We start from the raw sequence: 54,699 nt of genomic DNA, 5'->3' as shown, positions 1-54,699 counted from the left end.
CGCGACGGTGTGCGACAGCTCGCCCTTGGGGCCCTTGACGCGAACGTCCTGGCCCTCGATCGTGACCTCGACCCCGGACGGGATCGTGACGGGAATCTTGCCAATGCGTGACATGTGTTCAGACCCCTCTCACCAGACGTAGGCGAGGACTTCTCCGCCTACGCCCTTCTGGTTGGCCTGGCGGTCCGTGAGGAGACCCTGGCTCGTCGAGATGATCGCCACGCCGAGTCCACCGAGCACCTTGGGCAGGCCGGTCGACTTCGCGTAGACGCGAAGACCCGGCTTGCTGATGCGGCGGATGCCGGCGATGGAACGCTCGCGGTGCGGCCCGTACTTGAGGGTGATCGTGAGCGTCTTGCTCACCTCGCCCTCCTTGGGCTCGGCGACCTCGATCGCGGTGATGTAGCCCTCCTGCTTCAGGATCTCGGCTACGCCGGCCTTGAGCTTGGAGTACGGCATCGACACGCTGTCGTGGTACGCCTGATTGCCGTTGCGGACACGCGTCAGCATGTCGGCGATCGGATCGGTCATTGTCATAGTTCGTGTGTTCCATTCCTGCCGTGGTTTCCTTGCCCCTCGATGTGAGGAGCCGACGGACCTGCGGCTTTCAGAGGTAGGTGATTACCAGGAGCTCTTCGTGATGCCCGGCAGCTCGCCGCGGTGTGCCATCTCGCGAAGGCAGATGCGGCAGAGGCCGAACTTCTTGTAGACCGAGCGGGGTCGGCCACAGCGCTGGCAACGGGTGTAGCCGCGTACCGCGAACTTGGGCTTGCGGGCGGCCTTGACCTTGAGTCCAGTCTTCGCCATGTCAGTTCTCCTTGTACGGGAAGCCGAGCAGCTTGAGCAGCGCGCGACCCTCGTCGTCGTTGGTGGCCGTGGTGACGATCGTGATGTCCATTCCGCGCGACCGGTCGATCTTGTCCTGGTCGATCTCGTGGAACATGACCTGCTCGGTCAGACCGAACGTGTAGTTGCCGCGGCCGTCGAACTGCTTGGGCGAGAGCCCACGGAAGTCGCGGATGCGGGGCAGCGCGAGCGTCAGCAGACGGTCGAGGAACTCCCACATGCGGTCGCCGCGCAGCGTGACGTGCGCGCCGATCGGCATGCCCTCACGCAGCTTGAACTGCGCGATGGACTTGCGGGCCTTGGTGACCTGCGGCTTCTGTCCCGTGATGGCCGTGAGGTCGCGGAGTGCGCCCTCGATCAGCTTGCCGTCGCGGGCGGCTTCGCCGACGCCCATGTTGACGACGATCTTGGTGAGGCCGGGAACCTGCATGACGTTGGCGTACTCGAACTGCTCACGGAGCGCCGGGAGGATCTCCTCGCGGTACCGCGTCTTGAGGCGGGGGGCCGCCGTGGTGGTGTCACTCATGCTCAGATCTCCTTTCCGGTCTTCTTCGCGATGCGCACGCTGCGCTGAGCGCTGTAGGTGGAACCGTCGGGACGGTTCTTGGTGACGTCGTCGCGGCGGTAGCCGACGCGAGTCGGGGTCTTGTCGGCGAGCAGCATCACGTTGGAGATGTGGATCGGCGCCTCGCTGGTGATGATGCCGCCCGAGCCTGCGCCACCGGCCTGTGAAGGCTTGGTGTGGCGCTTGACGCGGTTGACGCCCTCGACGATGACGCGGTTCTGGTCAGCGATCACTTCGATCACCGATCCGGTCACGCCCTTGTCCTTGCCAGCGATGACCTTGACCTGGTCACCCTTGCGAATGCTGATGGTGCCTTTGCGGGCCATCTCAGAGCACCTCCGGTGCGAGCGAAATGATTCGCATGAACTTCTTGTCGCGAAGCTCACGCCCGACGGGACCGAAGATGCGCGTACCGCGCGGGTCGCCGTCGGCCTTGAGGATCACGGCTGCGTTCTCGTCGAACTTGATGTACGAGCCATCCGGACGACGGCGCTCCTTGACGGTGCGCACGACGACAGCCTTGACGACATCACCCTTCTTGACGTTTCCGCCGGGGATGGCGTCCTTGACAGTGGCGACAATCGTGTCGCCGATGCCCGCGTAGCGCCGACCTGAGCCACCGAGGACACGGATGCAAAGGATCTCCTTGGCACCGGTGTTGTCGGCGACCTTGAGTCGCGACTCCTGCTGAATCATCTGTCGTCTCCTACTTGGCCTTCTCGAGGATCTCGACGATGCGCCAACGCTTGGTGGCGGACAGTGGACGTGTCTCCATGATCAGGACACGGTCACCGATGCCGGCAGCGTTCGCCTCGTCGTGAGCCTTGAGCTTGATGTTGCGACGCAGGACCTTGCCGTAGAGCGCGTGCTTGACGCGATCCTCGACGTTGACCACGACGGTCTTGTCCATCTTGTCGCTGACGACAAGACCCTCACGGGTCTTGCGCGTGGTGCGTTCGGTCACTGCCTCGTCCTTCTGGTTCTTGTCGGTCATGCCTCGACCTCCTCGACGATGCCGAGCTCGCGCTCACGCATGATCGTGTAGATCCGGGCGATGTCCTTGCGCACTGCCCGAAGCCGGGCGGTGTTGTCGAGCTGACCGGTGGCGTTCTGGAAGCGCAGGTTGAACAGCTCTTCCTTGGCCTCTGACAGCTTGGCTGCCAGGTCGTCAGAAGCGACGCTGCGCAGCTCTGCTGCGGTTGTGTGCTGCGCCATCACAGCTCACCTGTCTCTCGGGTGATGAATCGGGCCTTCATGGGGAGCTTGTGGATCGCGCGGCGCATGGCCTCGCGAGCAACCTCCTCGGAGACACCCGACAGCTCGAACATGACGCGTCCGGGCTTGACGTTGGCGACCCACCACTCCGGCGAACCCTTACCGGAACCCATGCGGGTCTCGGCAGGCTTCTTCGTGAGCGGGCGGTCCGGGTAGATGTTGATCCAGACCTTGCCGCCACGCTTGATGTGACGCGTCATGGCGATACGAGCGGACTCGATCTGACGGTTCGTCACGTAGGCGGCGGTCACGCACTGGATGCCGTAGTCACCGAACGCGAGCTCGGTGCCACCCTTGGCCGCGCCGCGGCGCGTGGGGTGGTGCTGCTTGCGGTACTTGACCCTGCGGGGCATCAACATCAGCTCTCCCCTCCTTCAGGCCCTGAATTGGTGTTGGCAGCGGCGGGCGCGGCAACGGTTTCGGCGGTGGCCGGAGCCGCAGCAGCGGCGTCGGCCGCCGGAGCGGCGTCCTCACGGGCGGGACGCTCGGGGCGACGTGCGCCACCGGCGGCGCCACCACGGGCGGGACGACGGTTGCTGCCGGGAGCGGCCGCACGCTTGGCCGCCTCGGCCTCGCGCTCGGCGCGGGTGCCCGCAACCTCGCCCTTGTAGATCCAGACCTTCACGCCGATGCGGCCGAAGGTGGTCTTGGCCTCGTAGAAGCCGTAGTCGACGTCGGCACGGAGCGTGTGCAGGGGCACGCGGCCCTCGCGGTAGAACTCCGAGCGGGACATCTCGGCGCCGCCGAGACGACCCGAGCACTGGATACGGATGCCCTTGGCACCGCTGCGCATCGTCGTCTGCATGGCCTTGCGCATCGCGCGACGGAACTGCACGCGACCCGACAGCTGCTCGGCAACGCCCTGAGCGACGAGCTGCGCATCCATCTCGGGGTTCTTGACCTCGAGGATGTTCAGCTGCACCTGCTTGCCCGTGAGCTTCTCGAGGTCGCCGCGGATGCGGTCGGCCTCGGCGCCACGGCGGCCGATGACGATGCCGGGGCGAGCAGTGTGGATGTCGACGCGTACGCGGTCACGCGTGCGCTCGATCTCGACACGGCTGATGCCGGCGCGGTCCATGCCCTTGGTGAGCATCTTGCGGATCTTGACGTCCTCACCGACGTAGCTCTTGTAGAGCTTGTCGGCGTACCAACGGCTCTTGTGATCCGTCGAGATGCCCAGTCGGAACCCGTGCGGGTTGATTTTCTGTCCCACTATCGGGCCCCGCCCTTCTTCTTGGAGTTCTTGATGTTGGCCGCGTCCAGCTTGGCCTGAACGACCGAGCGGGGCTGCACGACCACGGTCAGGTGGCTGCTGCGCTTGAGGATGCGGTTGGCCGCACCCTTGGCGCGGGGACGCCAACGCTTCATCGTCGGGCCCTCGTCGACCTGGACCACGGTGATGACCAGGTCGGAACGGTCGAGGCCTTCAGTCGTCTCGGCGTTGGCCGCGGCGCTGTCGACGAGCTTGTAGAAGTTCTCGGCGACGGCCTGCGGCGCGAACTGCAGGGTGTTCAGGGCGTTCTCGACCGAGTCGCCGCGGATCAGGTCCGCGATGCGGCGCGACTTCTGCGCGGTGACGCGCACGAAGCGAGCGACGGCGAACGCACCGGGCTCGTCGCCCAGCAGACGCTCACGTCGAGCACTGATGTTCTCACGGGTAGCTGCACTCATCGCCTCTTCGCCTTCCGGTCGTCCTTCTCGTGACCGCGGAACGTGCGGGTCGGGGCGAACTCGCCCAGCTTGTGACCCACCATCGAGTCCGTGATGAACACGGGCACGTGCTTGCGGCCGTCGTGCACGGCGATCGTGTGTCCGATGAAGGACGGCAGGATCATCGAGCGACGCGACCAGGTCTTGATCACGGTGTGAGTGTCGGCCGCGTTCTGCGCGTCGACCTTCTTCTCGAGGTGCCCGTCAACGAACGGGCCCTTCTTCAAACTGCGTGGCATCTGTTAACCAATCCTTCTCAGCGGCCGGACTTGCGGCGGCGGACGATCTGGGAGTCGCTGGCCTTGCGCTTGCGCGTACGGCCTTCCGGCTTGCCCCACGGGGAGACGGGGTGACGTCCACCGGACGTCTTGCCCTCACCACCACCGTGCGGGTGGTCGACCGGGTTCATGGCGACACCGCGGACGGTCGGGCGCTTGCCCTTCCAGCGGTTGCGTCCGGCCTTGCCCCAGTTGATGTTGGACTGCTCGGCGTTGCCGACCTCGCCGATCGTGGCGCGGCAGCGGACGTCGACGTAGCGCATCTCGCCGGAGGGCAGACGCAGCTGCGCCTTGTTGCCTTCCTTGGCGACGAGCTGCACCTTGGTGCCGGCGGAGCGGCCCATCTTGGCGCCACCGCCCGGACGCAGCTCGATGCCGTTGATCAGCGTGCCCACGGGGATGTTGCGCAGGGGCAGGTTGTTGCCGACCTTGATGTCGGAACCGACACCGGACTCGACCGTCATGCCCTGCTTGAGGCCCTCGGGCGCGATGATGTAGCGCTTCTCGCCGTCGGCGTAGTGCAGGAGCGCGATGCGCGCGGTGCGGTTGGGGTCGTACTCGATGTGAGCGACCTTGGCCGGCACGCCGTCCTTGTCGTAGCGACGGAAGTCGATGATGCGGTAGGCGCGCTTGTGACCGCCACCCTGGTGACGCGTCGTGATGCGTCCCTGGTTGTTGCGGCCGCCCTTCTTGGGCAGCGGCTCCGTCAGCGACTTCTCAGACGTCGTGCGGGTGATCTCGGCGAAGTCGGCAACGCTCGAGCCACGACGGCCCGGGGTTGTCGGCTTGTATTTGCGAATTGCCATATGTCTTCAGTCCTCGTCTCAGGCGCTCGGGCCTGCGAAGATGTCGATGCTCTGGCCTGCGGCGACACTCACGATGGCTCGCTTGGTGTCCTTGCGCTTGCCGAGACCCGAACGCGTGCGGCGGGTCTTGCCCTTGCGGTTGAGCGTGTTGACCGCGGTGACCTTGACGCCGAAGATCTTCTCGACGGCGATCTTGATCTCCGTCTTGTTGGCGTCCGGGTGCACCACGAAGGTGTACTTGTTGTCATCGAGCAGGCCGTAGCTCTTCTCGCTGACGACCGGCGCGATCAAGATGTCGCGGTGGTCCTTGTGGATCGTGCTCACTTGTCTCCTCCAACAGGCTTGAACCCGGCGGCCTCAGCGGACTCGGCCGAGTCGAACCAGACCTCGGCGACCGTCTGCTCGTACCACTGGCTGTCCTCGGTGTGGTAGAGGCCGGAGTCGGCGTTGCCCTTGATCGTGAAGCCCTTGGGAGCGTTGCCGCTCTTGAGGGGGGCCTTGGAACCGGGGCCGTACGGCTGGGTGGCCGTCGCGTTGTCCGGGACCGTCGGGCCGTCGGCCTTGGGGGCGTCAGCCGTCTTGGCGGCCGCCTTCTTGGCCGGGGCCTTCTTGGCGGGCTTGTCCTCGACCGGGGCGTCGACGAGCGTCGCTGCCTCAGTCGCCTTGGCCGGGGCCTTCTTGGCGGGCGCCTTCTTGGCTGCCTTCTTGGCGGCCGGCTTGGCGTCGCGCGCGTCGACCTCGGTCGCGTGCGCACTCAGGGCGACGGTCTTGGCACCCTCGGCCGAGCGCGCCGCCACGAAGGCGTCGAACGCGGGCTGGGTGAAGATGATGTCGTCACTGAGCAGGACGTCGTAGGTGTTGACCTGGTCGAACGTCAGGATGACGACCTCGCCGAGGTTGCGCAGGCTGAGCGACGTGATCGTGTCGTCACGATCGACGATGATCAGCACGCGGGGGCGCGGCGTGAGCTCGCGCAGCGTGGCCAGGGCCAGCTTGGTCGACGGCTTGTCGCCGGCGACGATGCTGTCGACCACGTGCAGGCGACCCGAACGAGCCCGGTCCGAGAGGGCACCGCGCAGGGCGGCGGCCTTCATCTTCTTGGGCGTGCGCTGGTCGTACGAGCGCGGCGTCGGGCCGTGCACGATGCCACCACCGTTGTACTGGGGTGCGCGGATCGAGCCCTGGCGAGCGCGACCGGTGCCCTTCTGGCGGTACGGCTTCTTGCCACCACCGGACACCTCGCCACGCGACTTGGTGCTGTGCGTGCCCTGGCGAGCCGCGGCGAGCTGCGCCACGACGACCTGGTGGATCAGCGGGATGTTGACCTGTACGTCGAAGATGTCGACAGGCAGCTGAGCGTCAATGGTCTTGGACATGAGGTCAGGCTCCCTTCACTGCGGAACGGATGACGACGAGTGCGCCCTTGGGGCCGGGTACGGCGCCCTTGATGAGGATGACGCCCTTGTCGGTGTCGACGGCGTGAACCTTGAGGTTCTGCGTCGTCACCTGCTCGGCGCCCATGTGGCCCGCCATGCGCAGACCCTTGAAGACACGACCCGGGGTGGCGCAGCCACCGATCGAGCCGGGCTTGCGGTGGTTGCGGTGCGCACCGTGGGAAGCGCCGACGCCGTGGAAGCCGTGACGCTTCATGACTCCGGCGAAGCCCTTGCCCTTGCTGGTCGCGGTGACGTCGACGACGTCGCCGGCGGCGAAGATCTCCGGGGAGACCTCCTGGCCCAGCGTGTAGTCGGAGATGGCCTCGGTGCGGATCTCGACGATGTGGCGGCGAGGAGTCACGCCGGCCTTCGCGAGGTGACCGGAGACCGGCTTGTTGACCTTGCGGCCGTCGATCTCGCCGAAGCCGAGCTGGACGGCGGAGTAGCCGTCGGTCTCACGCGTACGGATCTGCGTGACGACGTTGGTGTCGGCAGCGATCACGGTGACGGGAACGATCTTGTTGTCGGCGTCCCATACCTGGGTCATGCCGAGCTTGCGGCCGAGGAGGCCGCGCGTGGTGGCAGTGCTGCTGGTGCTCATGGTCGCTGTCCCCCTCAGAGCTTGATCTCGATGTCGACGCCGGCCGGCAGGTCGAGGCGCATGAGCGAGTCGACTGTCTTGGGCGTCGGGTCAATGATGTCGATGAGGCGCTTGTGCGTGCGCATCTCGAAGTGCTCGCGGCTGTCCTTGTACTTGTGCGGCGAACGGATCACGCAGAACACGTTCTTCTCGGTGGGCAACGGCACCGGTCCTGCGACCTTGGCGCCCGTGCGCGTCACCGTGTCGACGATCTTGCGCGCCGACGAGTCAATGACCTCGTGGTCGTAGGCCTTGAGCCGGATACGGATTTTTTGTCCCGCCATGCTCTCGCTTGTCCTTTACGTTCGTTCGCTTCGCAGTCTCGCCCCGGATCGAGGGAGAAAGGCTCCTCCCTCCCACCGACCCCCGAGGTCGGGCGTGTCGCGGCCACTTGGGCGCATACGTCACACACTTGTCGAGTTAGGTGGTTGGACCCGCTTCCAGCGGGACAAGCTCGATCTCAGGTTCGGCACCGGCGTCGTGATCGGCGTGAGAGGCCGGACGTTCGGCGCCCCAGCGATCGAGCCGGAGCAACCGAACTATTCTGACAGAGACTCCGGGGGTAATACAAATCGAGGCAGTCGCTCGTCAGCCCCGTACCCGCTCGTCTGCGAGCGTGGCCCCATCATGCCGAGGACACCGGCCGGTGCGAGGGCGAGCTGAACACGCTCACGGGCCGCTCCTGCGGGACGCCGTCGATCGCGATGTCGACCAACTCGTTGTAGAACGCCACGCGGCCGGCGATCTTGCCGACTGCGGCGTACGGATCGGCGTACGACCACGCCACGTGTTGCGCGTCGGCATGGTCGCGCACACTCCAGTACTCCACCGCGGCGCCCTTGTACGGGCACCGGCTGCGGTTGCCGCTCGGCTCGAGGGCGTCGAGCCGTACGTCGGACCGTGGCAGGTAGTAGCGGGTCGGCAGGTCGGTCTCGTAGAGCATGACCGACGAACGGCTGTCGGCGAGCTCGACGCCGTCCAGGCTGACCACCACGTGGCGGGAGCTGGCGATGGCCTCCACGCGCTTGTGGGGGTCACGGGGGTGCTCGATGACCTCCTCTTCCTCCTCCATCCACCTGTCGAGGACTCCGGGCTGCCAGCTGAGGACCAGCCAGTCGACGATCGCCGGGTCATCCCGTCGCCAGGCGGCATGCCGCACGACCCGACCATCGACGTGCAGGTCGTACCACTGGGTGACCGGGCCCTTGGGCCGGTAGAAGAACGATCCCTCCGGCGGCGGGTCGGCCGCGGGCCGCAACACGTCGAGACGGACATCCTCATCGGCGAAGGCGTAGCCCGGCACCGGGAAGGAGTCCTCGAAGAACAGCATCGGTGCGCGGCTGTCGACCACGGCCGTCTCCCCGACAAAGCCGCGGACCCACTTGCTTGACAGCTCGGTTCTCATCGTAACTCCTGTACTGTAAGGATGCCTGTCGACTATAGGAAGGACTCCTTACGAATGTCAAGCCCCGGTCCGTTCGCTTCGCGTCCGCCGCTGATCGCGCTGGTCGACCGCGCGAACCGCGTCATGCAGGCGGACATGGTGCGCGAGGCGCACCGGCACGGCTTCACCCAGGTCAAGCAGGCGCACAACGCCGTGTTCAGCACCTTGGGTGGAGGTGGGGCCCGCGCCTCCGACATGGCTGCGCGAGCGGGCATCACCCGCCAGTCGATGGGAGAAATCGTCCGCGAGCTGACGTCGCTGGGCATACTCACCACCGCGCCCGACCCGGAGGATCGACGAGCGAAGCTGATCACGTACACGCCGGCCGGTCTCGAGCTCACCACCGCCGGCTACCAGCACATCCTCGACCTCGAGGCGGAGTTCACCGGAAAGTTCGGCGCGGATCAGTACGAGCTCGTGCGGGATGCCCTGGAGTGGGTCGTGCAGCTGCTGGAGACCAACCCGGCTCAGTGATGCACGTGGCTCTCGGAGTCGATGTGGCCGGCCGGCTCGATCTGGAACGTGGAGTGCTCGACGTCGAAGTGGTCCGCCAGGCAACCGCGCAGCCGGTCGAGCACGCCATGCGCGTCATCCATGGCCGTGACCGACTCCTCGACCACGACGTGGGCGCTCATGACCGGCATGCCCGACGTGATGGTCCACACGTGCAGGTCGTGCACGTCCTTGACACCGTCCATCGCCAGGATGTGCTCGCGCAGCTCGCCCAGGTCGACGTCGCGAGGCGTCGACTCCAGCAGCACCTCGGCCACCTCCCTCAGCAGCGAGATCGCGCGCGGCAGGATCATCGCGGCGATCACGAGTGACGCGATGGCGTCGGCGGGATACCAGTCGGTCAGCAGGATGACCGTGGCCGAGACCAGGACGGCGACCGATCCGAGGGCATCACCCAGCACCTCGAGGTAGGCACCGCGGACGTTGATGCTCTCCTGCGCCCCGTGCCTGAGCAGCAGCAGGCCGATGAGGTTGACCACCAGGCCCACGCCGCCGGCGAGCAGGATCAACCCGCCCTCCAGCTCCGGGGAGTCGCCGAAGCGGCGGATCGCGCTGACGGCGACCCAGCCTGACAGGCCCAGCAGGATCAGGCCGTTGGCACCGGCAGCCAACACCCCGGTGCGGGAGTAGCCGAAGGTCCGCCTCGAGCCGGGGCCGCCACCATGTTGCGCGACCGTGATCGCCGCGAGCGCCATGACGATGCCGAACGAGTCGCCCAGCATGTGCCCGGCGTCGGCCAGCAGCGCGAGACTGCCGGTGATCCACGCGACCACGGCCTCGACGACCAGGACGCCGACGGACAGGGACAGCACGAGCGCGAGGCGGCCGCGATGTGCGACACCCGTGCCGTGTCCGTGGTCGTGTCCCATGCCATTAAGGATACGGCGACGTTGCGAAATCAACGAGCCGTTGTCCGCCAAAAGGACGCCACCGGGAACCACTCCCATCTGGGCGTACGAAGGGCGAGCAGGTCGCCGCTCCGGGAACGACAAGAGCCCCGCCCTGCCGAAGCAGGACGGGGCTCTCGCTGAGCTGGTGTGGCTAGCTCACTTGTTGATCTTCGTGACGCGTCCGGCGCCCACCGTGCGACCACCCTCGCGGATGGCGAAGCGGAGGCCTTCCTCCATGGCGATCGGCTGGATCAGCTGAACGCTCATCTCGGTGTTGTCGCCGGGCATGACCATCTCGGTGCCCTCGGGCAGCGTGACGACGCCGGTGACGTCCGTGGTGCGGAAGTAGAACTGCGGACGGTAGTTGTTGAAGAACGGCGTGTGACGGCCACCCTCCTCCTTCGACAGGATGTAGACCTGACCCTCGAACTCCGTGTGGGGAGTCGTGGAACCGGGCGCGATGATGACCATGCCGCGCTCGACGTCTTCGCGCTTGGTGCCGCGAAGCAGCAGTCCGACGTTCTCGCCGGCCTGGCCCTCGTCGAGCAGCTTGCGGAACATCTCGATGCCGGTGACCGTCGTGGTCTGCTTGGCCTCACGGATGCCGACGATGTCGACCGTCTCGTTGACCTTGATGATGCCGCGCTCGATACGACCGGTGATGACGGTTCCACGACCGGTGATCGTGAAGACGTCCTCGACGGGCATGAGGAACGGCTTGTCGGTCTCACGCGGGGGCATCGGGATGTAGTCGTCGACAGCCTGCATGAGCTCGAGGATCGACTCGCCCCACTTGGCGTCGCCCTGGAGCGCCGGGTGAGCGGCGACCTTGACGACGGGGACGTTGTCGCCGTCGAACTCCTGATCACTCAGGAGCTCACGGACCTCGAGCTCGACGAGCTCGAGGATCTCTTCGTCATCGACCATGTCGCACTTGTTGAGCGCGACGACCATCGCGGGCACGCCGACCTGGCGAGCGAGCAGCACGTGCTCACGCGTCTGGGGCATGGGACCGTCGGTGGCGGCGACCACGAGGATCGCGCCATCCATCTGAGCCGCACCGGTGATCATGTTCTTGACGTAGTCAGCGTGACCCGGGCAGTCGACGTGCGCGTAGTGGCGGTTCTCGGTCTGGTACTCAACGTGCGAGATCGAGATCGTGATGCCGCGCTGCTTCTCTTCGGGCGCCTTGTCGATCTGATCGAAGGCCGAGGCCTCGTTCAGGTCGGGGTACTTGTCGTGCAGCACCTTGGTGATCGCCGCGGTAAGAGTCGTCTTACCGTGGTCGATGTGACCGATGGTGCCGATGTTCATGTGCGGCTTGGTCCGCTCGAACTTCGCCTTAGCCACTTGGGGCTCCTTCTTCGAATTGGTTGCTGTTGAACGCCGTTGGGTCCCGCCGTACGGAAGCCTCAGGCCATCTTATGAGATGGACCGCTGCTACTCGCCGCGGGCCTTCTTGATGATCTCTTCCGCGACGTTCTTGGGAACCTCCGCGTAGGAGTCGAACTGCATCGAGTATGACGCACGACCCGAGGTCTTGGACCTCAGGTCGCCGACGTACCCGAACATCTCGGACAGGGGGACGATCGCCTTGACGATCTTGACGCCTCCCATGCCCTCTTCCATGGCGTTTACCTGGCCACGGCGAGAGTTGAGGTCGCCGATCACGTCGCCCATGTAGTCCTCGGGCGTGGTGACCTCGACCGCGAACGTGGGTTCGAGGATCACCGGATCGGCCTTGCGCGCGGCTTCCTTGAAAGCCATCGAGCCAGCCAGCTTGAACGCGAGCTCCGAGGAGTCGACGTCGTGGTACGCGCCGTCCTCGAGCGTCACCTTGACGTCGACCATCTGGTAGCCGGCGAGGACACCGAACTGCATGGCGTCCTCGGCTCCGGCGCCGACCGACGGGATGTACTCGCGCGGAACGCGACCACCCGTGACGTTGTTGACGAACTCGTAGCCACCCTCGCCACCGACGGAGACGCCGGTCGGCTCGATGCTGATGATGACCTTGGCGAACTGGCCAGAGCCACCCGTCTGCTTCTTGTGGGTGTAGCTGACGTTCTCGACCTTGCGCTTGATGGTCTCGCGGTAGGCGACCTGCGGCTTGCCGACGTTGGCCTCGACGTTGAACTCGCGCTTCATGCGGTCCACCAGGATGTCCAGGTGGAGCTCGCCCATGCCGGCGATGATCGTCTGACCGGTCTCTTCGTCGGTGTGGACCTGGAACGTCGGGTCCTCCTCGGCGAGCCGCTGGATCGCGGTGCCGAGCTTCTCCTGGTCGCTCTTGGTCTTGGGCTCGATCGCGACCTGGATCACGGGAGCCGGGAACGTCATCGACTCGAGGACGATCTGCTTGTTCGGATCGGCCAGCGTCTCACCGGTCGTGGTGTCCTTGAGACCCATGACGGCAACGATCTGGCCGGCGCCGACGGACGCGATCTCCGCACGCTTGTTGGCGTGCATCTGGTAGATCTTGCCGATGCGCTCCTTGCGGCCCTTGGTCACGTTGATGACCGTGCTGCCGGCCTCGAGGCGACCGGAGTAGACGCGCAGGTAGGTCAGCTTGCCGAGGTGCGGGTCGGACGCGATCTTGAACGCCAGTGCCGCGAACGGCTCGCTCTCCTTGGGCTCACGCGTGTCGGTCTTGCTCTCGTCACGCGGGTCGAGGCCCGTGATGGCGCCGACGTCGATCGGCGACGGGAGGTAGTCGATGACCGCGTCGAGCAGGGGCTGGACGCCCTTGTTCTTGAACGCCGTACCGCAGAGGACGGGGTTGAGCTTGGCGGCCAGCGTCGCGCGACGGATGGCCGGCTTGAGCAGCTCGGGCGTGATGTCGGCGCCGTCAAGGTAGGCCTCGGCGAACTCGTCATCGTGGTCGGCGAGCGTCTCGATCATCTCGTTGCGGGCCTCGGCGGCCTTGTCGACGAGGTCGGCCGGGATCTCCTCGACCTCGTAGTCCTCGCCGATCGCGGTCTCGCCGCGCCACACGAGCGCACGGTTGCTGACCAGGTCGACGACGCCGATGAAGTCACCCTCGGCACCGATCGGGACCTGCAGCACGAGTGCCGTGGCGCCGAGGCGCTCACGGATCGTCTTGACGCAGTAGTCGAAGCTCGCGCCGGTGCGGTCGAGCTTGTTGACGAAGCACATGCGCGGGACGCCGTACTTGTCGGCCTGACGCCAGACGGTCTCGGACTGCGGCTCGACACCGGCAACGCCGTCGAACACCGCGACGGCACCGTCGAGGACGCGCAGGTTGCGCTCGACCTCGACCGTGAAGTCGACGTGCCCGGGGGTGTCGATGATGTTGATCTGGTTGTCTTTCCACCAGCAGGTCGTCGCGGCGGACGTGATCGTGATGCCGCGCTCCTGCTCCTGCTCCATCCAGTCCATCGTGGCGCCGCCGTCGTGGACCTCACCGATCTTGTAGTTGATGCCGGTGTAGAAGAGGATGCGCTCGGTCGTCGTGGTCTTGCCTGCATCGATGTGCGCCATGATGCCGATGTTGCGGACCCTGTTGAGGTCGGTGGTGATGTCTGTAGCCACGCTGTGCGCCTTCTTCGTATGTCTTGGATGAACTGTGGAAAGTCTGGTGAGCGCCTCGGCCCTTCAGGCCGAGGTCGCTCCCCGGCCCTACCAGCGGTAGTGAGCGAAGGCCTTGTTGGCTTCGGCCATCTTGTGCGTGTCTTCACGCTTCTTGACGGCGCCGCCCAGACCGTTCGAGGCGTCGAGCAGCTCGTTCATGAGGCGCTCGGCCATGGTCTTCTCACGGCGGGCTCCGGCGTAGCTGACGAGCCAACGCAGGGCCAGGGTGTTCTGACGCGAGGCGCGAACCTCGATCGGGACCTGGTAGGTCGCGCCACCGACGCGGCGGCTCTTGACCTCGATCGACGGCTTGACGTTGTCGAGCGCACGCTTGAGCGTGATGACCGGGTCGGTGCCCGACTTCTCGCGGGTGCCTTCGAGGGCGGTGTAGACGATGCGCTGGGCGACCTGCTTCTTGCCGTCGACCAGGACCTTGTTGATGAGTGAGGTGACGAGCTGGCTCCCGTAGACGGGGTCAGTCTCGACGACGCGCTTCGGCGCCGGACCCTTACGAGGCATTAGCTCTTCTCCTTCTTGGCGCCGTACAGGCTGCGAGCCTGCTTGCGGCCCTTGACGGCCTGGGTGTCCAGGGCGCCACGGATGATCTTGTAGCGGACACCGGGAAGGTCCTTGACGCGGCCGCCGCGGACGAGCACGATCGAGTGCTCCTGCAGGTTGTGGCCCTCGCCGGGGATGTATGCAGTGACCTCGGTGCCACTCGAGAGCTTCACACGGGCAACCTTGCGGAGCGCGGAGTTCGGCTTCTTCGGAGTGGTGGTGTAGACGCGGGTGCAGACACCGCGACGCTGAGGTGAACCCTTGAGCGCGGGGGTCGTCGTCTTGACGACCTTGCGCTGACGGCCCTTGCGGACCAGCTGGTTGATCGTGGGCACTACAAACTTCCTTCTTCTGACTGGTGTGAGCCATGAGTCGTGATGCACTCGCCACCGTGCAATCCGGCAGGATGCGCGCATCGGCCTGAATGGTTCAGGCACAGCAGCCAATACTACCGGGCTGCATCGGTAGATTCCAAACCGAGACCGGGCGGGATTCGGCCCCTCAGGGCGTGGTCGGGCCGTCGAACAGGATGCGCCCGTCGACTCCCTGGAAGTCGAGCCGTTCGGGACCCATCCGCTTCCACAGCGCGAGGTAGAGCTCGGCCGCCGTGCCGCTCACGGATTGGTCGGCGTCGAGCGAGGGGTGCAGCTGCAACGGCGGGCCGTGCTCGCCGTCGCCCGGCGCGATGAGCCACGACTCCTGCGTGTCGGTCGCGACGAGCCGGATCCTGGAGCGTACGTCCGGGCGTTGCTTGCGGGCCGTCATGCGCGGGAAGAAGATCTGCAGGACCTCGTCGACGCCGTCGGCGGCGATCGAGGGCGCCAGGCCCCACTCCTGCTCGTCGATGCCCAGGGCCTGCGCGACGTCGACTGCGTGCACCGTCGCCTCGTGCATCTGGCGGCGTACCCAGAAGGAGGCACGCTCGTCGACGTACGAGAAGTTGGGCACCGGCTCATCGGGGCTGACGGCCTGGAGCGCACCGAGCAGGGCCGTCGCGGTGCCGGCGTACCACTCGACGATCGGCTCCGTGACGAGCGGTTCCGGGTCCGGCAGCCGCTGGCCGCTGAGCACCGTCGCGGCCGCCCAACGGTGGGTCGTGCCGAGATGGATCGCGAGGTCGCGGACCGTCCAGCCTGGGCAGCCGGGCACGGACTCGTCCCCCGCCGCCTTGCCGGCGAGCTCGGCGAACCGCGACATGGCCGAGCCCAGCTCGAGCATGTGGTCCATGTCGTCAGCTTCCGGTCAGGGGGCGAGGAGTTGTGCGAGATGCAGCGCCTTCACCGAGGCTAGGTCGTCGAGCTGGGTCCTGCAGGAGAATCCGTCAGCGACAACGACTGCGCCGGTCGTGGCGTTACGAATCGCCGGTAGGAGCTGCTGCTCGGCGACCGCGACCGAGACCTCGTAATGACCCTTCTCGACACCGAAGTTGCCGGCCAGGCCGCAGCAGCCGGACAGCCTCTGGATCGTGGCGCCGGTCGACTCCATGACCGCCATGTCGGCCTCGAAGCCGAGCACCGACGCCTGGTGGCAGTGCGGCTGGACGACGAGTGTCGTGCCGGTGAGGTCGGGTGCCTGCCAGCCCTCGGTGCGCTGCAGCAGCTCCGACAGCGTGAACACGCCGCCGGCCACGTCGACGGCACGCGGGTCGTCGAGCAGCTCGACGGCGTCGGAGCGCAGCACCGCGAGGCAGGACGGCTCGAGGCCGACGACCGGCACCCCGACCGCGACGTACGGATGAAGCTGCTCGACGGCTCGCGCGACCATCGTGCGAGCCGTGTCCAGCTGCCCCGTCGTGATCCACGTCAGCCCGCAGCACTGCGGACGGCTCAGCACCTCGACGTCATAGCCCGCGGCGTCGAGCACCTCCAGCGCCGCGCGACCGCCGTCGGTGGAGAAGTACTCGGTGAACGAGTCGGCCCAGATGACCACCTTGGGCCGGCCCGAGGCGGCGACGGCTCGTGCCGTTCGTGTGAAGCGCCGCGTCGCGAACGTCGGGAGGCTGCGCCGCTGGTCGACACCCGCGACCCATCGGGCGAGCGAGCGTACGCCCGGCGTACGGAGGCCGAGGTTCGCAAGCCAGGCGATCGGGGACGTGACCCGGGCCCAGAACGGCAGCCGGCCGAGGATGTAGTGGCTTCGCGGGCGGACGCGGCCCTTGTAGGACTGGTGGAGCACCTCGGACTTGTAGGTCGCCATGTCGGTGCCGGTCGGGCAGTCGCTGGCGCAGCCCTTGCAGGACAGGCAGAGGTCGAGGGCCTCGTGGACCTCCGGGGCCCGGAACCCGCCGGTCACCAAGCGGCCGTCGATCATCTCCTGCAGCACCCGCGCACGACCGCGGGTCGAGTCCTTCTCGTTGCGCGTCGCCTGGAAGGACGGGCACATGACGCCGTTGGAGCCGGCGTTGTCGGCGATGCACTTGCCGACACCGGTGCACCGGTGGACGGCCTTGCCGAAGTCGCCGTCGTCGTGCAGGAGCCGCAGCCCGAGCCGGCCCTCGAGGCGGTCGCGTGACGACTCCGGGCCGCGCAGGTCCGCGTCGAGCGGTCTCGGGCGTACGAGCACGCCGGGGTTGAGCAGGTCCTCAGGATCGAACACGCTCTTGACCTGCGCGAACAGGTCGATCGCCTCGGCGGAGTACATCAGCGGCAGCAGCTCGGAGCGGGCCCGCCCATCGCCGTGCTCGCCCGAGAACGAGCCGCCGTGCGACGCCACAAGGGTCGCCGCATCGAACATGAACGACCGGAACAGGGCCTTGCCGCCGGGTGCGTCGATCGGGAAGTCGATGCGGACATGGATGCAGCCGTCGCCGAAGTGGCCGTACGGCACGCCGTCGAGCCCGTTCTCACGAAGCAACGCGTCGAACTCACGCAGGTAGGTGCCGAGCCTGGCGGGCGGGACAGCGGCGTCCTCCCACCCCGACAGGGCCTTGCCCGGCAGCGTGCGGGTCGCGAGCCCGGCGCCCTCCTCACGGATGCGCCACAGCACGGCCTGCTCGCGCGGATCGGTGACGACGCGACTCGCGATCGCCGACGACGCGGCCGCCGCACGCTGCACGGTGTCGGCGACGAGTCCCGGGTCGTCGCCGGAGATCTCCACGAACAGCCACCCTTGGCCGCGAGGCAGGTCGGGCACCGAGCCCTTGTGCATCCGGAAGACGTCGACGATCCGGGAGTCGAGGCCCTCGCACGCCGTCGGGCCGAACGGCAGGAGCGCCGGCACGTCGTCGCCGGCGTCGGCCATCGAGGCGTAGCCCAGCACCAGGATCTGCCGGTGGGGCGGGTCCTCGACGAGCCGGACGGTCGCCGAGGTCATCGTGGCGAGCGTCCCCTCGGTGCCGGCGAAGAACGTCGCGACGTCGAAGCCACGCTCAGGCAGCAGGTGCTCGAGGCTGTAGCCCGAGACCTGGCGGCCGAACCTGCCGAACTCGGTCCGGATCGTGCCGAGCCCGGTCTGCACGACCTCGTCGAGCCGGTCGAGGGTCGGCGAGGTCGTACGTCGTCCAGCGCCGAGGGTCAGCTGCTCCCCCGCCATCGTCACGACGTCGAGCCCTACGACGTTGTCGGCCGTGCGCCCGTACGCCAGCGCCCTCGAGCCGCACGCGTTGTTGCCGATCATCCCGCCGACCGTGCACCGGGTGTGGGTCGAGGGGTCCGGCCCGAAGCGGAGGCCCAGCGGTGTCGCGGCCTTCTGCAGCACCGCGTGGACGGTGCCCGGGTCGACCCGAGCCGTGCGAGCCTCGACGTCGATGTCGTGCACCCGGTTGAGGTGCCGGGTGAAGTCGATGACGACGCCCGTGCCGACCGCGTTGCCGGCGATCGAGGTGCCGGCACCGCGGGAGGTCAGGGGCGTACCGGTCAGACGGCAGGCCTCGACAGTGGCGAGCACCTCCTCGACGCTGCGCGGGCGTACGACGACCTGCGGCACGACGCGGTAGAGCGAGGCGTCCGTGCTGTAGAGCGCCCGGACGAGGGTCGAGTCGTCGACGTCGGCGACTCCGAGGCGCCGGAGCTCCCCGACGACGTCGGACTTCACCATGGTCGACCGAAGGTCGACAGCCGTGCAGCGGCGGAGCCGCGCCCGAGCGCTGGGGGCACCTCCCGCTTGCGGGGGCCGAAGGAACGCGTCACGGGTATCACCAGAGCTCGATCGACTGGTCGAGGATCGTCGCCACGGCATCCTCGGTGACCTCGAGCGGAGCGGTCGCCAGCAGGCGCTGCTGCTTCATGGTGCCCTCGACGAGAGCGTCGATGTCCCCGGCCGTGAAGCCGACCGCTCCGATGCCGCCCGGGATGCCGACGTCGCGCATGATGCCGGCGAGCACCTGGGGCAGCAGCTCGGCCGGGTCGTCGGGCCGATCGGCACCGGGGGCCAGCAGCTCGGCCGCGCGGAGATGGCGCTCCGGTGATGCCTGGAACGTGTAGCGGAACGCTGCCGGGGCCGTCAGCGAGACGGCCATCCCGTGGGGGACCATCGGATGATCGGCGTCGTAGCCCTCCGGGTGGAAGTCGCGGACCTGGCCCGCGATCGGGTACGCATTGGCGTGCGGGATGTGCACGCCGGCATTGCCGAAGCCGAGCCCGGCGAACGTGGCAGCCATCGCGACCTCGTTGCGGGCAGCAAGGTCGTCGCCGTCACGGACCGCCTTGCGGAAGGACGACGCCATGAGGCTCAGCGCCTTCTCGGACCACATGTCGGCGATCGGGTTGGCGCCGCAGTAGGGCACCCGCTCGTCGGCGCGCTTGTGCTCGTACGACTCGAACGGCCGAGCCGTGTAGCTTTCGAGCGCGTGGCACAAGATGTCGAGGCCCGACGCCGCGGTGACGCCCGCCGGCTGGGTGAGGGTCAGCTCGGGGTCGACGATCGCGAGGGTCGGCCTCAGCCTGGCGTGCGAGATGCCGGTCTTGACGTGCTGGCTGACGACATCGAGGACGCAGATCGTCGTGCTCTCGCTGCCCGTCCCGGTCGTCGTCGGCAGCGCGATCAGCGGCAGGAGCGGGTGCTGGGGCGCCCGGGCCCTGCCGACCGGGGCGTTGACGTAGTCCATCAGCTCGCCCTCGTTGGTCGTCAGGAGGTTGACGGCCTTGGCGGTGTCGATGCTGCTGCCTCCGCCGATCGCGACGATGGCGTCGAACGGGCCCTCGGCCCGGGCGAAGTCGATCGCCTCGATGAGGCTCGCGTCCGTGGGCTCGACCCTGGAACGGTCGAAGACGACCACGTCGAGCGAGTCGGCACGCAACGCCTCGGCCACCTCACCCGGGGCGCCGGTCGCCGCGACGCCCGGGTCCGTGACGATCAGGACCCGTCTGGCATCGAGCTGCGCGAGTTCATGACTGAGCTCGTGGCGCGCTCCGACGCCGAACTTCAGGCCCGGCGCGCCGTACGTGAACACCGTCTCGGGGTGCGCTGGATGAAAGCTCGGCACGGTGCTGCTCCTTCGGTCTGGGCGTGTTCAGCGTACTAGCATGCTACTCCGGCGGCGACGCCGCTCGGCCCGCTACGTACAGGCGAGCTCGCAGGCGGTCGGCCCAGCCGTGTTCGGGCGCGGCGTCGTCAGGGGTGGCCGCCTGGGCCATGAGCAGCGCCCCGGTGTTGACGAGGTGCTCCTCCATGCGCGCTGCGGCGGCCCCGGAGTCCCTCGCCGCGATCGCCTCGACGATCGGCACGTGCTCGTCGAGGATCTCGGCCATGCCACGCGAGCGGTGCAGCGTCGACGCGCCACGCGTCTGGATCGAGTCCCGCAGGGCGGCGACCTCGTGCTGCGCCCTCGCGTTGCCGAGGATGTCGCCGACCGCGTGATGGAGGGCCTTGTCGTGGGCGGTGAAGCGTGACTCGTCGCCACGCTCGGCCGCCTCGCGCATCGCGTCGAGCTCCGCCTCGAGCAGCTGCACCTCGGCATCGCTTGCGTGCGCCGCGGCGTACGCAGCCGCCGGGACCTCGATCATGAGCCGCAGCTCGAACACGGCGCGGATGTCCCCGACGGAGACTCCCCGGATCCGCACCCCGCGGTTGCGCTCGATCGTGACGAGGCCGACGTCAGCCAGCCGCAGAACCGCTTCGCGGACCGGCGTACGGGAGACATCGAGCAGGTCGGCGAGGCGGTAGATCGAGTGCAGGGAACCTGCGGGGAACTCGCCGGAGAGGATCGACTCGCGCAACGACGCGAACACGCGATCCGTCGTCGTGGTCCGCGCGGCCATGACGTGCTCCTCTCCGGGCGCCGGACCATCTGCCCCGAGCCCTTGGGCGGGAACGATATCGTGTGGTGTTGGTGCACGAGATCTCGTTTCGGGGCGTTGCGCTGACCGACCGCGTCCCCGAGGGGGACTCCACGAGGGGATCGCATGAAGTCTCGACGCTTCCGAGTCGTGTTGTCGCTGGTTGCGCTGACCATGGTCGCCGCATGCGACGGTGCCGGATCCGAGGGCGGCCCCTCCCCCACCTCGACGCAGACGACGACCCAGCCGCCCGACGTGAGCGAGCACGAGTCGGGGCCCGAGAGCCCCATCACGTACGGACTGCAGGCGCCCAAGGGTGCGACGCAGCTCGGACCCTTGATCCGCTACCGCAGCTCCCGCCTCATCGCCGCCTATCTGCCCGAGCTCAAGGCCGCCCAGGCCCAGAAGGACGCCGAGGCCCGCGACAAGGCCAACGAGCAGGCCAGCGAGGGCACCCCACCGACGCCGACCACGCCGACGCCCGACACCCGGCCGAGCGACGACTCGTTCAAGCTGCTCAAGGACCCGCCCAAGCCCGACTCGACGATCTCGCTGATGCGGATCGACGGCAACCCCACGGACGTCGTGCGGCGGATGCTGTCGCAGATCGCCGCGCTCCTGCCGGACGCCAGCATCGTCACGGACGACCTGAGCGCCTACTGCCGCGCATCGCAGCGCCGCATCACGAGCTGCCGACTCGACGTGCGCGGCACGGCTCAAGGCGATCGCGAGATCCGCGTCGTGCTGACGGTCGATCCGGGCAACATCACGACCCGCACGTCGGGTCCCTCGGACCTGACGCACCCGGTCATGACGCTCTCGGTCGAGTACGTCGGAGAGCCGCGCCAGGGCCAGCTGTCACGTGAGTCCAACTCGCTCGACGGGGTCAAGGGCATCGAGGACCAGCCCGAGAAGTCGGGCCTCATCTGGCCCAAGATGGACGAGGACGCGCCTAGCACGAGCAAGCTGCTCAACGGCTGGGTCGCGCCGACGAGTGCCACGATCCTGCTGAGCGGCTATCACCCGCGGTTCGTCGTCATCACGGCCAAGCACGCCGTCGACGCCGACGTGACCGCCGAGCAGTACGTCCTGGGCAACAGCCCCAACGGTCGCATCACCAAGGACGTCGTCGAGGACCTCAACGAGGTCAGCACGACCTACACGACTCGCACCAAGAACGGCGGCACGGCACGAGCGACGTACGTCCTGTCGGCGCGCGGCAACTACACCGTGCTGTTCTACGACCCGGCGACGAACTGATCCAGCTGCTCGAGCGCGTGGGTCACCACCGGCAGCACCGGCCCAGTCGCTGAGCCGATCTCGGCGATCGGCACCCAGCGCACCAGGTCGGTCGTGCCGTCGACGTCGACCACGTGTGGCTCGATCGTGGGGTCGACCTCGACCGCGTAGAGCAGGTGCACCCCGTGATAGTCCTCGTACTGGTCGCCGCGCCCCACCTCGACGATGTGCACGTGGTGGACGTCGACGAGCCGGGCGCTGATCGCCTCGAGGCCGGCCTCCTCGTAGAGCTCCCGGCGCACGGTGTCGTGCGGCGACTCGCCGTGGTCGACACCTCCGCCGGGGAGGGTCCACGTCCCGACGGGATAGCCCATCGGCGAGATCCGGGTCAGCAACAGGCGGTCTTCGTGCACCGCGACGGCGTACGCACCCAGGCGCTGGGTGCGGGACGGATCGACCACTAGTGCTCCCCACAGAATCGTCATAGTGCACCTTCAGGCAGTGCTTATAGAGTCAACCACAATGAGCGCCCTCGAACCCCTTCCCGTCACCACGTCTCCGGCCAAGGAGCGCGTGGCGTACCTCGACAACGCCCGCTACTGGGTCATGCTCCTGGTGGTGATCGGTCATTCGCTCACGCAGTTCACCGACATGGACTCCGCCCGCGGGGTCTACGTGTGGATCTACTCGTTCCACATGCCTTTCTTCATCCTGATCTCTGGCTACACGGCTCGCCGCTACATGGGCGACGCCCGTCAGGTACGCCGCATCGTCAGCACCCTGGTCGTGCCCTATCTCCTGGTCGAGACCACGTTGCAGCTGATCAGCCGGCACTACACGGGTGAGCCCGATCCGCTGATGATCCTGTCGCCGCAGTGGCTCGCATGGTTCATGGCGGCACTGTTCGTGTGGCGCCTGACGACCCCGATCTGGCGGGCGCTGAAGTACCCCATCACGACCTCGATCGTGATCTCGCTGCTCGTCGGGCTCATCGAGGTTCCCAACGTCCTGGCGCTGCCCAAGATCCTCGGCTTCCTACCCTTCTACGTCGTGGGGCTGCACATGAGCCGTGAGCGCTTCGAGCGACTCACGACCACGCGCGTCCGTGCCGCGTCGGCCGTCGTGCTCGGCTCAGCACTCGTGATCTGCTACCTGTACTCCAAGAACTGGACGACCGACTGGCTGCTGTGGAAGCAGCGCTACGACGAGGACCCGCTCAGCGCCACGGCGATCGAGGGCATCACGCAGCGGGCGGAGCTGCTGGCCATCGGATTCCTCCTGACCTTCGCGGCCCTGTCACTGGTCCCCCGCCGGCGCTCGTGGACCACGGCCCTGGGTGGCCGTACGTTCTACTGCTACCTGATCCACGGCTACATCATCGTGTACCTCCAGTACCAGTTCCACGTGTTCGACCGCATCGACCGATTCGGCGTCGGCGCGGTGATCGGCACCAGCCTGGTCGCGGTCGTGGTCGCCAACCTGCTGATGACCAAGCCGATCGCCACGACGTTCCGGCCGATCTTCGAGCCCAAGCTCACCTGGCTGTTCAGGGACGTTCCCAAGCCGGCCCCAACGACCTCCGCCCCTTCCCCGGACCCCGCCGGCGAGCGCTCGCCCGCCGGCACGTGAGACTGGTCGCCGCGACGGTCGCGCTGCTGCTCGTCGCCGGGTGCTCCGGCACGACTGACAAGCCGGCGCCCAAACCGTCCTCGTCCACGAACAGCAAGCCCGTCCCGGTGCTCGTGAAGACCGGCTGCGCCGACCTCGTCGTGCTCGGTCTGCGCGGATCCGACCAGGCCCTCGACAAGAACTTCGGCTCGGGTCAGGAGATCCTGCGGTCCGTACGTGCGATGTCCACCGAGCTGCACCGCGACTCGCGCACGACGGTCCGCCTCGAGGGCATCCCCTATCGCGCCCAGAGCGCAGCCAGTGCGGCGATCTACCAGGCCAACATCGACGACGGCGTCGTCCGCGCTCGCGCCCGCGTCACCGAGCTCGCCCTCAAGTGCCCCGAAAGCAAGGTCGCGCTCGTGGGCTTCAGCCAGGGCGCCCAGGCCGTGCACGAGCTCGCCGCGCAGCTTTCGGCGACGATGCTGCGGCGGATACCGCTGGTGGCGATGATCGCCGATCCGCGGCGCAACCCGGCCGACTCGATCGCCTCGTGGACGTACGGCAAGTCCGCCAAGGGGCCCGGCAAGCTCGGTCCGGGTGCCGCGCTCGGCTCGACCCTCAAGGGACGGGCCATCGAGTTCTGCGCATCGGGCGACGAGATCTGCAACTGGCCGCCCGGCGGCTACGCCGGCTCGCTGTCGGACACGCACCGGCACTTCTACGAGACGCCGGCCCATTCCCGTACGACCGGTCGTCAGCTGGCCAAGGTCCTGCGCGCCAACGGGGTGTAGGAAACGCACAAGCCCCCGACCGATCGGCCGGGGGCTTGAGCGTGTGGTGCCTGGTTACTTCTCGTACGACGTGAAGTCGAAGTCATCGAGCTGCACCGGAGCGGAGTCCGGGGCGCCGAAGCCGTAGTCGTAGTCGCCGTAGCCGGTGACGGCGTAGGCGGCCTGACGGGCCTCTTCGGTGGGCTCGACCCGGATGTTCTTGTAACGGTCGAGACCGGTACCTGCCGGGATGAGCTTTCCGATGATGATGTTCTCCTTGAGGCCGCGCAGCGCATCCGACTTGCCGTGGATGGCGGCGTCGGTCAGGACGCGGGTCGTCTCCTGGAAGGAGGCGGCCGACAGCCACGACTCGACGGCCAGCGAGGCCTTCGTGATGCCCATCAGGACCGGACGGCCGGAGGCGGGGGTGCCACCCTCGGCGACCACGCGACGGTTCTCTTCCTCGAACTTGGCCCGATCGACCAGGTCACCCGGGATGAGGTTCGACGCACCCTGCTCGATGACCGTCACGCGACGGAGCATCTGGCGGACGATGATCTCGATGTGCTTGTCGTGGATCGCGACGCCCTGCGAGCGGTAGACCTCCTGGACCTCGTCCACGAGGTGCTCCTGAGCCCGGCGGACACCGAGGATGCGCAGGACTTCCTGCGGATCCGGGGTGCCGTGCGTGAGCTGCTGGCCGACCTCGACGTGGTCGCCGTCGGCGATGAGCAGACGCGAACGCTTGGTCACGGGGTACTCCAGCACCTCGGAACCGTCGTCCGGCGTCACCACGAGCTTGCGCGTCTTGTCGGAGTCATCGATCTCGACCCGACCAGCGGACTCGGTGATCGGCGCACGACCCTTGGGCTGACGTGCCTCGAAGAGCTCCACGACGCGCGGCAGGCCGTGCGTGATGTCGTCTCCGGCCACACCACCGGTGTGGAACGTACGCATCGTCAGCTGCGTGCCGGGCTCACCGATCGACTGGGCCGCGATGGTGCCGACCGCCTCGCCGATGTCGACGAGCTTGCCGGTCGCGAGCGAACGGCCGTAGCACTTGGCGCACGTTCCGGCCTTGGCCTCGCAGGTCAGGACCGTACGGACCTTGATCTCCTCGACACCAGCCTCGATGAGCTGCGCGATCTCGACGTCGCCGAGGTCGCCGCCGGCCGCGACGAGCACGTTGCCCTTGGCGTCGGTGACGTCAGTGGCGGCGCTGCGCGAGTAGGCCGAGGTCTCGACGTTCTCGGCGGCGACCAGACGGCCGTCATCGAGCTTCGTCGCGATGACCTTGGGCAGACCACGCTCGGTGCCACAGTCGTCCTCACGGATGATGACGTCCTGGCTGACGTCGACGAGTCGACGCGTCAGGTAGCCCGAGTCGGCCGTACGCAGAGCGGTGTCTGCGAGTCCCTTGCGGGCACCGTGGGTGGCGATGAAGTACTCGACCACCGACAGGCCCTCACGGAAGTTGGCCTTGATCGGACGAGGGATGATCTCGCCCTTCGGGTTGGCGACCAGACCACGCATGGCGGCGATCTGGCGGACCTGCATCATGTTTCCGCGGGCACCGGAGTCGACCATCATGAAGATGGGGTTGTCCTGGTCGAAGCCCTTCTCCATCTCGGCCGAGACCTCGGCAGTTGCCTGCGTCCAGATCTCGATGAGCTCCTGGCGACGCTCGTCCTCGGTGATGAGACCGCGGTCGAACTGCGTCTGGACCTTGGCCGCCTGCGCCTCGTACGTCGCGAGGATCTCGGGCTTGCGCGCGGGAGTCACGACGTCCTCGATGGAGATCGTCACACCGGAGCGCGTGCCCCAGTGGAAACCGGTGTCCTTGAGGTTGTCGAGGGCGTTGGCGACGTCGACCTTGGAGTAGCGCTCGGCGAGATCGTTGACGATCACACCCAGCTCCTTCTTGCCGACCTGGTAGTTGACGAAGCGGTAGTCGTCCGGGAGCGCCTCGTTGAAGATCGCCCGACCCAGGGTCGTCTCGGCGGTCTCGCCACCGATGCGAACCTTGATGTGGCTCTGCAGCGAGATCTCGTGACGCTCGAACGCCATCATGGCCTCGGAGACCGAGCTGAAGGCGCGACCCTCACCGGGCTGACCGTCACGCTCGAGCGTGAGGAAGTACAGACCGATGATCATGTCCTGGGTCGGCATGGTGACCGGGCGGCCATCAGACGGCTTCAGGATGTTGTTGGTCGAGAGCATCAGCACGCGTGCCTCGGCCTGCGCCTCGGCGCTCAGCGGCAGGTGCACGGCCATCTGGTCACCGTCGAAGTCGGCGTTGAAGGCCGAGCAGACGAGCGGGTGGATCTGGATGGCCTTGCCCTCGATGAGCTGCGGCTCGAACGCCTGGATGCCCAGACGGTGCAGGGTGGGCGCGCGGTTGAGCAGCACGGGGTGCTCGGTGATGACCTCTTCGAGGACATCCCACACGACCGGACGAGCACGCTCGACCATGCGCTTGGCGCTCTTGATGTTCTGCGCGTGGTTGAGGTCGACCAGCCGCTTCATGACGAAAGGCTTGAACAGCTCGAGCGCCATCTGCTTGGGCAGACCGCACTGGTGCAGCTTGAGCTGCGGGCCCACGATGATGACCGAACGGCCCGAGTAGTCGACGCGCTTGCCGAGCAGGTTCTGACGGAAGCGACCCTGCTTGCCCTTGAGCATGTCGGAGATCGACTTGAGCGGGCGGTTGCCCGGTCCGGTGACCGGACGGCCACGACGGCCGTTGTCGAACAGCGAGTCGACGGCCTCCTGCAGCATGCGCTTCTCGTTGTTGACGATGATCTCCGGAGCACCCAAGTCAAGCAGGCGCTTGAGTCGGTTGTTGCGGTTGATCACGCGACGGTAGAGATCGTTGAGATCGCTCGTCGCGAAACGTCCACCATCGAGCTGGACCATCGGGCGCAGCTCCGGCGGGATCACCGGGACGGCGTCGAGGACCATGCCCTCGGGCGCATTGCTGCTGCCGAGGAATGCCGAGACGACCTTGAGGCGCTTGAGCGCACGGGTCTTCTTCTGGCCCTTGCCGGTGGCGATGATCTCGCGCAGCGACTCGGCCTCGGCCTCGAGGTCGAAGTCCTGCAGGCGCTTCTGGATCGCCGTGGCGCCCATGTAGCCCTCGAAGTACTTGCCGAAGCGGTACGTCATCTCGCGGTAGAGCAGCTCGTCGCCCTCGAGGTCCTGGACCTTGAGGTTCTTGAAGCGGTTCCAGACCTCGTCGAGGCGGTCGATCTCGCGCTGCGTACGGTCGCGACGCTGCTTGGCCTCGCGCTCGGCGGCGTCCTTGACCTTGCGCTTGGCGTCGGCCTTGGCGCCCTCGTCCTCGAGTGCCTTGAGGTCCTCCTCGAGCTTCTGCATGCGCTCGTTGACCTCGTTGTCACGACGGCTCTCGAGCTGCTTGCGCTCGAGGTCGATCTTGGTCTCGAGGCTCGAGAGATCCTTGTGACGCGCGTCCTCGTCGACCTTGGTGATCATGTAGGCCGCGAAGTAGATGACCTTCTCGAGGTCCTTCGGGGCGAGGTCGAGCAGGTAGCCGAGCCGGCTGGGCACACCCTTGAAGTACCAGATGTGCGTGACCGGGGCGGCGAGCTCGATGTGGCCCATGCGCTCACGGCGCACCTTGGACCGGGTGACCTCGACGCCGCAGCGCTCACAGATGATGCCCTTGAAGCGCACGCGCTTGTACTTGCCGCAGTAGCACTCCCAGTCCCGGGTGGGACCGAAGATCTTCTCGCAGAAGAGTCCGTCACGCTCGGGCTTGAGCGTGCGGTAGTTGATCGTCTCGGGCTTCTTGACCTCGCCGAACGACCATCCGCGGATGTCGTCGGCGGTCGCGAGACCGATCCGGATTTGATCGAAGAAGTTCACGTCGAGCACGTTGGTCTTCTTTCCCTTTCAGAAGTGTTGCTGGGGGCGTGGAGGGGTCTGAGCGGAGTGCGCTCAGACCTCTTCCACGCTGGAGGGCTCACGCCGGGACAGGTCGATGCCGAGTTCTTCGGCGGCACGGAAGAGATCCTCTTCCGCGTCGCGCATCTCGACGGCCGAGCCGTCACTGGAGAGCACCTCAACGTTGAGACACAGGGACTGCATCTCCTTGACGAGAACCTTGAACGACTCCGGGATGCCGGGTTCGGGGACGTTCTCGCCCTTGACGATCGCTTCGTAGACCTTGACGCGTCCGAGGATGTCGTCCGACTTGATGGTCAGGAGCTCCTGCAGCGCGTACGCCGCTCCGTAGGCCTCGAGGGCCCACACCTCCATCTCGCCGAAGCGCTGTCCACCGAACTGCGCCTTACCGCCGAGAGGCTGCTGCGTGATCATCGAGTAGGGACCCGTGGAACGTGCGTGGATCTTGTCGTCGACGAGGTGGTGCAGCTTGAGCAGGTACATGTAGCCCACCGAGACGGGGTCGGGGAACTTCTCGCCGGTACGACCGTCGAAGAGCACCGCCTTGCCGTCACGCTTGACCATGCGCTCGCCGTCCCGGTTGGGGAGAGTCGAGGCCAGCAGGCCCTGGATCTCGTCCTCACGGGCGCCGTCGAACACGGGCGTCGCGATGTTGGTGGAGGGCTCAGCCTTGTCCGCCTTGATCTTGCGGAGGGTCTGCGCCCACTCGTCCTTCTCGTCGTCCGGGATCTGCCAGCCGGTCTTGGCGACCCAACCGAGGTGGGTCTCCAGCACCTGTCCGACGTTCATTCGTCCGGGGACACCGAGCGGGTTGAGCACGATGTCGACGGGCGTGCCGTCTTCAAGGAAGGGCATGTCCTCGACCGGAAGGATCTTGGAGATGACGCCCTTGTTGCCGTGGCGACCGGCGAGCTTGTCGCCGTTGGAGATCTTGCGCTTCTGCGCAACGTAGACGCGCACGAGCTGGTTGACGCCCGGTGAGAGCTCGTCACCCTCGGCCGAGTCGAAGACCCGGACGCCGATGACGGTGCCCGACTCGCCGTGCGGGACCTTGAGCGAGGTGTCGCGCACTTCGCGCGCCTTCTCACCGAAGATCGCACGGAGCAGACGCTCCTCGGGGGTCAGCTCGGTCTCACCCTTGGGCGTGACCTTGCCGACCAGGACGTCGCCGTTGCCGACCTCGGCACCGATGCGGATGATGCCACGCTCATCCAGGTCCGCCAGCATTTCCTCGCTGACGTTGGGGATGTCGCGGGTGATCTCCTCGGGACCCAGCTTCGTGTCGCGGGCATCGACCTCGTGCTCCTCGATGTGGATCGAGGTCAGCAGGTCGTCCTGGACGACTCGCTGCGAGAGGATGATCGCGTCCTCGTAGTTGTGGCCCTGCCACGGCATGAATGCCACGAGCAGGTTCGTCCCGAGGGCCATCTCGCCCTCGTCGGTGCACGGGCCGTCGGCCAACGGAGTGCCGACCTCGACGCGCTGACCCTGCTCGACCAGCGGGCGCTGGTTGGTGCAGGTGCCCTGGTTGGAGCGACGGAACTTCGCCAGACGGTAGGTGAAGTAGGAGCCGTCGTCCTGCATGATCTCGATCGCGTCCGCGGACACCTCGTTGACCACACCGGCGACCTTGGCCACCGTGACGTCACCGGCGTCGACGGCGGCACGGAACTCCATGCCGGTGCCGACGAGCGGGGCGTCGTTGCGGATCAGCGGGACGGCCTGACGCTGCATGTTCGAGCCCATGAGGGCGCGGTTGGCATCGTCGTGCTCGAGGAACGGGATCAGCGCCGTGGCGACCGACACCATCTGTCGGGGCGAGACGTCCATGTAGTCGACGTCGCCGGCGGGACGAAGCTCGGCCTCGCCACCCTTCTGGCGTACGAGGACCATGTCCTCGGCGAAGGTGCTCTTCTCGGTCAGGATCGAGTTGGCCTGAGCGATGATGAAGCGGTCCTCGTCCGTCGCGGTGAGGTAGTCGACCTGCTCGGTGACCTTGCCCTTGACGACCTTGCGGTAAGGCGTCTCGACAAAGCCGAACGAGTTGATCCGGCCGTAGGACGCGAGCGAGCCGATCAGGCCGATGTTGGGGCCTTCCGGAGTCTCGATCGGGCACATGCGGCCGTAGTGCGACGGGTGGACGTCACGGACTTCGTAGCCGGCGCGCTCACGGGACAGACCACCAGGTCCGAGGGCGGACAGGCGACGCTTGTGCGTCAGTCCGGCCAGGGGGTTGTTCTGGTCCATGAACTGGCTGAGCTGCGAGGTGCCGAAGAACTCCTTCAGCGCCGCGACGACCGGGCGGATGTTGATCAGGGTCTGCGGCGTGATGGCCTCGACGTCCTGAGTCGTCATGCGCTCGCGGACGACGCGCTCCATGCGGGCCAGGCCCGTGCGGAGCTGGTTCTGGATCAGCTCGCCGACCGTGCGCATGCGACGGTTGCCGAAGTGGTCGATGTCGTCGGCCTCGACGATCGTCTGACCGGCCGGCGTCGCCAGCTCGGTCTCGCCGGCGTGCAGCGCGACGATGTACTTGATCGTCGAGACGATGTCGTCGATCGTCAGCGTCTGCTGGTCGAAGGCCTCTTCGACGCCGAGCTTCTTGTTGATCTTGTAGCGACCGACCTTGGCCGTGTCATAGCGCTTGGCGTTGAAGTAGTAGTTGTCCAGCAACGTCTGCGCGGCCTCGCGGCTGGGCGGTTCGCCCGGACGCAGCTTGCGGTAGATGTCGAGGAGCGCCTCGTCCTGGGTCGTGGTGTTGTCCTTCTCCAGGGTCAGGCGGATCGACTCGTACTGGCCGAACTCCTCGAGGATCTGGGCCTCGCTCCAGCCGAGTGCCTTGAGCAGCACCGTGACGCTCTGCTTGCGCTTGCGGTCCAGGCGGACGCCGACGAGATCGCGCTTGTCGATCTCGAACTCGAGCCATGCGCCACGCGACGGGATGACCTTCGCGGTGTAGATGTCCTTGTCGGACGTCTTGTCGGGGACGCGCTCGAAGTAGACGCCCGGCGAGCGGACGAGCTGCGAGACGACGACACGCTCGGTGCCGTTGATGATGAACGTGCCCTTGTCGGTCATCAGCGGGAAGTCGCCCATGAAGACGGTCTGGCTCTTGATCTCGCCAGTCTCGTTGTTCATGAACTCGGCCGTGACGAACAGCGGAGCGGCGTAGGTGACGTCGCGGTCCTTGCAGTCCTCGACGGAGTACTTCGGCGGCTCGAAGCGGTGATCGCGGAACGACAGGCTCATCGTCTCGGAGAAGTCCTCGATCGGGGAGATCTCCTCGAAGATCTCCTCGAGGCCGGACTTGGTGGAGACGTCGGTCCGGCCACCGGCGAGGGCTTCCTCGACACCGGCCTTCCACGAGTCGTCGCCGATCAACCAGGCGAAGCTGTCGGTCTGCAGAGCGAGAAGCTCTGGGACCTCGAGCGGTTCTGAGATTTTTGCAAAGGAGATGCGGCGGGGCTGAACAGGTGCGGAGGTGCGCGAGGCGGCCAAGAGGGGTCCTTCCAAGGGCTCGCAGGCGGGTGGCTCGGTGGATCGTGCTGCGCGCACGCCAATCGACCCCGGTCAAGGGGACATGGGCAGACAGAGCGAGCGCGAAAGTTCAGTGTAACCCGCAGGACACAGCGAAGCAAGGGCGGGTCTTGACAAACCCAGCCGCGTGGGGGAGTCTATTTGGCTTTTCGAGCAGAAGCAGGCATTTCAGGCGAGGACTCGCCGTGAGATTTGAAGGCTCGCTGCGGCAGAGCGCCGCAACGCGGCAGCCGCACCCACGTGGTTTCGAGGCTCGGCCGCTAGCAGCCTCCGCACCTCAACCACCGACTCCTACAACGCGCGTACGTTGCTGACGAGCCAGCCGTCGTCGGTCTTGACCATCGACACCGAGACCCGGTTGGCGAACACCGTCGGCTCCTTGGACGAGCCCACGAGACGCGCCTGGTCGAGGAACACCAGCACGTCGACCTTGTCCTTGGAGCACTCGTTGCCACACGACAGCGGCGCGGCCTCACGCGCGACGGCCTTGACGACGACCTTGCGGTTCTCCGTGACCTGGGTCAGCGCCGGCGCGATCTTCTCGAAGTCCTTGGCGAACGACTTCGTCATGAGGGCGGTGGACGCCGACTCGTGCTGCGGGAGCTTGTCGGAGCTGAACGAGAAGATCGTCTGGGCCGCGGTGCCGGCGGCCGACACGGCCTGATCGCGGGAGGAGTCGAGGCCGTCGTCGCCTCCCCCACCCCGCAGGTGCTGGACACCGAGCACGCTCAGCACGACACCTGCCACGAGGGCGACGGCGGCCACGAGCACGAGCAGGGCCGGAACCCGGTCGGCCGGATCGACGGACTCGCGGGCCGGCTTGGGCTCGGCGACCTTCGGCACGCGGGCGGCCTTGGCGGTCGCGACGGACTTGGCCGGGGGTGCCGGCGGTGCGGCCTTCTGCAACGCGGCCTTCTTGGCAGCAGCCTTCCTGGCTGGGACCTTCGGCACAGTGGGCTTCTTCGCCGGGACGGCGGGCTTGCCCTCGCCTGCGATGCGGCGACGGCGAACGGGACCGGTGGGATCGCTCATTCGGCGCCACCTTCCGTGGAGCTGGGGCTGGGCGTCGCCGGCGTGGCCTCGGCCTGCACGGGTGCGACGCTCTCGAACGTCGAGATCCGCCACTCCCCCTTGCTCTTGACGAACGAGACCTTCCACCGGAAGTGCCTCAACACGGCCGCCTCGTTGTCGGTGTTGGTGATCTTGGAGTCCACCGCGACGAGTGCCACGGCCGAGTCCTTGTCGATGCTGTCGACCGCCGTGCCGACCACCTTGGCATCGCCGCTCTTCTGCTTCTTGGACTCCAGCGCCTTGAACACCGCGTCGGTGATCTTGACGAACTCCTTGTCGTACGACGGAGTGAGCAGTCCCTTGAGCCGCTTCTGGTAGTCGGCGAGCTCCTGGACCTCGTACGTGTTGTAGGCCACCGCGAAGTCGTTGGCGCGAGAGATCACCGCGTTGCGGTCCTTGGAGTCACCGTCGCTGCCGGAGGGGTCGAGGAGCAGCAGGATGCCGCCGACTATCGAGAGCACCACGCCAAGAGCCGTGGTGACGACCAGGAGAGCGATGACTCGGGAGCGGCTTGACCTTTCGGTCACTGTTGGGCCGGGCCGAGCAGAAGCCACTTCCAGGAGTCCTTTCCGGTGGAGACAGTTTCATCCGACGATGCAGCCGGTCGATCGAGCTTGGCCTTGCACGGGATGGGTGTCTTCCCATTCAACTCGGTCTTGCAAGGCTGTCGCGCGATGTGGTTGTCAGGGACATTACAGTCCAGGTTCGTATTGAACTCCTTGTCGCTGATGACCTGCTCCTCGCGACGCTCACGGTAGCCCGAAGCGGAACCACCGTTCTGGTCGTACGTGCAGGTCGCCGGCGAGGCCGCGAGCGCGAGTCCGAACGTCGCGTTGTAGTTGTTGGAGTTCGGCACCTGGTCGAGCACGGAGAACGAGCCCTCGACCAGGTAGGGGTAGAGGATGAAGATCGCCTGCAGCCCGAGCACGTTCTGCGACAGGGGCTTGCCGGAGGTGACGAGGTCGCGGATCGCGTTGCCGAGGTCCGGGGAGTTCTCCTTGACGACGGCGTTCAAGGTGGCGGCACTCTGGCTGCCCTTGTCGAACAGGCGACGCAGGTCGGGGTCGGCCTCGACCAGGCTGTCGGACAGCAGCGCGAGGTTCTTGGAGAACGTGCCGAGCTCGCCCTGCTTGTCGATCTGGGTCTGCAGGACCGAGGTCGAGTCGTGGATCAGCGAACGCGTCACGTCGATGTTGTCGTCGGCGGCCCGGATGAACTCCGACGAGGTGTCCAGGATCGTGGACAGGTCCTGACCGGTGCCCTCGAACGCCTGGCCCAGCTCGTCGACCACGGTGCGGAGGCTGTCGGTGTTGACCGACGTGACCAGGTTGTTGACGTCGACCAGCAGCGTCGTGGTGTCGATCGGGATGCGGGTGTTGGCCAGCGCGATGGACGAGCCCTTGTGGAGGTAGGGCCCGGAGTTGGTACGCGGTTGCAGGTCGACGAACTGCTCGCCGATCGCGGACTTGTTGGCGACGACGGCAAGCACGTCCGACGGGATGTTGGGGGCGCTGTTCTCGATGTCGAGCGTCGCGCGGACCCCGTCGTCCTTGAAGCTGAGCTTGCCGACCTTGCCCACGGGGATGCCGCGGTAGGTCACCTGGGCGCCCGCGAAAATGCCGCCGGAGTCCTTGAACTGCGCCGACACCGGGAAGCTGCGGTCCACGACCAGTCGGTCGATCTGCGCGTAGCGACCGCCGACGAAGGCGCCACCCAGCACGGTGACGATCGCGAAGATCACCAGCTGGATCTTGGTGAGCCTGGAGATCATGGTGCCACCACCGGTTCCACGAGAAGTCGTTCCAGATCGCCTGCCGGCGTGTTGGCCACCGCCGTGCGACACGTGCCGAGCAACGAGCAGATGCCGCCCGGGCTGGGTGCCGTGGTCGCGGTCGGCGTGGGCTGGGGCGTGCCGCTGGTCGGCCCATCGGTCGTACCGGGCTGACCGGTCGGTTCGGTGGGCACGAGACCGGTGACCAGGTCCACGAGCCCCTGGGCCGGGTCCTCGATGATCTTGGGCAGGTCAGGCGCCTTGATGCCGGCCGTCGCCGCGTAGCCGTCGAGGATCGTCTGGAGCTGGTTGACCCCGATGTCGAGGCCCAGCGAGAGGTTGGAGAAGTCGCCGAAGCACACGCCCTGCTTGACCGCGGGCGTGCCGTCCTCGCACTTGCCCGACGCCTTCGCGTAGGTGTTGCCCACGAACCCGTCGGAGAAGGGGTAGGTCAGCAGCGCCTTGGTGGCGTACGCCAGGTCGTCGCCGGCCTTGGTGAGGTTGGTGAGGGTCGGCACCAGGGCGCGGAGGTTGGCGACGGTGTCGGCCTTGGAGTCGCGGACGACCCCGGTGGCGACGTCACTGAGCCGGGACAGCGACTGCAGCAGCTTGACCAGGTCGTCGCGCTGGCCGTTGACGACGCGCAGCGCCTCGGGCAGGTCGTCGAGCGCGCCGGTGATCGCTGCCTTCTGGTCGTTGGTCGCGACCGCGAGCCGGTTGATCTTCTCCAGCGACGTGAGCAAGGCGCTCTTGTTGTTGTCGAGCTGGGTGATGAACGACGTCGTGGTGTTGATGAGCTCCTTGACCTCGGGCTCGTTGCCGCCGAGGGCATTGTTGAGCTCGCGGACGATCGTGTTGGTCTTCTCGAGGCCACCGCCGTTGAACAGCAATGACGCGGCGCCCAGGACCTCCTCGATCTCGGGGTTGCGACTCGACCGGTCGAGCGGGATCGTGTCGCCGTTGGTCAGGCGGCCCTCGGCCCCGGTCTTGGGCGGGGCGAGGGACACGAACTTCTCGCCCAGCAGGCTCGTCTGGCGGATCGTCGCCTCGGCGTTGTCAGGCAGCTTGGTGTCGCCGTTGACCTTGACCGTGACGACGGCCGTCCAGCCGTTGAGCTTGATGTCGGTGACCTTGCCGACGGCGATGTCGTTGACCCGCACGGCGCTCTGCGGGACGAGGTCGAGCACGTCACGGAACTGCACCTTGACCGTGTAGGGGTCGCTGCCGAGATCGGCGCCACCGGGCAGCGGCAGCTTGTAGGGCGAGAAGCCGCAACCGCTGAGGAGCACGGCCATGACACTGGCGATGACGCCGGCACGCAGGAGTCGGGTGCTCATGTCACTTCACCGCCAGCATGTCGGCGACCGAACGGTTGACCGGGTCGGGCTCTGGACTGGGCGCGGACGACGCCGGCGCGGTGCGCGGCAGGCCTCCGAGCACGTCCTTCAACGTCTTGCAGATGCCGTCGGTCACCGTCTCACCGAGCATGTTGCACAGGAACGTCGTGGGATCGGTCGCCGAGCCGAAGAGGACCTCGGGGATGTCGTTGCGGGTGTCGAGGCTGCCGGCCGTGCCGTTGTAGGCCAGCGCGACGTTGGTCAAAGCCGTCGGCGCGTTGATCGTGGTCTCCTCGAGCTCGTCCTTGTGCTTGGCCAGCAGCGCCGCGAGCGAGGCGATGTTGTCGACGTTGCTCCGCAGCTTGCCGCGGTTCTCCTTGACCAGCGAATTGACGTCGACGAGGGCCAGGCTGAGCTGCCGGAGGGTCTCCTTGAGGTCTTCGCGCTCACCGGCGAGCACCGTGGACACCTGGGCCGTGCTGTCGTTGAACGAGCGCACAGCCGAGTCGTTGGTCTTCAGCAGGCTCACGAACTCCTCGACCTCCCGCAGGCTGCCGAACAGCTCGTCCTTGTTGTTGGACAGCGTCGTGCTGAGCTTGCCGAAGTTGTGGATCGTCTCGTTGAGCTGCGCGCCCTGGCCGTCGAGCTGGGCGGCACTGCCATCGATGAGCTTGCTGAGCGAGCCCTCCTTGTTGGCGCCTTCGGGTCCGAGCGCGACCGACAGGTCGTCGAGGGACTTGTAGACCTGGTCGAGCTCGACCGGCACGGCGGTGCGATCGACCGGCAGGTAGGCGTGGTCCTTGAGCACTGCGCCCGAGCCGTTGTAGGCGGGGGCGAGCTGGATGAACCGGTCACCGACGATCGACGGCGAGACCACGACGGCCTTGACGTCGTTGGGCAGCTTGACGTCACCCTTGTAGGAGACCTTGGCGCGTACGACGTCGCCGCGCGGCGTGAGGCTCACGACCTCGCCGACGGGCACACCGAGGATCTTGACGTCGGATCCCTTGTAGACCGAGTTGGTCTGCTCGAAGTCGATCGTGATGTAGCGCTTGCCGTCGCCGTTGTTGACCACGAGCAGCACGGCGGCGAGCAGCGCGAGCACGACGAACACCGTCAGCACCTTGGAGATGCCGGCGAACCGCTGGGCCAGACCGGAGGGACTCATCAGTTGCCACCTCCCAAGGCGCCTTGAATCTGTGAGACGAGGCCGCCGGTGTTGAGCCCGCCGAGATAGGTGTCGAACCACGGACCGGTGCCGAGCGGGTTGGAGAACACCCGCAGGAATCCGGGGTACGTCCGCAGTGCCTCGTCGAGGCTCGCCTCGTTCTTGCGGAGCATCGTGGTCACCACGTCGAGCTGGTCGAGAGCGGGCTTGAGGTTGGAGCGGGTGTCCTTGACGAGTCCTCGCAGCTGGGTCGAGATCGACTGGGTCGAGACCAGCAGGCGGTGGATCGAGTCGCGCCGCGCGCTGATCGCCTGGAACAGCACGTCGGAGTCCTTGAACAGCGTGACGAGCTCGGTGTTGCGCGAGTTGAGGACACCCGAGACCTTCTTGAGGTTGACCAGCAGCGTGTTGATCTGGTCGTCACGAGCGGCCAGGTTGCGCGAGAGGTCCGAGACGCCCTTGATGGCACCCCGGAACTCCTCCGGCGTGCTGGCCGAGACGTCGGCGAGCGTGTCGAGCGCCTTGGACAGCTCGGGGATGTCGATCTCGTCGGTGGTCTTGCTGAGCTCGGAGAACGCCTGCACCACGTCGTAGGGCGCGATCGTGCGTGCGACCGGGATGATGGCGCCCTTGGGCAGCTGACCCGGGCCCTTGGGCGTCAGGGCGAGGAACTCCGCGCCCAGCAACGTACGCACCCGGATGTCGGCGCCCGTCTCGGTGCCGAACTTGGTGCCCTTGTCGATCTTGAACGTGACGCGCACCTTGTTGCCCCGGAGCTCGATGCCCTCGACCTTGCCGATCGACACGCCGGCGACCCGGACCTCGTTGCCGGCCTTGAGCCCACCGATCTCGGCGAAGTCGGCGTGATAGGTGTCGCCGCTGCCGATGATCGGCAGACGATCGGCGCGGAAGGCGCCGAGCATCATCAGGGCGATCACGGCGATGCCGATGACGCCGATGACGACGGGATTGCGTTCGCGGAATGGCTTCATTTGGCGTACCCCGGCTGATCGCATCGTGCGCCGCCGACGGCGAGACCCTCAGGCCCACCGAGGTCGAGCTTGGTCTGCGGCAGTATGCCGGCGATGGCAGGGATCGTGATGCTGCCCCGTACGTCGCACAGGTAGAAGTTGAACTCGCCGCCGCTGGACGCCGCGTTGCCGATCTTCTGCAGCTTGATCGGCAGGATCTTGATCGAGTTCTGGAGCGTCGAGAGGTTCTTGCTGGAGCTGAGGTTCTTGGTCAGCGCGTTGAGCTGCTTGACGTCCTCGGTGAGCGCCGGGCGGCCCTGCACCAGCAGGTCGGACGTCTCGTCGGTCAGGTCGGAGATCGAGTCGACCGAGTTGAGGATCGCGTCGCGGTCGTCCTTGAGGCCGGTCACGAACTGCTGGAGCGTGTCGATCGTGTCGGTCAGCTCCTTGTCGCGGCTGCCGACCGTGTCGAGCACCTCGCTCAGGTTGGTGATGACATCGCCGATCAGCTGGTCGCGGCCGGCGAGCGTGTTGGTCAGGGACGATGTCCGGGCCAGCAGGTTCTCGACGTTGCCGCTCTCGCCCTGGAGGGTCTGGACGATCTCGTAGGCGAACTTGTTGGTGTCCGAGGGGGAGAGCGCCTGGAAGACCGGCTTGAACCCGTTGAGCAGGACGTTGAGGTCGAGCGCTTCCTGGGTGCGGCTCTCGGGGATCGTGCTGCCTTCCTTGAGCGTCGTCTTGGCGCCGTCGGCACCTTGGGTCAGCGCGATGTAGCGCTGCCCGACCAGGTTGCGGAACTTGATCGTCGCGTTGGTGTTGTCGGTCAACGGGACGTCGGAGTCGACGCCGAACGTCACGAGGGCCTTGTCGCGGTTGACGATCTGCACCTTCTTGACCGAGCCGACGGCGACACCCGCGATGCGGACGTCATCGCCCTTGGCCATGCCGGTGACGTCGCCGAAGACTGCCTTGTACTCCTTGCGGTCACCGAACGAGCCGTTGCTCAAGGTGAGGGCCAGGATCAGCGTCGAGATGCCGGTGAAGGCGAAGAAGAAGCCGAGCTTGACCAGGGCGCCGAGGGACTCGCGATCGATCTGCTTCATCGGAGCTCCACCGCCGATCCACGCAGGACGGGGCTGATCAGGAGGGACCCGATGTCGGGGACGCTGGACGGCTGCATGCCGAGCGTGCCACCGAGCAGGACATTGAGCTCAGCGCGTTCGCCGGCGGAGTCGACGCCGGTGATGCTGGGCTGGACCAGGTCCTCCAGCGAGACGCTGGAAGCGGCCGAGCGGTTGGCGAAGTCCGCCGCGCTGCCGAACTTGGCGTGCGGCTTCTTGATGCCGACGAGCTTGTAGACGTCGGCCGGGATCTTGAACGGGTGCGCCTGCGAGGAGATCGCCTTCTCGTGGGACTTGCCCTTGTTGATCTCGTTGAGGTCGATGCAGCTCGGCGTCGCGGCGTTGTCGGCGCGGATGTCCTTGCCGTTCTTGGCCGGGGCACCGTTGGAGGCGTCGTCGAAGGTCTTCTGCGTCGCGCTGAGGTTCTCGTTGGCGTCGTACGCGTCGGGCTGGGCGATGATCTCGACGTTGATGTGCAGCCTGCCGTCACGGTAGGCGCTGTCGAGGCGCGGAATGAGCGTGTGCAGCGCACCCAGGAAGCAGGGGAACGTCGTGGAGTACTCGCCGACCGTCTCGAGGATCGGGCGACTGAGCTTGCTGAGTGCCTTGATGTTGTCGCCGTTGTCCTTCGTGAAGGTGGTCAAGGTGTTGGACAAGGCAGTCGCCTCGTCGAAGAACGCCGTCAGCTGGGCCTTCTTGGCGACGATCGTGTTGCCGGTCACCACGGTGTTGCGGAGCAGCCGGCCGAGGTCGGGCATCGCGTTGGCATAGCCGTCGGACACCGTGCCGAGCTTGGTCAGGTCGTCGATGAGCTGCGGTACGTCCGGGTTGACCTTCTGCAGATAGCTGTTGGCCTGGACCAAGGTCTCGCCCAGCTCCTTGCCGCGCCCGTCCAGCGCGGTCGCGACGGCGCTCAGCGTGTAGGACAGGTTGGCCGGGTCGACCGCGTCGAGCAACGGATAGAGGTCGTTGAGCAATGTCTCGACCTCGATCGGCACGTCGGCCTTGGTGATCGTGTCGCCGGCCTGCAGCGTCTCGCCGTCATCGTGCGTCGGCGGGATCAGCGCGACGTACTTCTCACCGAACAACGTCTTGGGGATGAGCTGGGCCGTCACGTCCTTGGGGACGTCCTTGATGAGCTTGGGGTTCATCGCCAGCAGCAGCTTGACGCCGTCGCCGTCGGGCTCGACCTTGCGGACCTCGCCCACGATCATGCCGCGCAGCTTGACGTCGGCATTCTGCGGCAGGTTGACGCCGGTGGTGTCGGTCTTGAGCGTCACGGCGTCGTAGTTGACGAACGCCTTGGTGAAGAACGCGTAGGTCACCCAGAGGATCAGGAGCATCAGGGCGATGAAAGCCGCGCCGAGCACCTTGAGGGAGCCGGAACGCTCGAGGAGAGGGGTACGAGCCATGGTTCAGCCCGCCAATCTCACGGTGACGTTGGTGCCCCAGATCGCCATGGAGGCCAGGAGGTCGACGACGTTGATCGCCACGATCGACGTGCGCACCGCGAGACCCACGGCCACGCCGACGCCAGCCGGTCCACCACTCGCGTAGTAGCCGTAGTAGCAGTGGATCAAGATCACGACGACGGCGAAGATCAGCACCTTGGCGAACGACCACAACACGTCGCTCGGTGGCAGGAACGTCGTGAAGTAGTGGTCGTAGGTGCCCGCACTTTGCCCATTGATCCGCGTGATCGTCAATCTGGTCGCGAAGTACGACGACAGCAGGCCCACGATGTAGAGCGGGACGACCGCAATGAGGCCGGCGATGACGCGGGTCGTGACGAGGAACGGCAGCGACGGGATCGCCATGACCTCGAGCGCGTCGACCTCTTCGCTGATCCGCATGGCGCCGAGCTGGGCGGTGAAGCCGCAGCCGACGGTCGCGGCGAGCGCGATGCCGGCGACGATCGGCGCGATCTCACGCGTGTTGAAGTAGGCCGAGACGAATCCGGTCAGGGCGGCGGTGCCGAGCTGGTCGAGGGCGGCATAGCCCTGGATGCCGACCTCGGTGCCGGTGAAGAAGCACATCGCCGTGATGACGCCGACGGTGCCGCCGATGACCGCGAGCGAGCCGGATCCGAGCGCGACCTCGGCGAGCAGCCGGACGATCTCCTTGCCGTAGTTCTTGATCGTGCGCGGAACCGAGGCGACGACCCGGATGTAGAACAGCATCTGACGACCGAGGTCGTCGAGGAAGCCGTTGAACTTGGCCGGGAGGGCGGTGACGGCGGACAGAGCTGTCTTGTCGGACATCGTCACATCCCCTTGGGCGGCACGAGCTGGATGTAGATGGCCGAGATGAAGAAGTTGACGATGAAGAGCAAGGTGAACGTGATGACCACGGCCTCGTTGACCGCGTCACCGACGCCCTTGGGGCCGCCCTTGGCGTTCATGCCCTTGTAGGACGCGACGATCGCGGCGAGGAAGCCGAAGATGAGGGCCTTGACCATGCCTTGATACATGTCTGGCAGCTGCGCCAGTGCCGTGAACGACGCGAGATAGGCGCCCGGGGTGCCGTCCTGCAGGATGACGTTGAAGACGTAGCCACCAGCCACGCCGACGACCGTCACCAGGCCGTTGAGGAAGACCGCGACCAGCATGCAGGCCAGGACGCGAGGCACGACGAGCCGCTGGATCGGGTCGATCCCGAGCACCATCATGGCGTCGAGCTCCTCACGGATGCGGCGCGCGCCGAAGTCAGCGGCGATCGCCGAACCGGCGGCACCCGCGATCAGGAGGGCGCAGGCGATCGGGCCGGCCTCACGGACGACGGCGAGGACCGCGGCAGAGCCGGTGAACGACTGCGCGCCGAACTGCTTGATCAGGCCGCCGACCTGCAGGGCGATGACCGCGCCGAACGGGATCGACACGAACGCGGTCGGGACGATCGTCACCTTGACGATGAACCAGGCCTGGAGCAGGAACTCCTTGAGCTGGAACGGACGGCGGAACAGCGCCACCAGCACATCCAGCATGAAGGCGAACAGATTGCCGGCAACCCTCGCGGGCCCGGCCACAACGGCTGTTGTCACGCAACACCGCCGGCAGCCAGCGGCATCTTCTCTCCGAAAGAACCGGCAGGGGCGGTGACGCCGTTGTCGCGGCACCAGGCGCCCGCCTCGCGCTGGGCACGGCGGGGCCGTCCGTCGGACGGCTCGAGCTGCAGCGGTACGGGCGGCAGCGGGGGCATCTCGATGCCCTGCTCCGCGGCGAGCTCGTCGGCGTCCTTCTCCTCGGACATGCCGATCGGGCCGACAGTCTGGGCGTTGAGGAACTGCGCCACGACGGGCTCGGACGACGTCAGCAGCATCTCGCGCGGACCGAACATCGCCAGGTGCTTGTGGTAGAGCAGGCCGATGTTGTCCGGCACCGTACGGGCGGTGTTGACGTCGTGCGTCACGATCAGGAAGGTGGCGTCGATCTGCGCGTTGAGGTCGATGAAGAGCTGGTTGATGTAGGACGTACGGACCGGGTCGAGGCCCGAGTCGGGCTCGTCGATCAGCAGGATCTCGGGATCGAGCACGAGGGCGCGGGCCAGTCCGGCGCGCTTGCGCATGCCGCCGGAGATCTCACCGGGCAGCTTGTTCTCGGCACCGACCAGACCGGTCAGCTCCATCTTGTCCATCACGATCTGACGGATCTCGGATTCTGACTTCTTGGTGTGCTCGCGAAGGGGGAACGCGACGTTGTCGTACAGGTCCATCGACCCGAACATCGCACCGTCCTGGAACAGGACGCCGAACAGCTTGCGGATCTCGTAGAGGTCCTTCTCGGAGCAGTTGGCGATGTCCGTGCCCTCGATGTAGACGTGCCCCTCGTTGGGCTTGAGGAGTCCGATCAGGGTCTTGAGGAACACCGACTTGCCGGTGCCGGACGGGCCGAGCATCACGGAGATCTCACCTGCCGGAAGGGTCAGCGAGACGTCCTTCCAGATGAGTGAGCTCCCGAACTTCTTGGTCAGCCCCTCGACGACGACTTCAACGCCCACGGTCGGCCCCTCCTTGCTTGCCGTGGTCTGCCGGCGAATGCCGGCCGAACTACCTCATCCTAGGTCGGTGTGACTGCGGACACAGAGAGTAACGAGATATGGCAACCGAGGTTACGCTCTCGCGACGCTTCGTGACTCGCCGGTAACAACCGAGGGATCCGGTGAAACATACCTCATGTAACTCCGTGTGACAATCGTGAGCCACGTCACCCCGGGCAGACAAAAGCGCCCCTCCCGAAGGAGGGGCGCTCTTGAATGGATTCAGCGACGAGTCACTTGACGGTGACCGAGGCGCCGGCGGCCTCGAGGGCCTCCTTGGCCTTGTCGGCAGCTTCCTTGTTGGCCTTCTCGAGAACAGGCTTCGGGGCGCCCTCGACGAGGTCCTTGGCCTCCTTGAGACCGAGGCCCGTGATCGTACGGACTTCCTTGATGACCTGGATCTTCTTCTCGCCGGCACCCTCGAGGATGACGTCGAACTCGTCCTGGTCAGCAGCAGCCTCGCCACCGGCAGCAGCGCCACCGGCAGCAGGAGCGGCAGCAGCGGCAACCGGGGCGGCCGCGGTGACGTCGAACGTGTCCTCGAACTCCTTCACGAACTCGGAGAGCTCGATGAGGGTCATTTCCTTGAATGCATCCAGCAGATCGCCGGTGCTGAGCTTCGCCATGGGGGCGTCCTTCCGTTATTGAGACCCCGAGGGGGTCCCGATGTGAATCGGGCTTTCAGCCCTCGGTCGTCTCGGCGTCGGCAGACGCTTCGACAGGGGCGGCGTCGGCGGGTGCCTCGGCCGGGGTTTCTGCTTCAGCCGACTCGGCCGCGGGGGCCTCCTCGACCGGGGCAGCAGGCGCGGGGCCCGCTGCCAGAACCGACGGGTCGCTCTCGGCCTTCGCCTGCAGGGCACCCAGAACTCGGGCGGCCTGCGACAGCGGGGCGTTGAACAGCGACGCGGCGTTCGTCAGGCTGGCCTTCATGCCACCTGCGAGCTTGGCGAGGAGGACCTCGCGCGACTCGAGGTCGGCCAGCTTGTTGATCTCTTCAGCAGTGAGGATCTTCCCGTCGAGGAAGCCTCCCTTGATGATGAGCGGCGTGTTGGCCTTCGCGAAGTCACGCAGACCCTTGGCCGCCTCGACAGCATCGCCCTTGATGAAGGCGATGGCGGTCGGACCGGTGAGCAGATCGGTGTCGATCTCCACTCCTGCGTCCTTGGCGGCGATCTTGGTCAGCGTGTTCTTGGCGACGGCATAGCTCACGTTCGCACCGAGAGTGCGCCGCAGTTCCTGCAGCTGCTTCACGGTGAGACCGCGGTACTCGGTGAGAACAGCGCCATTCGACTCGCGGAAGCTTTCTGCGAGCTCGGCAACGGCGGCTGTCTTGTCCGGGTTTGCCATGGGTCTCCTTCCAGCACATGGGTCCATCCGACGACTGCGACCCCATGTGCGTACACGGGCCCGACACGAAAAAACGTCCCGGCGCAAGGCACGGGACGTTGAAAGGACCAACATTCGCAACCTGCGCGGGCCGCCCTTCCGGGCGCTTCGTGCGACTCCTGGGAGTCACCGACCAGCGGTCTTCGGTATGTCCAGAATAGGGCACGGCCGACCCCCGACCAAATCGCCGAGACCGACGAGCGCAGCGAGGAGCGTTGAGGCGCGCCAGGGAGCGAAGCGACCGTGAGCGTTCGCGGCGAAGCCGCCAGCAGCGAGGCGTGGCGAGGTGACCTCCCAAGGCGGGAAGGTCACCTCACCGGTCCGCAATCACGCCGCGGCGGGGGCTCCGCTCAGCTCGCTGATGTCCTTGTCCGAGATCTCGTCCGGAGAGGGCGCCTGGACGTCGACCGGCTCACCCCACTTGGAGTAGTCCATGGTCGTCTTCGCGCCCGCCAGCTCGAACTCCATGCGTCGCAGCAGGTCGTCCGAGCCCACGTACATCGTGTAGACGATCGTCTTCGGCACCTGGCTGCGCGAGGCAGCCGGGAGGTCCTTGATCGCGTCGAGCTTGCTGGTGTCGACCGTCACGACGTACGGCTGCGCCTTGACCCCGTCGATCGTCTGCGGCTCGCCCTTCTTCTCGAATGACTTCACCGCCGCCTTGAACTGCCGGAGCTGGCTGGCCGGATCCATCTGGTCCATGATGCGGCTGTACTGCTTGGCGATCGGGTTGCTCTCGTCGGTCAGGTCGATTTTGACGAACTTGTCGTCGGTGATCTGTCCCATGTTCATGTAGAACGTCTGGTCGACCAGGCGCATCTCCATCTCCCTGGAGTCCATCGTCATCGTCATGGCCATCGACACGTCCTTGATCGACGAGCCGACCTTGACGTCGCCCTGGGCCTTGACGGTCTGGCCACCCACCCCGATCGACATGTCGACGTGGCTGGACTTCGCCTTGGCCTGCGAGTCGGTGAGGACGTCGGAGAAGTTGGCCTGGGTCAGCGTCACCGACTTGCCGCCGCCGCTGGACCCGGTCTTCTTGTCAGCAGCGGAGTCGTCCTTGTCGCCGCATGCCGAGAGTGACAGGCCGGCGACCACCGCGACGGCCACGAATGAGGTGAGCTTCCTGGAGATCGTCATGGCACGAGCATAGATAGGACACAGGATGTCCGAAAGTCGAGAACCGTCAGCCGCCGGTGAACGCGCTCTCGTCGATGACCTGCGACGCAGGAGGCGCGTCGATCTCGACCGGATCGCCCAGGTTGGTGACGTCCATCCGTACGTGTGCGGAGTCGACTGAGGACTCCATCCGGCGGACGCGGTCGTCCGCGTCGATGTAGAACGTGTAGACGACACTGGCTCCGGGCCGGAGCTGGGTGTCCTTCTCCAGGGCGCCGGACTCGATCGCCCGGTCCACGTCCAAAGTCACCTTGTACGGCGTGGTGCCCACCCCATCGATGCGCTGACCATCGCCCTGCTGCTCGACCTCCGTGATCGCATCGGCGAACTCACGGATCGACCTGGTGAGGTCGAGCTCATCTGCCATAGGAGCAAGAGTCTCGCCGATGGGACTGGCAGGATCCTTCGGATCCACCCGGACGAACTTGCCCTCTGACGACTCTCCGAAATTTGCGTAGAAGATGCCGTCGACGAGCCGCATCTCGAACCCGTCCTCGCCCGACTCGGAGTAGGTCATCGACATCGCAGAGTCGTCGATGCTGCGGCCCATGACCTGATCGCCGGACATCGTGATCTGCTGCGACCCTGCGTCGACCTGCATCTCGACGTGCATCGTGCCTTCGGCCAGCAGTGCCGCGGTCATCTTCTGCGAGAAGTTGTCCTTGGTGAAGCGCGACCGTGACTCGGAGTCATCCCCGCTGCCACCACATCCGGCGACGAGCAACAGCCCTGCCACCACCACGACCTGCTTGAACACGACGCCTGCCCCCGAGAAAACGACACCGGCCCCATGCCGACGTGTTCACGTCAGCATAGGGCCGGTTGCGGCGCTGGAGGCTCAGGCCTCGTCAGTCGCGTATGCCTTGGTGCGGCTCGGGTCGACCGGGACGCCAGGACCGTTGGTCGTGGAGACCGTGACCTTCTTGACGTAGCGGCCCTTGGAGCTCGCGGGCTTGAGACGCAGCACCTCGTCGAGCGCGGCGCCGTAGTTCTCGGCGAGCTGCTCGGCGGAGAACGATGCCTTGCCGATCACGAAGTGCAGGTTGGCGTGGCGATCGACACGGAACTCGATCTTGCCGCCCTTGATGTCGTTGACGGCCTTGGTGACGTCCGGCGTCACGGTGCCCGTCTTGGGGTTCGGCATCAGGTTGCGGGGACCGAGGACGCGGCCGAGGCGACCGACCTTGCCCATCATGTCCGGTGTCGCGACGACGGCGTCGAAGTCGAGCCAGCCCTCGTTGACCTTGTCGACCAGCTCGTCGGCACCGACGAAGTCGGCTCCGGCCTCACGTGCGGCATCGGCGTTGGCGCCGGTGGCGAAGACCAGGACCCGTGCGGTCTTGCCCGTGCCGTGGGGGAGGTTGACGGTGCCGCGCACCATCTGGTCGGCCTTGCGGGGATCGACGCCCAGACGGATGGAGACATCCACCGTCGAGTCGTACTTCTTGCTCCCCGACTCCTTGGCCAGCGTCGTGGCCTGGAGAGGTGTGTAGAGGTTGTCCTTGTCGATCTTTTCGGCGACCTGGCGGTACGCCTTGCTGTGCTGTGCCATCTCTGGTCTTCCTTCTTGTATGAACCAGTTGTGGTCTGAACGGGCCCAGCGGGCCCTGCCACCTACTGCTTGGTGAGTGTTGTCAGTCCGTCGTGACGCCCATCGAGCGCGCAGTGCCCTCGACGATCTTCATGGCGGCATCGATGTCGGTCGCGTTGAGGTCCGGCATCTTGGTCGTGGCGATCTCGCGGATCTGGTCCTTGGAGATCTTGCCGACCTTGTCCTTGTGCGGAACGGGCGAGCCCTTCTGCAGTCCGGCGGCCTTCTTGATCAGCTCAGCCGCGGGCGGCGTCTTGGTGATGAAGCTGAACGTACGGTCCTCGTAGATCGTGATCTCGACCGGGACGACGTTGCCACGCATGGCTTCTGTGGCCGAGTTGTAGGCCTTGCAGAACTCCATGATGTTGACGCCGTGGGGGCCGAGCGCGGTGCCGACGGGCGGCGCCGGGTTGGCCATACCGGCCTGCAGCTGCACCTTGACGATGGCTGCGACTTTCTTCTTGGGAGGCATTTCTCGGGTCCTTGACTACTGAATGGTTGGTGCTGATGAGAACCGGTTGGCTCAGACCTTCTGGATCTGGGTGAAGCTGAGCTCGACCGGGGTTTCGCGGCCGAAGATCTCCACGAGGGCCTTGACCCTCTGTGCGTCGATGTTGATCTCCGTGATGGTCGCGTGCAGCGTGGCGAACGGGCCATCGACGACCATGACGGAGTCGCCGACGGAGAAGTCGGTGAACTCGACCTTGGAGGCCTTCGCCTGCTGCTGATCGGGGGTGTCGGTCGCGGTTGCGACTTCTGCCTCCACTGCCGGGGCGAGCATGCTCTCGACCTCGGCAAGACTGAGGGGGACCGGCTGGTGGGAGTTGCCCACGAACCCGGTGACGGACGGCGTGTGGCGGACGACGCCCCACGACTCGTCGGTGAGGTCCATGCGGACCAGGACGTAGCCGGGGAGCACGGTGCGCTTGACGAGCTTGCGCTGACCGTTCTTGATCTCGGCGACCTCTTCGGTCGGCACGACGACCTCGAAGATGAAGTCCTCGGCGTTGAGCGACGTGACGCGGTTCTCGAGGTTGGACTTCACCCGCTTCTCCATGCCGGAGTAGGTGTGGACGACGTACCAGTCGCCGATCTGGTTGTGCAGACGGTCGCGGAACTCCTGGAGCGCGTCGGCAACCGGCTCGTCCTCGGCCGGTACGTCGGCTGCGTCCTCGTCGGTTGCGTCCTCGTCGGCCACGACGTCCTCGAGCGCCTCGTCAGCGACATCGGCACCCAGGGTCGGGTCCTCGACGGTCGCGTCGTCGACGTCGTCGTCCGATGCAGGGATCGACGTCTCGACGTCTGCTTCAGGCGCGTCGACGTCCTCGGCAGCAGGGGTCGACGGCTCGAGCTCTTCGACCTCGTCGGTCTCGGAGCTGGTCTGCGGGTCGATGCCTTGAGTCACAAAATTCCTTTGGTTGCTACGCGAAGATCCAGAACGCGGCCTTGCCGAACCCGTAGTCGAGTCCAGCCACGATGGCCATCATGAAGAGCACGAACACCAGAACGACCCAGAAGTAGTTGACCACCTGGGGGCGAGTCGGCCAGACCACCTTGCGGAGCTCGGCGATCACCTGTCGGTAGAACGTGATCGGCGACGTGCGTTTGCCGGATGTGCCGGCCAGCTCGTGACGGTCGCTCACGGTACTCCTTCGTCGTTCGTGGTTGTCATGTCTCGCAGGGCACGAGGGACTTGAACCCCCAACCTTCGGTTTTGGAGACCGATGCTCTGCCAGTTGAGCTAGTGCCCTCAGTCGAATCTCGCTCCGGGGTCAAACCTGTTGAGGGCATGACGATCTAGAGTGAATATTCACCGGTGGGTCAAGTGTACGTGGTGCGCCCCGCCCTCGTCGAACCGAGGGCCGCCACCCAAAAACCTGAGCCTTTCCTCATGTTTTAGCATGGGTCCATGGCCACTGCACCCAGCATCTCCTACTCGATCACGATCCGTCTCGAGGTACCGTCCGGCGGATCGGCGGTCAGTGAGCTCACGACGACCGTCGAACGTACCGGCGGAATCGTCACCGCGCTCGACGTCACGGCGTCCGGGGCCGAGGCCCTGCGCATCGACCTGACCTGCGCGGCCTCCGACACCGACCACGCAGCCCTGATCGTCTCGGCCCTCGAGGTCATCGGCGACGTCAAGGTCGAGAAGGTCTCGGACCGTACGTTCCTCATGCACCTCGGCGGCGTGATCGAGACCGCGACCAAGCACCCGCTGCGCAACCGCGACGACCTCTCGATGATCTACACGCCGGGCGTCGCCCGCATCTGCATGGCGATCGCCGCCGACAAGGAGGACGCCCGCCGCCTGACCGTCAAGCGCAACAGCGTCGCGGTCGTCAGCGACGGATCCGCCGTGCTGGGCCTCGGCAACATCGGCCCGCACGCCGCGATGCCGGTCATGGAGGGCAAGGCCGCGCTGTTCAAGGGCTTCGCCGACATCGACGCCTGGCCGATCTGCCTCGACACGCAGGACGTCGACCAGATCGTCGAGACCGTCGCCGCGATCTCGCCCGGTTTCGCCGGCATCAACCTCGAGGACATCTCGGCACCGCGCTGCTTCGAGATCGAGGCGCGGCTCCGCGAACGCCTCGACATCCCGGTGTTCCACGACGACCAGCACGGCACCGCCGTGGTCGTGCTCGCCGCGTTGCGCAACGCGCTCCAGGTCGTCGGCAAGGACATCGGCACCGCCCGCATCGTGCTCGCCGGAGCAGGCGCAGCCGGCACGGCCGTCCTCAAGGTGCTGATCCACGCGGGCGCGAAGCACGTCGTGGTGTGCGACGTCCAGGGCGTCGTGCACGCAGGCCGCGAGGGTCTCGACGACTCCCTGCAGTGGATCGCCGACAACACCAACGCCGACAACCTCACCGGGACGCTGCGCGACGTGCTGCCCGGCGCGGACGTGTTCGTCGGCGTGAGCGCGCCCAACCTGCTCCGCGCGGAGGACGTCGAGTCGATGGCCGACGACTCGATCGTGTTCGCCCTGGCCAATCCCGATCCCGAGATCGACCCCGCCATCGCGCGCCAGCACGCCCGCGTCGTGGCGACCGGACGCTCGGACTACCCCAACCAGATCAACAACGTGCTGGCCTTCCCGGGCATCTTCCGCGGGCTGCTCGACGCCCAGAGCCACGGCATCGGGATGGACATCCTGATCGCCGCCGCTGAGGCCATCGCCGGCAGCGTCTCCGCCGACGAGCTCAATGCCAACTACATCGTGCCCAGCGTGTTCCACGCCGACGTGCACAAGCGGGTCGCTGCCGCGGTGCGCAAGGCCGCCGAGGCCGCCGACAAGGAGTGACGGACGCCGACTGGCAGGATGGCCACTGTGCCCTTTGACCACTCGGACCGCCGGTCGCTGTCGGCACTTCCCAAGGCGCATCTGCACCTGCACTTCACCGGCTCGATGCGGCACGGCACGTTGCTCGAGCTGGCCGAGCGCGACGGCATACGCCTGCCGGCCTCACTGACCGAGGACTGGCCGCCGCAGCTCAGCACGACCGATGAGAAGGGCTGGTTCCGGTTCCAGCGCCTGTACGACGTGGCGCGGTCCGTGCTCCGCACCGAGGACGACGTACGTCGCCTGATCCTCGAAGCCGCGCAGGACGATGCCGCCGACGGCTCGGTCTGGACCGAGATCCAGGTCGACCCCTCCGGCTACGGAGCCCGCTTCGGCGGCATCACGGCATTCACCGACCTCGTCATCGACGCCGCTCGTGACGCCTCCGACCGGGCCGGCATCGGCATCGGGGTGGTCGTGGCGGCCAACCGCACCCGGCACCCGATGGACGCCCGCACGTTGGCCCGCCTCGCTGCCCAGTACGCCGGACGCGGGGTGATCGGCTTCGGCCTGTCCAACGACGAGCGGCGCGGCGACACCACGGAGTTCGGGCCGGCGTTCGCGATCGCCGAGCGAGCCGGGCTGGCGCTCGTGCCGCACGGCGGGGAGCTGCGGGGACCGGCGCACATCACGCAGTGCCTCGACCAGCTGCACCCCGACCGGCTGGGACACGGGGTGCGCGCCTCGGAGAGCACGGCGGTGCTTGATCGCATCGCCGCCGAAGGGGTGGCCCTCGAGGTCTGCCCCACCTCCAACGTGTCGCTCGGCGTCTACAGCACGCTCGAGGAGGTGCCCGTGCGCACACTGACCGCCGCCGGCGTCGACGTGGCTCTCGGCGCCGACGATCCCCTCCTGTTCGGATCGCGCCTCGCCGGTCAGTACGCCGTGCTGCGGGCCGCGCAGGACTTCACCGATGAGGAACTCGCCGATCTCGCCCGCATGTCGATCCGCAGGTCGTACGCTCCTTCAGACACCGTGAGCGCAACCCTCACGAGCATCGACAGCTGGCTGGCCACCTCCGTCGGCGAAGGGACTGAGTGATGACCTCGCCCTACCCGAACCCGCACGTGTATCAGCACCCCTACCCGTACGCGCCGCAGCCGGTGCGACTTCCTGCGCATCCGCGGGCCACGACCGCGATGGTCCTGGGCATCGTGGGGGTGGCCGGCTTCTTCGTCCTGTTGGTGCCGATCCTCGTCAGCCCGCTGGCGTGGTACTTCGGGGCCGTCGCCGAGCGTGAGGCCGAGCGCCACCCCACGCGATACCGGCACGCGGGTGAGGCCCGCACCGGGATGGTGCTGGGCATGATCGGCACGGCGATCCTGGGGTTCGCCCTCCTGATGCTGTTCGTGGCCGGCACGCTGATCCTCGTGAGCCAGCGCCACGACGCGGGCTACGGCACCTGAGCCGGTCCGGCTGTGCGAGGCTGAGCCCATGAGCGACCAGGACCCGACACAGCCCACCCCGCCTGGCCACCAGCCCAACTGGGGCAGCGCCTATCCCCAGCAGCCTCCCCAGGCGCCGCAGTACCCGCCGGGCGGCTACCAGCAGCCGTACTACCTGCCGCCCAAGCATCCGCAGGCCACGACCGCGATGGTCCTGGGCATCCTCGGTCTCGCGCTGTGCGGCATCATCGCCCCGTTCGCCTGGAGCACCGGCAGCAAGGCCGTCAAGGAGATCGACGCCAACCCCGCGGGCTACTCCGGGCGCGGCGAGGCCAATGCCGGCAAGATCATGGGCATCGTCGGCACCTGCTTCCTCGCCTTCGGAGTCCTGGCGCTCGTCGGCCTGGTCGCGATCGGGATCGCTGTCGACACCTCGACCAGCTGACGCCCGTCCTGCGCGGAGCGAATGTGGAAGGGTGTTCCCATGAGCGACGAGCAGCCAGGCAACCCGTCAGATCCGACGACGCCACCACCCGGGTACGGTCAGCAGCCGCCACCTCCCGGGTACGGCCAGCAGCCGCCCAACTGGGGCAACGCCTATCCCCCGCCGCCGCAGTACCCGCCGCCGGGATACAGCTACCCGTACCCGCAGGCTCCGCTGCCGCCCAAGCACCCCCAGGCGACGCCGGCGATGGTGTTCGGCATCGTGAGCCTCGCCGGCCTGTTCGCCTGCGTCGTGCCGATCCTGCTGGCGCCCGTCGCCTGGATCCTCGGCGCCAAGGCGGTCAAGGAGATCGACGCCAATCCCGCGGCCCACTCCGGGCGCGGTGAGGCCAACGCGGGCAAGATCATGGGCATCATCGGCACCTGCCTGTTGGTGCTCGTGCTGCTGGTGATCGTCGTCCTCGTCATCGTCGGCCTCAACGGCGGGTTCGACGACGACCCGTACGACGACCCCTACTACTCCGACACCTTCATCGGCCTTCTCGGCTATCTCGGCTAGAGCTCGCAGCCGACGAGCACCGGCTCGTTGACCAGCGTGATGCCGTACGCGTGACGCACGCCCTCGCGCACCTCACGGGCGAGGGCGAGCAGCTCGGACGTCGTGGCGCGTCCGCGGTTGGTGAGCGCGAGCACGTGCTTGGACGACAGGCCCACCCGCCCGCGGGTGTAGCCCTTGCCGAAGCCCGCGTGGTCGATGAGCCACGCGGCACTGGTCTTGACCGTGCCGTCCGGCTGCGCGAACCGGGGCGCCTCGGCCGGCAGCTGGTCGGCCTGGTCGGGCGTCAGCAACGGGTTCGTGAAGAACGAGCCGGCACTCCAGGTGTCGTGGTCGTCGGGGTCGAGCACCATGCCCTTGCCGCGGCGCAGCGACAGCACGGCCTCGCGGACCTCGGCTGAGGGAGCGCGCTGGCCGATCTCGACGCCCAGCGTGCGGGCCAGCTCGGCATACGCGATCGGAGCACTGAGCTCGCCGAGCCGGAACTGATAGGCCACCGACAGCACCAGCCAGCGTTGCGGCTCGGCCTTGAAGCGGCTGGTGCGGTAGCCGAACGCGCAGTCGACGGCGTGGATCGTGCGGACCTTGCGCTCGAACCGGTCGTACGCTCGCACGGTCGCGATCGTCTGGCCGACTTCCTGGCCGTAGGCGCCGACGTTCTGGATGGGGGTCGCGCCGGCCGACCCGGGGATGCCGGAGAGCGCCTCGATGCCGACCCAGCCCTCGTCGACGGCGAGCGCGACGATGCCGTCCCAGGGCTCCCCTGCGGCGACCGTGACCATCGCGCCGCTGCAGGCGTCGGAGTCGACCTCGACGCCGCGGGTCAGGACGCGGATCACGGTGCCGGGCACGCCCTCGTCGGCGACCACGAGGTTGCTGCCGCCGGCGACGACCAGGATCGGGTCGCCGGCCTCGTCAGCGACGCGTACGGCGTCGAGCAGCTGCTGCTCGGAGGTCGCGTCGATCACGGCCCGGGCGGGGCCACCGAGGCGCAGCGTCGTCAGCTCGGCGAGGTCCATGGCGGCGACGCTAGCAGCGTCCAACACGACGAAGGCTCCCGCCTGCCGGAGCAGGGGGAGCCGTCGTTCGGAGAACTGAGGTCAGCGGGTCTCGCGGTGGACCTGGTGGGTCTTGCAGCGCGGGCAGAACTTCTTGAGGTCGAGACGATCAGGGTCGTTGCGACGGTTCTTCTTGGTGATGTAGTTGCGTTCCTTGCACTCGGTGCAGGCCAAGGTGATCTTGGGACGAACGTCTGAGCTCTTGCTGGCCACGGGGGTGCCTCTTCTTGATCGGTGATGCTGAAGGTCGTACGTCGAGCAGTTCTGCGGTAGCTGGGGCGGGACTCGAACCCGCGACCCCACGATTATGAGTCGTGTGCTCTAACCACCTGAGCTACCCAGCCGCAACGGGCACGAGTTTCCTCATGTCCGAAGGACTCAGAAAACGATCCAAGTCCAGAGCCCCTTTACGGAATCGAACCGTAGACC

The 54,699-nt window shown here is 66.8% G+C and carries 60 protein-coding genes and 3 tRNA genes (2 of these 63 only partly in view); 9 read left to right on the top strand and 54 right to left on the bottom strand.

All coding sequences use genetic code 11. The features are described from left to right. From rplF to BOSE46_RS00500, 18 genes are all read right to left on the bottom strand, one after another. Nucleotides 1–114, bottom strand: partial view of a 50S ribosomal protein L6 gene (gene rplF, locus BOSE46_RS00585; protein WP_159537255.1) — the 5' portion only. The gene continues 429 nt to the left of window position 1, outside the view; only the first 114 of its 543 coding nucleotides appear in the window; its start codon is at nucleotides 112–114; its stop codon lies off the left edge, out of view. A 15-nt stretch (nucleotides 115–129) separates the two neighbouring features. Beyond that, nucleotides 130–537: a 30S ribosomal protein S8 gene (gene rpsH, locus BOSE46_RS00580; RefSeq protein ID WP_159537253.1), complete on the bottom strand. Its 408-nt coding sequence runs from the start codon at nucleotides 535–537 to the stop codon at nucleotides 130–132. Nucleotides 538–621: 84 nt separating this feature from the next. Continuing rightward, the gene (locus BOSE46_RS00575; RefSeq protein ID WP_056209415.1) at nucleotides 622–807 is read right to left on the bottom strand and encodes a type Z 30S ribosomal protein S14; all 186 of its coding nucleotides are present in this window, start codon (nucleotides 805–807) and stop codon (nucleotides 622–624) included. Nucleotide 808: 1 nt separating this feature from the next. Next, nucleotides 809–1,372, bottom strand: a complete 564-nt coding sequence (rplE, locus tag BOSE46_RS00570) for a 50S ribosomal protein L5 (RefSeq protein WP_159537251.1) — start codon at nucleotides 1,370–1,372, stop codon at nucleotides 809–811. Between the two features lie 2 nt (nucleotides 1,373–1,374). Then, on the bottom strand, nucleotides 1,375–1,737 hold the full coding sequence (rplX, locus tag BOSE46_RS00565; protein ID WP_236551566.1) for a 50S ribosomal protein L24: 363 nt from the start codon (nucleotides 1,735–1,737) through the stop codon (nucleotides 1,375–1,377). A gap of 1 nt (nucleotide 1,738) precedes the next feature. Further along, nucleotides 1,739–2,107, bottom strand: a complete 369-nt coding sequence (rplN, locus tag BOSE46_RS00560; RefSeq protein ID WP_056209423.1) for a 50S ribosomal protein L14 — start codon at nucleotides 2,105–2,107, stop codon at nucleotides 1,739–1,741. 10 nt (nucleotides 2,108–2,117) lie between these two features. Then, nucleotides 2,118–2,405 (bottom strand): 30S ribosomal protein S17, encoded by a 288-nt coding sequence (gene rpsQ, locus BOSE46_RS00555; protein WP_159537249.1) that lies wholly within the window; start codon nucleotides 2,403–2,405, stop codon nucleotides 2,118–2,120. Next, the gene (gene rpmC, locus BOSE46_RS00550; protein ID WP_159537247.1) at nucleotides 2,402–2,626 is read right to left on the bottom strand and encodes a 50S ribosomal protein L29; all 225 of its coding nucleotides are present in this window, start codon (nucleotides 2,624–2,626) and stop codon (nucleotides 2,402–2,404) included. Before rpmC ends, rpsQ begins: the two co-directional genes overlap by 4 nt. Beyond that, complete coding sequence (rplP, locus tag BOSE46_RS00545; protein ID WP_056209431.1) at nucleotides 2,626–3,045, bottom strand: 50S ribosomal protein L16; 420 nt, start codon at nucleotides 3,043–3,045, stop codon at nucleotides 2,626–2,628. The genes rpmC and rplP overlap by 1 nt, the downstream gene beginning before the upstream one ends. Continuing rightward, complete coding sequence (gene rpsC, locus BOSE46_RS00540) at nucleotides 3,045–3,899, bottom strand: 30S ribosomal protein S3 (protein ID WP_159537245.1); 855 nt, start codon at nucleotides 3,897–3,899, stop codon at nucleotides 3,045–3,047. The genes rplP and rpsC overlap by 1 nt, the downstream gene beginning before the upstream one ends. Continuing rightward, nucleotides 3,899–4,357 carry a 50S ribosomal protein L22 gene (gene rplV, locus BOSE46_RS00535; RefSeq protein ID WP_159537243.1) on the bottom strand — a complete coding sequence of 153 codons (459 nt, stop codon included), beginning with the start codon at nucleotides 4,355–4,357 and terminating at the stop codon, nucleotides 3,899–3,901. Before rplV ends, rpsC begins: the two co-directional genes overlap by 1 nt. Continuing rightward, on the bottom strand, nucleotides 4,354–4,635 hold the full coding sequence (gene rpsS, locus BOSE46_RS00530; protein ID WP_056209436.1) for a 30S ribosomal protein S19: 282 nt from the start codon (nucleotides 4,633–4,635) through the stop codon (nucleotides 4,354–4,356). Before rpsS ends, rplV begins: the two co-directional genes overlap by 4 nt. A 17-nt stretch (nucleotides 4,636–4,652) precedes the next feature. After that, nucleotides 4,653–5,480, bottom strand: a complete 828-nt coding sequence (rplB, locus tag BOSE46_RS00525) for a 50S ribosomal protein L2 (protein ID WP_159537241.1) — start codon at nucleotides 5,478–5,480, stop codon at nucleotides 4,653–4,655. Between the two features lie 18 nt (nucleotides 5,481–5,498). Then, nucleotides 5,499–5,804 carry a 50S ribosomal protein L23 gene (rplW, locus tag BOSE46_RS00520; RefSeq protein ID WP_159537239.1) on the bottom strand — a complete coding sequence of 102 codons (306 nt, stop codon included), beginning with the start codon at nucleotides 5,802–5,804 and terminating at the stop codon, nucleotides 5,499–5,501. Further along, nucleotides 5,801–6,856, bottom strand: a complete 1,056-nt coding sequence (rplD, locus tag BOSE46_RS21630; protein ID WP_159537237.1) for a 50S ribosomal protein L4 — start codon at nucleotides 6,854–6,856, stop codon at nucleotides 5,801–5,803. The genes rplW and rplD overlap by 4 nt, the downstream gene beginning before the upstream one ends. Nucleotides 6,857–6,860: 4 nt before the next feature. Then, nucleotides 6,861–7,517, bottom strand: a complete 657-nt coding sequence (gene rplC, locus BOSE46_RS00510; protein ID WP_159537235.1) for a 50S ribosomal protein L3 — start codon at nucleotides 7,515–7,517, stop codon at nucleotides 6,861–6,863. Nucleotides 7,518–7,531: 14 nt separating this feature from the next. Then, nucleotides 7,532–7,840: a 30S ribosomal protein S10 gene (gene rpsJ / locus BOSE46_RS00505; protein ID WP_012923688.1), complete on the bottom strand. Its 309-nt coding sequence runs from the start codon at nucleotides 7,838–7,840 to the stop codon at nucleotides 7,532–7,534. Nucleotides 7,841–8,181: 341 nt separating this feature from the next. Further along, nucleotides 8,182–8,961, bottom strand: a complete 780-nt coding sequence (locus BOSE46_RS00500; RefSeq protein WP_159537233.1) for a DUF427 domain-containing protein — start codon at nucleotides 8,959–8,961, stop codon at nucleotides 8,182–8,184. 54 nt (nucleotides 8,962–9,015) lie between these two features. On the opposite strand from BOSE46_RS00500, the gene BOSE46_RS00495 reads away from it, so the two are divergent. Beyond that, nucleotides 9,016–9,474, top strand: coding sequence for a MarR family winged helix-turn-helix transcriptional regulator (locus BOSE46_RS00495; RefSeq protein ID WP_159537231.1), 459 nt, complete (start codon nucleotides 9,016–9,018; stop codon nucleotides 9,472–9,474). On the opposite strand, the gene BOSE46_RS00490 is transcribed toward BOSE46_RS00495, so the two are convergent. The 9 genes from BOSE46_RS00490 to BOSE46_RS00450 form a co-directional block, all read right to left on the bottom strand. Continuing rightward, nucleotides 9,468–10,382, bottom strand: coding sequence for a cation diffusion facilitator family transporter (locus tag BOSE46_RS00490; RefSeq protein ID WP_159537229.1), 915 nt, complete (start codon nucleotides 10,380–10,382; stop codon nucleotides 9,468–9,470). The genes BOSE46_RS00495 and BOSE46_RS00490 overlap by 7 nt on opposite strands. Before the next feature lie 177 nt (nucleotides 10,383–10,559). Beyond that, nucleotides 10,560–11,753: an elongation factor Tu gene (tuf, locus tag BOSE46_RS00485; RefSeq protein WP_159537227.1), complete on the bottom strand. Its 1,194-nt coding sequence runs from the start codon at nucleotides 11,751–11,753 to the stop codon at nucleotides 10,560–10,562. A gap of 90 nt (nucleotides 11,754–11,843) precedes the next feature. Continuing rightward, complete coding sequence (fusA, locus tag BOSE46_RS00480; protein WP_159537225.1) at nucleotides 11,844–13,955, bottom strand: elongation factor G; 2,112 nt, start codon at nucleotides 13,953–13,955, stop codon at nucleotides 11,844–11,846. Between the two features lie 87 nt (nucleotides 13,956–14,042). Further along, nucleotides 14,043–14,513, bottom strand: a complete 471-nt coding sequence (rpsG, locus tag BOSE46_RS00475; RefSeq protein WP_159537223.1) for a 30S ribosomal protein S7 — start codon at nucleotides 14,511–14,513, stop codon at nucleotides 14,043–14,045. Beyond that, the gene (gene rpsL / locus BOSE46_RS00470; protein ID WP_159537221.1) at nucleotides 14,513–14,887 is read right to left on the bottom strand and encodes a 30S ribosomal protein S12; all 375 of its coding nucleotides are present in this window, start codon (nucleotides 14,885–14,887) and stop codon (nucleotides 14,513–14,515) included. The genes rpsG and rpsL overlap by 1 nt, the downstream gene beginning before the upstream one ends. 166 nt (nucleotides 14,888–15,053) lie before the next feature. Beyond that, nucleotides 15,054–15,779 (bottom strand): maleylpyruvate isomerase family mycothiol-dependent enzyme, encoded by a 726-nt coding sequence (locus tag BOSE46_RS00465; RefSeq protein WP_159537219.1) that lies wholly within the window; start codon nucleotides 15,777–15,779, stop codon nucleotides 15,054–15,056. A gap of 15 nt (nucleotides 15,780–15,794) precedes the next feature. Then, the gene (locus BOSE46_RS00460; RefSeq protein ID WP_159537209.1) at nucleotides 15,795–18,587 is read right to left on the bottom strand and encodes an FAD-binding and (Fe-S)-binding domain-containing protein; all 2,793 of its coding nucleotides are present in this window, start codon (nucleotides 18,585–18,587) and stop codon (nucleotides 15,795–15,797) included. Between the two features lie 97 nt (nucleotides 18,588–18,684). Then, nucleotides 18,685–19,974: a hydroxyacid-oxoacid transhydrogenase gene (locus BOSE46_RS00455; RefSeq protein WP_159537207.1), complete on the bottom strand. Its 1,290-nt coding sequence runs from the start codon at nucleotides 19,972–19,974 to the stop codon at nucleotides 18,685–18,687. A 43-nt stretch (nucleotides 19,975–20,017) separates the two neighbouring features. Next, nucleotides 20,018–20,749 carry a GntR family transcriptional regulator gene (locus tag BOSE46_RS00450; RefSeq protein WP_159537205.1) on the bottom strand — a complete coding sequence of 244 codons (732 nt, stop codon included), beginning with the start codon at nucleotides 20,747–20,749 and terminating at the stop codon, nucleotides 20,018–20,020. 144 nt (nucleotides 20,750–20,893) lie between these two features. Between BOSE46_RS00450 and BOSE46_RS00445 the strand changes: the two genes are divergently transcribed. Next, complete coding sequence (locus BOSE46_RS00445; protein ID WP_159537203.1) at nucleotides 20,894–22,027, top strand: hypothetical protein; 1,134 nt, start codon at nucleotides 20,894–20,896, stop codon at nucleotides 22,025–22,027. Here BOSE46_RS00445 and BOSE46_RS00440 read toward each other — a convergent pair. After that, nucleotides 22,006–22,491 (bottom strand): NUDIX hydrolase, encoded by a 486-nt coding sequence (locus BOSE46_RS00440; protein WP_159537201.1) that lies wholly within the window; start codon nucleotides 22,489–22,491, stop codon nucleotides 22,006–22,008. The genes BOSE46_RS00445 and BOSE46_RS00440 overlap by 22 nt on opposite strands. Before the next feature lie 37 nt (nucleotides 22,492–22,528). Here BOSE46_RS00440 and BOSE46_RS00435 point away from each other — a divergent pair, with 37 nt between their 5' ends. After that, nucleotides 22,529–23,635, top strand: a complete 1,107-nt coding sequence (locus BOSE46_RS00435; RefSeq protein WP_159537199.1) for an acyltransferase family protein — start codon at nucleotides 22,529–22,531, stop codon at nucleotides 23,633–23,635. Continuing rightward, nucleotides 23,632–24,408, top strand: a complete 777-nt coding sequence (locus BOSE46_RS00430) for a cutinase family protein (protein ID WP_159537197.1) — start codon at nucleotides 23,632–23,634, stop codon at nucleotides 24,406–24,408. Before BOSE46_RS00435 ends, BOSE46_RS00430 begins: the two co-directional genes overlap by 4 nt. Nucleotides 24,409–24,462: 54 nt before the next feature. On the opposite strand, the gene BOSE46_RS00425 is transcribed toward BOSE46_RS00430, so the two are convergent. The 22 genes from BOSE46_RS00425 to BOSE46_RS00320 form a co-directional block, all read right to left on the bottom strand. Further along, on the bottom strand, nucleotides 24,463–28,281 hold the full coding sequence (locus BOSE46_RS00425; RefSeq protein ID WP_159537195.1) for a DNA-directed RNA polymerase subunit beta': 3,819 nt from the start codon (nucleotides 28,279–28,281) through the stop codon (nucleotides 24,463–24,465). A gap of 63 nt (nucleotides 28,282–28,344) precedes the next feature. After that, the gene (gene rpoB, locus BOSE46_RS00420; RefSeq protein WP_236551565.1) at nucleotides 28,345–31,809 is read right to left on the bottom strand and encodes a DNA-directed RNA polymerase subunit beta; all 3,465 of its coding nucleotides are present in this window, start codon (nucleotides 31,807–31,809) and stop codon (nucleotides 28,345–28,347) included. A gap of 330 nt (nucleotides 31,810–32,139) precedes the next feature. Next, nucleotides 32,140–32,880 (bottom strand): hypothetical protein, encoded by a 741-nt coding sequence (locus BOSE46_RS00415; RefSeq protein WP_159537191.1) that lies wholly within the window; start codon nucleotides 32,878–32,880, stop codon nucleotides 32,140–32,142. Further along, nucleotides 32,877–33,383, bottom strand: coding sequence for a hypothetical protein (locus BOSE46_RS00410; protein ID WP_159537189.1), 507 nt, complete (start codon nucleotides 33,381–33,383; stop codon nucleotides 32,877–32,879). The genes BOSE46_RS00415 and BOSE46_RS00410 overlap by 4 nt, the downstream gene beginning before the upstream one ends. 59 nt (nucleotides 33,384–33,442) lie before the next feature. Continuing rightward, entirely contained in the window at nucleotides 33,443–34,690 is a 1,248-nt protein-coding gene (locus tag BOSE46_RS00405; protein WP_159537187.1) for an MCE family protein, read from the bottom strand. Then, entirely contained in the window at nucleotides 34,687–36,027 is a 1,341-nt protein-coding gene (locus BOSE46_RS00400) for an MCE family protein (protein ID WP_159537185.1), read from the bottom strand. The genes BOSE46_RS00405 and BOSE46_RS00400 overlap by 4 nt, the downstream gene beginning before the upstream one ends. A gap of 1 nt (nucleotide 36,028) precedes the next feature. Then, nucleotides 36,029–37,195 carry an MCE family protein gene (locus BOSE46_RS00395; protein ID WP_159537183.1) on the bottom strand — a complete coding sequence of 389 codons (1,167 nt, stop codon included), beginning with the start codon at nucleotides 37,193–37,195 and terminating at the stop codon, nucleotides 36,029–36,031. After that, complete coding sequence (locus BOSE46_RS00390; protein ID WP_159537181.1) at nucleotides 37,195–38,187, bottom strand: MCE family protein; 993 nt, start codon at nucleotides 38,185–38,187, stop codon at nucleotides 37,195–37,197. Before BOSE46_RS00390 ends, BOSE46_RS00395 begins: the two co-directional genes overlap by 1 nt. Continuing rightward, a complete protein-coding gene (locus BOSE46_RS00385; protein ID WP_159537179.1) occupies nucleotides 38,184–39,269 on the bottom strand; it encodes an MCE family protein in 1,086 nt (361 codons plus the stop codon). The genes BOSE46_RS00390 and BOSE46_RS00385 overlap by 4 nt, the downstream gene beginning before the upstream one ends. Further along, nucleotides 39,266–40,699: an MCE family protein gene (locus BOSE46_RS00380; protein WP_159537177.1), complete on the bottom strand. Its 1,434-nt coding sequence runs from the start codon at nucleotides 40,697–40,699 to the stop codon at nucleotides 39,266–39,268. Before BOSE46_RS00380 ends, BOSE46_RS00385 begins: the two co-directional genes overlap by 4 nt. Nucleotides 40,700–40,702: 3 nt before the next feature. Beyond that, the gene (locus BOSE46_RS00375) at nucleotides 40,703–41,548 is read right to left on the bottom strand and encodes an ABC transporter permease (protein WP_159537175.1); all 846 of its coding nucleotides are present in this window, start codon (nucleotides 41,546–41,548) and stop codon (nucleotides 40,703–40,705) included. A 2-nt stretch (nucleotides 41,549–41,550) separates the two neighbouring features. Next, on the bottom strand, nucleotides 41,551–42,270 hold the full coding sequence (locus BOSE46_RS00370) for an ABC transporter permease (protein ID WP_159539299.1): 720 nt from the start codon (nucleotides 42,268–42,270) through the stop codon (nucleotides 41,551–41,553). A 53-nt stretch (nucleotides 42,271–42,323) separates the two neighbouring features. Then, on the bottom strand, nucleotides 42,324–43,283 hold the full coding sequence (locus tag BOSE46_RS00365) for an ABC transporter ATP-binding protein (protein WP_159537173.1): 960 nt from the start codon (nucleotides 43,281–43,283) through the stop codon (nucleotides 42,324–42,326). Between the two features lie 272 nt (nucleotides 43,284–43,555). Then, the gene (gene rplL / locus BOSE46_RS00360; protein WP_159537171.1) at nucleotides 43,556–43,948 is read right to left on the bottom strand and encodes a 50S ribosomal protein L7/L12; all 393 of its coding nucleotides are present in this window, start codon (nucleotides 43,946–43,948) and stop codon (nucleotides 43,556–43,558) included. 55 nt (nucleotides 43,949–44,003) lie between these two features. Then, the gene (gene rplJ, locus BOSE46_RS00355; protein WP_159537169.1) at nucleotides 44,004–44,669 is read right to left on the bottom strand and encodes a 50S ribosomal protein L10; all 666 of its coding nucleotides are present in this window, start codon (nucleotides 44,667–44,669) and stop codon (nucleotides 44,004–44,006) included. 366 nt (nucleotides 44,670–45,035) lie between these two features. Further along, nucleotides 45,036–45,851 (bottom strand): DUF6612 family protein, encoded by an 816-nt coding sequence (locus BOSE46_RS00350; protein ID WP_159537167.1) that lies wholly within the window; start codon nucleotides 45,849–45,851, stop codon nucleotides 45,036–45,038. A gap of 46 nt (nucleotides 45,852–45,897) precedes the next feature. Further along, nucleotides 45,898–46,647, bottom strand: coding sequence for a hypothetical protein (locus BOSE46_RS00345; protein WP_159537165.1), 750 nt, complete (start codon nucleotides 46,645–46,647; stop codon nucleotides 45,898–45,900). A gap of 81 nt (nucleotides 46,648–46,728) precedes the next feature. Then, nucleotides 46,729–47,442, bottom strand: a complete 714-nt coding sequence (gene rplA / locus BOSE46_RS00340) for a 50S ribosomal protein L1 (RefSeq protein ID WP_159537163.1) — start codon at nucleotides 47,440–47,442, stop codon at nucleotides 46,729–46,731. An 82-nt stretch (nucleotides 47,443–47,524) separates the two neighbouring features. Continuing rightward, nucleotides 47,525–47,953, bottom strand: a complete 429-nt coding sequence (gene rplK, locus BOSE46_RS00335) for a 50S ribosomal protein L11 (protein ID WP_056209536.1) — start codon at nucleotides 47,951–47,953, stop codon at nucleotides 47,525–47,527. Nucleotides 47,954–48,004: 51 nt separating this feature from the next. Beyond that, nucleotides 48,005–48,886 carry a transcription termination/antitermination protein NusG gene (gene nusG / locus BOSE46_RS00330; RefSeq protein ID WP_236551564.1) on the bottom strand — a complete coding sequence of 294 codons (882 nt, stop codon included), beginning with the start codon at nucleotides 48,884–48,886 and terminating at the stop codon, nucleotides 48,005–48,007. A gap of 16 nt (nucleotides 48,887–48,902) precedes the next feature. After that, the gene (gene secE, locus BOSE46_RS00325; RefSeq protein ID WP_056209538.1) at nucleotides 48,903–49,124 is read right to left on the bottom strand and encodes a preprotein translocase subunit SecE; all 222 of its coding nucleotides are present in this window, start codon (nucleotides 49,122–49,124) and stop codon (nucleotides 48,903–48,905) included. A 35-nt stretch (nucleotides 49,125–49,159) separates the two neighbouring features. After that, nucleotides 49,160–49,232: transfer RNA gene (locus BOSE46_RS00320), tRNA-Trp, on the bottom strand. A gap of 158 nt (nucleotides 49,233–49,390) precedes the next feature. On the opposite strand from BOSE46_RS00320, the gene BOSE46_RS00315 reads away from it, so the two are divergent. Genes BOSE46_RS00315 through BOSE46_RS21595 form a run of 5 tightly spaced genes read left to right on the top strand, consistent with a single transcriptional unit; the run spans nucleotide 49,391 to nucleotide 53,215 of the window. Next, complete coding sequence (locus BOSE46_RS00315; protein WP_159537161.1) at nucleotides 49,391–50,788, top strand: NAD-dependent malic enzyme; 1,398 nt, start codon at nucleotides 49,391–49,393, stop codon at nucleotides 50,786–50,788. Between the two features lie 27 nt (nucleotides 50,789–50,815). Continuing rightward, on the top strand, nucleotides 50,816–51,868 hold the full coding sequence (locus BOSE46_RS00310; protein ID WP_236551563.1) for an adenosine deaminase: 1,053 nt from the start codon (nucleotides 50,816–50,818) through the stop codon (nucleotides 51,866–51,868). Next, nucleotides 51,868–52,233, top strand: coding sequence for a DUF4190 domain-containing protein (locus BOSE46_RS00305; protein ID WP_159537157.1), 366 nt, complete (start codon nucleotides 51,868–51,870; stop codon nucleotides 52,231–52,233). The genes BOSE46_RS00310 and BOSE46_RS00305 overlap by 1 nt, the downstream gene beginning before the upstream one ends. 28 nt (nucleotides 52,234–52,261) lie before the next feature. Beyond that, nucleotides 52,262–52,657: a DUF4190 domain-containing protein gene (locus tag BOSE46_RS00300; RefSeq protein ID WP_201299459.1), complete on the top strand. Its 396-nt coding sequence runs from the start codon at nucleotides 52,262–52,264 to the stop codon at nucleotides 52,655–52,657. Between the two features lie 39 nt (nucleotides 52,658–52,696). Continuing rightward, nucleotides 52,697–53,215 (top strand): DUF4190 domain-containing protein, encoded by a 519-nt coding sequence (locus BOSE46_RS21595; protein ID WP_159537155.1) that lies wholly within the window; start codon nucleotides 52,697–52,699, stop codon nucleotides 53,213–53,215. Here the strand turns inward: BOSE46_RS21595 and BOSE46_RS00290 are convergent. The 4 genes from BOSE46_RS00290 to BOSE46_RS00275 form a co-directional block, all read right to left on the bottom strand. After that, the gene (locus tag BOSE46_RS00290; protein WP_256366688.1) at nucleotides 53,212–54,258 is read right to left on the bottom strand and encodes a UDP-N-acetylmuramate dehydrogenase; all 1,047 of its coding nucleotides are present in this window, start codon (nucleotides 54,256–54,258) and stop codon (nucleotides 53,212–53,214) included. The genes BOSE46_RS21595 and BOSE46_RS00290 overlap by 4 nt on opposite strands. A 54-nt stretch (nucleotides 54,259–54,312) precedes the next feature. Further along, nucleotides 54,313–54,483, bottom strand: coding sequence for a 50S ribosomal protein L33 (rpmG, locus tag BOSE46_RS00285; RefSeq protein ID WP_055964149.1), 171 nt, complete (start codon nucleotides 54,481–54,483; stop codon nucleotides 54,313–54,315). Nucleotides 54,484–54,540: 57 nt separating this feature from the next. After that, nucleotides 54,541–54,614: transfer RNA gene (locus BOSE46_RS00280), tRNA-Met, on the bottom strand. A 56-nt stretch (nucleotides 54,615–54,670) separates the two neighbouring features. Beyond that, a tRNA-Thr gene (locus BOSE46_RS00275) sits at nucleotides 54,671–54,699 on the bottom strand; it runs 44 nt beyond the window's last position.

The sequence above is a fragment of the Aeromicrobium sp. 9AM genome (assembly GCF_902506105.1).
In the GTDB taxonomy this organism is placed as follows: Bacteria; Actinomycetota; Actinomycetes; order Propionibacteriales; family Nocardioidaceae; genus Aeromicrobium.
The sequence above is the reverse complement of the archived record's forward strand: the minus strand, read 5'-3'. Positions and strand labels throughout refer to the sequence as shown.

What these genes read in the sequence shown, in the direction of transcription:
- rpsH (WP_159537253.1), bottom strand. Translation starts at nt 537, where the DNA reads ATGACAATGACCGATCCGATCGCCGACATGCTGACGCGTGTCCGCAAC.
- BOSE46_RS00575 (WP_056209415.1), bottom strand. Translation starts at nt 807, where the DNA reads ATGGCGAAGACTGGACTCAAGGTCAAGGCCGCCCGCAAGCCCAAGTTC.
- rplE (WP_159537251.1), bottom strand. Translation starts at nt 1,372, where the DNA reads ATGAGTGACACCACCACGGCGGCCCCCCGCCTCAAGACGCGGTACCGC.
- rplX (WP_236551566.1), bottom strand. Translation starts at nt 1,737, where the DNA reads ATGGCCCGCAAAGGCACCATCAGCATTCGCAAGGGTGACCAGGTCAAG.
- rplN (WP_056209423.1), bottom strand. Translation starts at nt 2,107, where the DNA reads ATGATTCAGCAGGAGTCGCGACTCAAGGTCGCCGACAACACCGGTGCC.
- rpsQ (WP_159537249.1), bottom strand. Translation starts at nt 2,405, where the DNA reads ATGACCGACAAGAACCAGAAGGACGAGGCAGTGACCGAACGCACCACG.
- rpmC (WP_159537247.1), bottom strand. Translation starts at nt 2,626, where the DNA reads ATGGCGCAGCACACAACCGCAGCAGAGCTGCGCAGCGTCGCTTCTGAC.
- rplP (WP_056209431.1), bottom strand. Translation starts at nt 3,045, where the DNA reads ATGTTGATGCCCCGCAGGGTCAAGTACCGCAAGCAGCACCACCCCACG.
- rplV (WP_159537243.1), bottom strand. Translation starts at nt 4,357, where the DNA reads ATGAGTGCAGCTACCCGTGAGAACATCAGTGCTCGACGTGAGCGTCTG.
- rpsS (WP_056209436.1), bottom strand. Translation starts at nt 4,635, where the DNA reads ATGCCACGCAGTTTGAAGAAGGGCCCGTTCGTTGACGGGCACCTCGAG.
- rplB (WP_159537241.1), bottom strand. Translation starts at nt 5,480, where the DNA reads ATGGCAATTCGCAAATACAAGCCGACAACCCCGGGCCGTCGTGGCTCG.
- rplD (WP_159537237.1), bottom strand. Translation starts at nt 6,856, where the DNA reads ATGTCCAAGACCATTGACGCTCAGCTGCCTGTCGACATCTTCGACGTA.
- rplC (WP_159537235.1), bottom strand. Translation starts at nt 7,517, where the DNA reads ATGAGCACCAGCAGCACTGCCACCACGCGCGGCCTCCTCGGCCGCAAG.
- rpsJ (WP_012923688.1), bottom strand. Translation starts at nt 7,840, where the DNA reads ATGGCGGGACAAAAAATCCGTATCCGGCTCAAGGCCTACGACCACGAG.
- BOSE46_RS00500 (WP_159537233.1), bottom strand. Translation starts at nt 8,961, where the DNA reads ATGAGAACCGAGCTGTCAAGCAAGTGGGTCCGCGGCTTTGTCGGGGAG.
- BOSE46_RS00495 (WP_159537231.1), top strand. Translation starts at nt 9,016, where the DNA reads ATGTCAAGCCCCGGTCCGTTCGCTTCGCGTCCGCCGCTGATCGCGCTG.
- BOSE46_RS00490 (WP_159537229.1), bottom strand. Translation starts at nt 10,382, where the DNA reads ATGGGACACGACCACGGACACGGCACGGGTGTCGCACATCGCGGCCGC.
- rpsG (WP_159537223.1), bottom strand. Translation starts at nt 14,513, where the DNA reads ATGCCTCGTAAGGGTCCGGCGCCGAAGCGCGTCGTCGAGACTGACCCC.
- BOSE46_RS00465 (WP_159537219.1), bottom strand. Translation starts at nt 15,779, where the DNA reads ATGGACCACATGCTCGAGCTGGGCTCGGCCATGTCGCGGTTCGCCGAG.
- BOSE46_RS00460 (WP_159537209.1), bottom strand. Translation starts at nt 18,587, where the DNA reads ATGGTGAAGTCCGACGTCGTCGGGGAGCTCCGGCGCCTCGGAGTCGCC.
- BOSE46_RS00450 (WP_159537205.1), bottom strand. Translation starts at nt 20,749, where the DNA reads ATGGCCGCGCGGACCACGACGACGGATCGCGTGTTCGCGTCGTTGCGC.
- BOSE46_RS00445 (WP_159537203.1), top strand. Translation starts at nt 20,894, where the DNA reads ATGAAGTCTCGACGCTTCCGAGTCGTGTTGTCGCTGGTTGCGCTGACC.
- BOSE46_RS00440 (WP_159537201.1), bottom strand. Translation starts at nt 22,491, where the DNA reads ATGACGATTCTGTGGGGAGCACTAGTGGTCGATCCGTCCCGCACCCAG.
- BOSE46_RS00435 (WP_159537199.1), top strand. Translation starts at nt 22,529, where the DNA reads ATGAGCGCCCTCGAACCCCTTCCCGTCACCACGTCTCCGGCCAAGGAG.
- BOSE46_RS00415 (WP_159537191.1), bottom strand. Translation starts at nt 32,880, where the DNA reads ATGAGCGATCCCACCGGTCCCGTTCGCCGTCGCCGCATCGCAGGCGAG.
- BOSE46_RS00405 (WP_159537187.1), bottom strand. Translation starts at nt 34,690, where the DNA reads ATGATCTCCAGGCTCACCAAGATCCAGCTGGTGATCTTCGCGATCGTC.
- BOSE46_RS00400 (WP_159537185.1), bottom strand. Translation starts at nt 36,027, where the DNA reads ATGAGCACCCGACTCCTGCGTGCCGGCGTCATCGCCAGTGTCATGGCC.
- BOSE46_RS00395 (WP_159537183.1), bottom strand. Translation starts at nt 37,195, where the DNA reads ATGAGTCCCTCCGGTCTGGCCCAGCGGTTCGCCGGCATCTCCAAGGTG.
- BOSE46_RS00390 (WP_159537181.1), bottom strand. Translation starts at nt 38,187, where the DNA reads ATGAAGCCATTCCGCGAACGCAATCCCGTCGTCATCGGCGTCATCGGC.
- BOSE46_RS00385 (WP_159537179.1), bottom strand. Translation starts at nt 39,269, where the DNA reads ATGAAGCAGATCGATCGCGAGTCCCTCGGCGCCCTGGTCAAGCTCGGC.
- BOSE46_RS00380 (WP_159537177.1), bottom strand. Translation starts at nt 40,699, where the DNA reads ATGGCTCGTACCCCTCTCCTCGAGCGTTCCGGCTCCCTCAAGGTGCTC.
- BOSE46_RS00375 (WP_159537175.1), bottom strand. Translation starts at nt 41,548, where the DNA reads ATGTCCGACAAGACAGCTCTGTCCGCCGTCACCGCCCTCCCGGCCAAG.
- BOSE46_RS00370 (WP_159539299.1), bottom strand. Translation starts at nt 42,270, where the DNA reads ATGCTGGATGTGCTGGTGGCGCTGTTCCGCCGTCCGTTCCAGCTCAAG.
- rplL (WP_159537171.1), bottom strand. Translation starts at nt 43,948, where the DNA reads ATGGCGAAGCTCAGCACCGGCGATCTGCTGGATGCATTCAAGGAAATG.
- rplJ (WP_159537169.1), bottom strand. Translation starts at nt 44,669, where the DNA reads ATGGCAAACCCGGACAAGACAGCCGCCGTTGCCGAGCTCGCAGAAAGC.
- BOSE46_RS00350 (WP_159537167.1), bottom strand. Translation starts at nt 45,851, where the DNA reads ATGACGATCTCCAGGAAGCTCACCTCATTCGTGGCCGTCGCGGTGGTC.
- rplA (WP_159537163.1), bottom strand. Translation starts at nt 47,442, where the DNA reads ATGGCACAGCACAGCAAGGCGTACCGCCAGGTCGCCGAAAAGATCGAC.
- rplK (WP_056209536.1), bottom strand. Translation starts at nt 47,953, where the DNA reads ATGCCTCCCAAGAAGAAAGTCGCAGCCATCGTCAAGGTGCAGCTGCAG.
- BOSE46_RS00315 (WP_159537161.1), top strand. Translation starts at nt 49,391, where the DNA reads ATGGCCACTGCACCCAGCATCTCCTACTCGATCACGATCCGTCTCGAG.
- BOSE46_RS00305 (WP_159537157.1), top strand. Translation starts at nt 51,868, where the DNA reads ATGACCTCGCCCTACCCGAACCCGCACGTGTATCAGCACCCCTACCCG.
- BOSE46_RS00300 (WP_201299459.1), top strand. Translation starts at nt 52,262, where the DNA reads ATGAGCGACCAGGACCCGACACAGCCCACCCCGCCTGGCCACCAGCCC.
- BOSE46_RS21595 (WP_159537155.1), top strand. Translation starts at nt 52,697, where the DNA reads ATGAGCGACGAGCAGCCAGGCAACCCGTCAGATCCGACGACGCCACCA.